At 63.8% G+C, this 56,873-nt stretch carries 48 protein-coding genes, 7 pseudogenes and 1 riboswitch (2 of these 56 cut by a window edge); of the genes and pseudogenes, 34 read left to right on the plus strand and 21 right to left on the minus strand.

All coding sequences use genetic code 11. The features are described 5' to 3' along the window. On the plus strand, positions 1–735 hold the 3' portion of the coding sequence (locus AC3FOF_RS16750) for a LysR substrate-binding domain-containing protein (protein ID WP_488727179.1). Its footprint begins 153 nt before the window's first position; 735 of the gene's 888 nt are visible here — the last part of the coding sequence; its start codon lies off the left edge, out of view; it ends in the stop codon at positions 733–735. Between the two features lie 160 nt (positions 736–895). Here the strand turns inward: AC3FOF_RS16750 and AC3FOF_RS16755 are convergent, their stop codons facing one another. The 5 genes from AC3FOF_RS16755 to AC3FOF_RS16775 all read right to left on the minus strand — a co-directional run bounded on the left by AC3FOF_RS16755 (position 896) and on the right by AC3FOF_RS16775 (position 5,459). Then, on the minus strand, positions 896–1,063 hold the full coding sequence (locus AC3FOF_RS16755) for a hypothetical protein (RefSeq protein WP_488727180.1): 168 nt from the start codon (positions 1,061–1,063) through the stop codon (positions 896–898). 58 nt (positions 1,064–1,121) lie between these two features. Further along, positions 1,122–2,786: an ABC-F family ATP-binding cassette domain-containing protein gene (locus tag AC3FOF_RS16760; protein WP_488727181.1), complete on the minus strand. Its 1,665-nt coding sequence runs from the start codon at positions 2,784–2,786 to the stop codon at positions 1,122–1,124. Between the two features lie 1,164 nt (positions 2,787–3,950). Next, positions 3,951–4,232 (minus strand): hypothetical protein, encoded by a 282-nt coding sequence (locus AC3FOF_RS16765; RefSeq protein ID WP_017229075.1) that lies wholly within the window; start codon positions 4,230–4,232, stop codon positions 3,951–3,953. After that, the gene (locus AC3FOF_RS16770; protein ID WP_488727182.1) at positions 4,211–4,447 is read right to left on the minus strand and encodes a hypothetical protein; all 237 of its coding nucleotides are present in this window, start codon (positions 4,445–4,447) and stop codon (positions 4,211–4,213) included. Before AC3FOF_RS16770 ends, AC3FOF_RS16765 begins: the two co-directional genes overlap by 22 nt. Before the next feature lie 85 nt (positions 4,448–4,532). Next, positions 4,533–5,459 (minus strand): LysR substrate-binding domain-containing protein, encoded by a 927-nt coding sequence (locus tag AC3FOF_RS16775; protein WP_488727219.1) that lies wholly within the window; start codon positions 5,457–5,459, stop codon positions 4,533–4,535. 103 nt (positions 5,460–5,562) lie between these two features. Here AC3FOF_RS16775 and AC3FOF_RS16780 point away from each other — a divergent pair, with 103 nt between their 5' ends. From AC3FOF_RS16780 to AC3FOF_RS16800, 5 genes and pseudogenes are all read left to right on the plus strand, one after another. Then, positions 5,563–6,765: an MFS transporter gene (locus tag AC3FOF_RS16780; protein WP_488727183.1), complete on the plus strand. Its 1,203-nt coding sequence runs from the start codon at positions 5,563–5,565 to the stop codon at positions 6,763–6,765. Between the two features lie 178 nt (positions 6,766–6,943). Continuing rightward, a complete protein-coding gene (dkgB, locus tag AC3FOF_RS16785; RefSeq protein WP_488727220.1) occupies positions 6,944–7,750 on the plus strand; it encodes a 2,5-didehydrogluconate reductase DkgB in 807 nt (268 codons plus the stop codon). Positions 7,751–7,815: 65 nt separating this feature from the next. Further along, on the plus strand, positions 7,816–8,925 hold the full coding sequence (locus AC3FOF_RS16790; RefSeq protein ID WP_488727184.1) for an alkene reductase: 1,110 nt from the start codon (positions 7,816–7,818) through the stop codon (positions 8,923–8,925). Positions 8,926–8,957: 32 nt separating this feature from the next. Then, a pseudogene (locus tag AC3FOF_RS16795) lies at positions 8,958–9,104 on the plus strand (cyclase family protein); the annotation flags it as partial. A 34-nt stretch (positions 9,105–9,138) separates the two neighbouring features. Then, entirely contained in the window at positions 9,139–10,161 is a 1,023-nt protein-coding gene (locus AC3FOF_RS16800; RefSeq protein WP_488727185.1) for an aldo/keto reductase, read from the plus strand. Between the two features lie 10 nt (positions 10,162–10,171). Here the strand turns inward: AC3FOF_RS16800 and AC3FOF_RS16805 are convergent, their stop codons facing one another. Continuing rightward, a complete protein-coding gene (locus AC3FOF_RS16805; RefSeq protein ID WP_488727186.1) occupies positions 10,172–10,546 on the minus strand; it encodes a hypothetical protein in 375 nt (124 codons plus the stop codon). Between the two features lie 41 nt (positions 10,547–10,587). On the opposite strand from AC3FOF_RS16805, the gene AC3FOF_RS16810 reads away from it, so the two are divergent. Then, positions 10,588–12,564 (plus strand): acid phosphatase, encoded by a 1,977-nt coding sequence (locus AC3FOF_RS16810; RefSeq protein WP_488727187.1) that lies wholly within the window; start codon positions 10,588–10,590, stop codon positions 12,562–12,564. A gap of 492 nt (positions 12,565–13,056) precedes the next feature. Here the strand turns inward: AC3FOF_RS16810 and AC3FOF_RS16815 are convergent, their stop codons facing one another. Beyond that, the gene (locus AC3FOF_RS16815; RefSeq protein ID WP_488727188.1) at positions 13,057–13,281 is read right to left on the minus strand and encodes a hypothetical protein; all 225 of its coding nucleotides are present in this window, start codon (positions 13,279–13,281) and stop codon (positions 13,057–13,059) included. A gap of 499 nt (positions 13,282–13,780) precedes the next feature. On the opposite strand from AC3FOF_RS16815, the gene AC3FOF_RS16820 reads away from it, so the two are divergent. Both AC3FOF_RS16820 and AC3FOF_RS16825 read left to right on the plus strand, forming a co-directional pair. After that, positions 13,781–14,260: a helix-turn-helix transcriptional regulator gene (locus AC3FOF_RS16820; RefSeq protein ID WP_488727189.1), complete on the plus strand. Its 480-nt coding sequence runs from the start codon at positions 13,781–13,783 to the stop codon at positions 14,258–14,260. Further along, positions 14,260–15,492 (plus strand): type II toxin-antitoxin system HipA family toxin, encoded by a 1,233-nt coding sequence (locus AC3FOF_RS16825; protein WP_488727190.1) that lies wholly within the window; start codon positions 14,260–14,262, stop codon positions 15,490–15,492. Before AC3FOF_RS16820 ends, AC3FOF_RS16825 begins: the two co-directional genes overlap by 1 nt. Before the next feature lie 278 nt (positions 15,493–15,770). On the opposite strand, the pseudogene AC3FOF_RS16830 reads toward AC3FOF_RS16825, so the two are convergent. Next, a pseudogene (locus AC3FOF_RS16830) lies at positions 15,771–15,872 on the minus strand (IS5/IS1182 family transposase); the annotation flags it as partial. Positions 15,873–16,449: 577 nt separating this feature from the next. After that, a complete protein-coding gene (locus AC3FOF_RS16835) occupies positions 16,450–17,037 on the minus strand; it encodes a TetR/AcrR family transcriptional regulator (RefSeq protein ID WP_017229065.1) in 588 nt (195 codons plus the stop codon). Positions 17,038–17,172: 135 nt separating this feature from the next. Here AC3FOF_RS16835 and AC3FOF_RS16840 point away from each other — a divergent pair, with 135 nt between their 5' ends. The 3 genes and pseudogenes from AC3FOF_RS16840 to AC3FOF_RS16850 form a co-directional block, all read left to right on the plus strand. Continuing rightward, complete coding sequence (locus tag AC3FOF_RS16840) at positions 17,173–18,381, plus strand: MFS transporter (protein WP_488727191.1); 1,209 nt, start codon at positions 17,173–17,175, stop codon at positions 18,379–18,381. 40 nt (positions 18,382–18,421) lie between these two features. After that, positions 18,422–19,645: an MFS transporter gene (locus AC3FOF_RS16845; RefSeq protein WP_276263918.1), complete on the plus strand. Its 1,224-nt coding sequence runs from the start codon at positions 18,422–18,424 to the stop codon at positions 19,643–19,645. A gap of 16 nt (positions 19,646–19,661) precedes the next feature. After that, a pseudogene (locus AC3FOF_RS16850) lies at positions 19,662–19,760 on the plus strand (LysR family transcriptional regulator); the annotation flags it as partial. 2 nt (positions 19,761–19,762) lie between these two features. Here AC3FOF_RS16850 and AC3FOF_RS16855 read toward each other — a convergent pair. Then, positions 19,763–20,650 (minus strand): LysR family transcriptional regulator, encoded by an 888-nt coding sequence (locus tag AC3FOF_RS16855; RefSeq protein ID WP_488727192.1) that lies wholly within the window; start codon positions 20,648–20,650, stop codon positions 19,763–19,765. Between the two features lie 151 nt (positions 20,651–20,801). Here AC3FOF_RS16855 and AC3FOF_RS16860 point away from each other — a divergent pair, with 151 nt between their 5' ends. Further along, on the plus strand, positions 20,802–21,992 hold the full coding sequence (locus tag AC3FOF_RS16860; protein ID WP_488727221.1) for an MFS transporter: 1,191 nt from the start codon (positions 20,802–20,804) through the stop codon (positions 21,990–21,992). A gap of 205 nt (positions 21,993–22,197) precedes the next feature. After that, a pseudogene (locus AC3FOF_RS16865) lies at positions 22,198–22,404 on the plus strand (IS3-like element ISAzo10 family transposase); the annotation flags it as partial. Between the two features lie 201 nt (positions 22,405–22,605). Here AC3FOF_RS16865 and AC3FOF_RS16870 read toward each other — a convergent pair. Continuing rightward, positions 22,606–22,734 carry a hypothetical protein gene (locus AC3FOF_RS16870; protein WP_488727193.1) on the minus strand — a complete coding sequence of 43 codons (129 nt, stop codon included), beginning with the start codon at positions 22,732–22,734 and terminating at the stop codon, positions 22,606–22,608. 78 nt (positions 22,735–22,812) lie between these two features. Between AC3FOF_RS16870 and AC3FOF_RS16875 the strand changes: the two genes are divergently transcribed. Beyond that, positions 22,813–22,956 carry a DUF7673 family protein gene (locus AC3FOF_RS16875; RefSeq protein ID WP_488727194.1) on the plus strand — a complete coding sequence of 48 codons (144 nt, stop codon included), beginning with the start codon at positions 22,813–22,815 and terminating at the stop codon, positions 22,954–22,956. 73 nt (positions 22,957–23,029) lie between these two features. On the opposite strand, the gene AC3FOF_RS16880 is transcribed toward AC3FOF_RS16875, so the two are convergent. After that, complete coding sequence (locus tag AC3FOF_RS16880) at positions 23,030–23,353, minus strand: hypothetical protein (RefSeq protein WP_488727195.1); 324 nt, start codon at positions 23,351–23,353, stop codon at positions 23,030–23,032. Here AC3FOF_RS16880 and AC3FOF_RS16885 point away from each other — a divergent pair. From AC3FOF_RS16885 to AC3FOF_RS16905, 5 genes and pseudogenes are all read left to right on the plus strand, one after another. Beyond that, positions 23,352–24,572 carry a coiled-coil domain-containing protein gene (locus AC3FOF_RS16885; protein ID WP_276264269.1) on the plus strand — a complete coding sequence of 407 codons (1,221 nt, stop codon included), beginning with the start codon at positions 23,352–23,354 and terminating at the stop codon, positions 24,570–24,572. The genes AC3FOF_RS16880 and AC3FOF_RS16885 overlap by 2 nt on opposite strands. 21 nt (positions 24,573–24,593) lie before the next feature. Next, entirely contained in the window at positions 24,594–27,137 is a 2,544-nt protein-coding gene (locus tag AC3FOF_RS16890) for a hypothetical protein (RefSeq protein WP_488727196.1), read from the plus strand. 174 nt (positions 27,138–27,311) lie between these two features. Next, a pseudogene (locus AC3FOF_RS16895) lies at positions 27,312–27,404 on the plus strand (IS6 family transposase); the annotation flags it as partial. Between the two features lie 58 nt (positions 27,405–27,462). Then, positions 27,463–28,248 (plus strand): efflux RND transporter periplasmic adaptor subunit, encoded by a 786-nt coding sequence (locus AC3FOF_RS16900; RefSeq protein WP_488727222.1) that lies wholly within the window; start codon positions 27,463–27,465, stop codon positions 28,246–28,248. 468 nt (positions 28,249–28,716) lie between these two features. Further along, positions 28,717–28,800, plus strand: a riboswitch (ZMP/ZTP riboswitch). 20 nt (positions 28,801–28,820) lie between these two features. Next, positions 28,821–29,453: a LysE family translocator gene (locus tag AC3FOF_RS16905; RefSeq protein ID WP_017229054.1), complete on the plus strand. Its 633-nt coding sequence runs from the start codon at positions 28,821–28,823 to the stop codon at positions 29,451–29,453. 93 nt (positions 29,454–29,546) lie between these two features. Here the strand turns inward: AC3FOF_RS16905 and AC3FOF_RS16910 are convergent, their stop codons facing one another. Further along, on the minus strand, positions 29,547–31,352 hold the full coding sequence (locus tag AC3FOF_RS16910; RefSeq protein WP_488727197.1) for a DUF885 domain-containing protein: 1,806 nt from the start codon (positions 31,350–31,352) through the stop codon (positions 29,547–29,549). Between the two features lie 543 nt (positions 31,353–31,895). Here AC3FOF_RS16910 and AC3FOF_RS16915 point away from each other — a divergent pair. The 3 genes and pseudogenes from AC3FOF_RS16915 to AC3FOF_RS16925 all read left to right on the plus strand — a co-directional run bounded on the left by AC3FOF_RS16915 (position 31,896) and on the right by AC3FOF_RS16925 (position 33,846). Beyond that, positions 31,896–32,183 (plus strand): helix-turn-helix domain-containing protein, encoded by a 288-nt coding sequence (locus tag AC3FOF_RS16915; protein ID WP_051078547.1) that lies wholly within the window; start codon positions 31,896–31,898, stop codon positions 32,181–32,183. A gap of 393 nt (positions 32,184–32,576) precedes the next feature. Next, positions 32,577–32,787 (plus strand): annotated as a pseudogene (locus AC3FOF_RS16920) (transposase); the annotation flags it as partial. Between the two features lie 102 nt (positions 32,788–32,889). Beyond that, positions 32,890–33,846 (plus strand): alpha/beta hydrolase, encoded by a 957-nt coding sequence (locus AC3FOF_RS16925; RefSeq protein ID WP_488727198.1) that lies wholly within the window; start codon positions 32,890–32,892, stop codon positions 33,844–33,846. 202 nt (positions 33,847–34,048) lie between these two features. On the opposite strand, the gene AC3FOF_RS16930 is transcribed toward AC3FOF_RS16925, so the two are convergent. Then, positions 34,049–36,730, minus strand: coding sequence for a winged helix-turn-helix domain-containing protein (locus AC3FOF_RS16930; protein WP_488727199.1), 2,682 nt, complete (start codon positions 36,728–36,730; stop codon positions 34,049–34,051). A 255-nt stretch (positions 36,731–36,985) separates the two neighbouring features. Here AC3FOF_RS16930 and AC3FOF_RS16935 point away from each other — a divergent pair, with 255 nt between their 5' ends. The 7 genes from AC3FOF_RS16935 (at position 36,986) to AC3FOF_RS16965 (ending at position 45,280) form a co-directional block, all read left to right on the plus strand. After that, entirely contained in the window at positions 36,986–38,269 is a 1,284-nt protein-coding gene (locus AC3FOF_RS16935) for an acyl-CoA dehydrogenase family protein (protein ID WP_276264276.1), read from the plus strand. Next, positions 38,269–39,900, plus strand: a complete 1,632-nt coding sequence (locus tag AC3FOF_RS16940; RefSeq protein WP_488727200.1) for a class I adenylate-forming enzyme family protein — start codon at positions 38,269–38,271, stop codon at positions 39,898–39,900. The genes AC3FOF_RS16935 and AC3FOF_RS16940 overlap by 1 nt, the downstream gene beginning before the upstream one ends. Before the next feature lie 55 nt (positions 39,901–39,955). Continuing rightward, positions 39,956–41,074, plus strand: a complete 1,119-nt coding sequence (locus tag AC3FOF_RS16945) for a DUF5938 domain-containing protein (RefSeq protein ID WP_017228946.1) — start codon at positions 39,956–39,958, stop codon at positions 41,072–41,074. A gap of 67 nt (positions 41,075–41,141) precedes the next feature. Continuing rightward, a complete protein-coding gene (locus AC3FOF_RS16950; protein ID WP_488727201.1) occupies positions 41,142–42,383 on the plus strand; it encodes a thiolase family protein in 1,242 nt (413 codons plus the stop codon). A gap of 656 nt (positions 42,384–43,039) precedes the next feature. Beyond that, positions 43,040–43,660: a TetR/AcrR family transcriptional regulator gene (locus tag AC3FOF_RS16955; RefSeq protein ID WP_488727202.1), complete on the plus strand. Its 621-nt coding sequence runs from the start codon at positions 43,040–43,042 to the stop codon at positions 43,658–43,660. Between the two features lie 110 nt (positions 43,661–43,770). Then, positions 43,771–44,595 carry an acyl-CoA thioesterase gene (locus AC3FOF_RS16960; RefSeq protein WP_276264281.1) on the plus strand — a complete coding sequence of 275 codons (825 nt, stop codon included), beginning with the start codon at positions 43,771–43,773 and terminating at the stop codon, positions 44,593–44,595. A 256-nt stretch (positions 44,596–44,851) separates the two neighbouring features. After that, positions 44,852–45,280: a MarR family winged helix-turn-helix transcriptional regulator gene (locus AC3FOF_RS16965; protein WP_488727203.1), complete on the plus strand. Its 429-nt coding sequence runs from the start codon at positions 44,852–44,854 to the stop codon at positions 45,278–45,280. Between the two features lie 59 nt (positions 45,281–45,339). Here the strand turns inward: AC3FOF_RS16965 and AC3FOF_RS16970 are convergent, their stop codons facing one another. The 4 genes from AC3FOF_RS16970 to AC3FOF_RS16985 all read right to left on the minus strand — a co-directional run bounded on the left by AC3FOF_RS16970 (position 45,340) and on the right by AC3FOF_RS16985 (position 49,671). Continuing rightward, entirely contained in the window at positions 45,340–46,116 is a 777-nt protein-coding gene (locus tag AC3FOF_RS16970) for an enoyl-CoA hydratase (RefSeq protein ID WP_488727204.1), read from the minus strand. Between the two features lie 325 nt (positions 46,117–46,441). Continuing rightward, complete coding sequence (locus tag AC3FOF_RS16975) at positions 46,442–47,410, minus strand: MDR family NADPH-dependent oxidoreductase (RefSeq protein ID WP_488727205.1); 969 nt, start codon at positions 47,408–47,410, stop codon at positions 46,442–46,444. 120 nt (positions 47,411–47,530) lie between these two features. Continuing rightward, entirely contained in the window at positions 47,531–48,625 is a 1,095-nt protein-coding gene (locus AC3FOF_RS16980; RefSeq protein ID WP_488727206.1) for an NADH:flavin oxidoreductase, read from the minus strand. A 32-nt stretch (positions 48,626–48,657) separates the two neighbouring features. Beyond that, the gene (locus AC3FOF_RS16985) at positions 48,658–49,671 is read right to left on the minus strand and encodes an alcohol dehydrogenase catalytic domain-containing protein (protein WP_488727207.1); all 1,014 of its coding nucleotides are present in this window, start codon (positions 49,669–49,671) and stop codon (positions 48,658–48,660) included. Positions 49,672–49,755: 84 nt separating this feature from the next. Here AC3FOF_RS16985 and AC3FOF_RS16990 point away from each other — a divergent pair, with 84 nt between their 5' ends. The 4 genes from AC3FOF_RS16990 to AC3FOF_RS17005 all read left to right on the plus strand — a co-directional run bounded on the left by AC3FOF_RS16990 (position 49,756) and on the right by AC3FOF_RS17005 (position 53,357). Next, positions 49,756–50,346 (plus strand): TetR/AcrR family transcriptional regulator, encoded by a 591-nt coding sequence (locus AC3FOF_RS16990; protein ID WP_488727208.1) that lies wholly within the window; start codon positions 49,756–49,758, stop codon positions 50,344–50,346. A gap of 83 nt (positions 50,347–50,429) precedes the next feature. Further along, positions 50,430–51,689, plus strand: a complete 1,260-nt coding sequence (locus tag AC3FOF_RS16995) for a DUF6136 family protein (protein WP_488727209.1) — start codon at positions 50,430–50,432, stop codon at positions 51,687–51,689. Between the two features lie 12 nt (positions 51,690–51,701). Beyond that, positions 51,702–52,328 (plus strand): ATP-binding cassette domain-containing protein, encoded by a 627-nt coding sequence (locus AC3FOF_RS17000; RefSeq protein WP_017228935.1) that lies wholly within the window; start codon positions 51,702–51,704, stop codon positions 52,326–52,328. Positions 52,329–52,652: 324 nt separating this feature from the next. Continuing rightward, on the plus strand, positions 52,653–53,357 hold the full coding sequence (locus tag AC3FOF_RS17005) for a response regulator transcription factor (protein ID WP_488727223.1): 705 nt from the start codon (positions 52,653–52,655) through the stop codon (positions 53,355–53,357). Positions 53,358–53,369: 12 nt separating this feature from the next. On the opposite strand, the gene AC3FOF_RS17010 is transcribed toward AC3FOF_RS17005, so the two are convergent. The 3 genes and pseudogenes from AC3FOF_RS17010 to AC3FOF_RS17020 form a co-directional block, all read right to left on the minus strand. Continuing rightward, the gene (locus AC3FOF_RS17010) at positions 53,370–55,463 is read right to left on the minus strand and encodes a sensor histidine kinase (RefSeq protein ID WP_488727210.1); all 2,094 of its coding nucleotides are present in this window, start codon (positions 55,461–55,463) and stop codon (positions 53,370–53,372) included. 509 nt (positions 55,464–55,972) lie between these two features. After that, a pseudogene (locus AC3FOF_RS17015) lies at positions 55,973–56,261 on the minus strand (transposase family protein); the annotation flags it as partial. 64 nt (positions 56,262–56,325) lie between these two features. Next, positions 56,326–56,873 carry the final stretch of a methyltransferase family protein gene (locus AC3FOF_RS17020; RefSeq protein ID WP_488727211.1) on the minus strand. It continues 811 nt past the right edge of the window, so the window shows 548 of its 1,359 coding nt (coding positions 812–1,359); its start codon lies beyond the right edge, outside the window; it ends in the stop codon at positions 56,326–56,328.

Raw genomic sequence — 56,873 nt, forward strand, 5'->3', positions numbered from 1 at the left:
GGCAAGCGCGTGTCGATGACCGAGGCGGGAGAAACGCTGCTGCTCCATATCAGCCCCGCGCTGCGCCAGGTTGACCGTGCGATTCACGCAGTGCGCGACGAAGAGGGGCCGTTGGCGGGAGAAGTCCGTGTAGGCGCCACGCACAGCTTCAATATCCAGTTGATTCCGCAATGCCTGTCGACGTTCATCCGCCGCTATCCGTCAGTGCGGGTCATTGTGGAGGAGTTGAGCGCGGCCGATATCACGGCGCGGATTGCCGATGGCCGGCTCGACCTGGGGGTATCGTACCGGCCGGTGCAGGCGGAAGGGCTGTTCTTCGAACCGCTTTATAACGAGGAACTCAAGCTGGTGGTCAGCGAAAGCCATCCGATGGCCCAGCGCAAGCGGGCGCGCATGGTCGAGCTGCACGGCATGCGGATGGTGCTGTTGCCGGCCTATTTCGCCACGCGACAATTGCTTGACGATTGCTTCCGTGCGGCAGGCGCCGAGCCACAGGTCATCGCGGAGCTGAATTCCATCGCGCCGATGCTAGAGCTTGTCAGGCAAACCGATATCGCCGCCGTGATCGGCGGCAGCGCGGAATCATCAGGCAAGGGCCTGCATTTCATTCCTCTGGAAAGCCCGACACCGCAGCGCACGCCGGGCTTGCTGTGGAAGCGGGGTGCGCCGCGGGCGGTGCCAGTACGATTCTTTGCGACGATCGTCAGGCGCGCGGTGGAAGGGCTGCAGAGCTAACTATGCCGCACGACATGTCGTGCGTCGGGTGCCATGACCCGAGGTCAAACGTTTGGGCTCGTCCCAACGGCTGGCAGACGGTGCCTGTCTTATCGAGGTCGTAACCGCGACTTTCGAGGGACGGTACTTTCGTAGATATTCCGCCTGGTTGGCGGCGGCCCTAGCATTGCTGCCGGATCGGCAGATACGTAGTGCTGCATCGACCGGTTGAATCCACACCCCGTTTCTGCTGTTCGATCCAGCAAAACAAAGCGGCCGAAGTAAGCCCGAGAACGATCTCGACGCCGAAGTTCGTATCAGTCTCGATGCGCTCCATGGCGACCTTCACGCTGAATCCCGTGAAGCTCACGCCTGCCCTTTGTCTCGCCATTTCAGGCGATGACCTTCTACTCTGCGGCAGGCTGCTCGCGCATGCGGCGGGCTTCGTCGCGCAGGAACTGCTGGTAATCGTCCAGATCCCCGTCGAAGGGCTCGACGCCGCCCTTGGTGACCAGCCAGAACTCGTCGCATACGGCGCGCAGCAGGGCCCGGTCGTGACTGACCAGCATCACTGTGCCTTCGAATTCGTTGAGCGCCATGCCCAGCGCTTCGCGTGTGGCCAGGTCGAGGTGGTTGGTCGGCTCGTCGAGCAGCAGCAGGTTGGGGCGCTGCCACACGATCATGCACAACACGAGCCGCGCCTTTTCGCCGCCGCTCATGGTGCCAACCGCCTGATGGACCATGTCGCCGCTGAAGTTGAAGGTGCCGAGGAAGGTGCGAAGGGATTGTTCGCTGCCACTCTGGCCGGGGGCGCGCATGTGCGCCGGCGTGTCCTTGGCGAGGCGGATCATGTGTTCCATCGGCGTGTCGAGCGGGCGCAGCACGTCGAGTTCCTGCTGTGCGAAGTAGCCGATATTCAGGCCTTTGCCTTCGCTGATTTCGCCGGAAATCGGCGCCAGCGCATGCGCCACCGTCTTCACCAGCGTGGATTTGCCTTGGCCGTTGGCACCGAGAATGCCGATGCGCTGCCCGGCCAGCACGGAACGGTTGATGCCCCGCACGATGACCGTGGGCGGCGTGCCCGGCAGTGCGCCGGTCGGCGCCGGGTAGCCGAAGCTCGCGTCCAGCATTGACAACAGCGGGTTCGGGACGTTGAGTGGCTCCTTGAACTCGAAGTTGAACTCTGCGTCGGCAAGCACCGGTGCGATCTTTTCCATGCGTTCGAGCGCCTTGACCCGGCTCTGCGCCTGCTTCGCCTTCGAGGCCTTGGCCTTGAAACGGTCGATGAATTTCTGCAGGTGGGCGATCTTGTCTGCCTGCTTGGCCACCGCGGCCTGCTGCAATATGAGTTGCTCGGCGCGCATGTCTTCGAACTTGCTGTAGTTGCCGCCATAACGCACGAGCTTGGCGTTGTCGACGTGCACCGTCACCTGCGTCACCGCGTCGAGGAATTCGCGGTCGTGGCTGATCACTACCAGGGTTCCTTGATAGCGCTTGAGCCAGGCTTCCAGCCAGACCAGCGCGTCGAGGTCGAGGTGATTGGTCGGCTCGTCGAGCAGCAGCAGGTCGGACGGGCACATGAGCGCGCGCGCCAGTTGCAGTCGCATGCGCCAGCCGCCGGAGAAACTGTTGACCGGCTGACTAAGCTGCGCAGCACTGAAGCCAAGGCCCAGGATCAGCGCTTGGGCACGTGCGGGGGCATCGTGTGCACCGGCGTCGTGCAGGGCCATGTAGGCGTGCGCCATGCGCATGCCGTCGTCGCTGGCCTCGGCGGCGGCTACTTCGGCCTGCGCGGCCAACAGCGCGGTGTCACCCTCGACTACGAAGTCGGTCGCGCTCTGCTCGGTCTCCGGCATCTCCTGCGCGACCTGGCCCATCTTCCATGCAGCGGGAATCGAGAACTCGCCGCTGTCTTCGTGCAGCGTGCCGTTGAGAAGGCTGAAGAAGGACGACTTGCCGGCGCCATTGCGGCCGACAAGACCAATCTTTTCGCCGGGGTTGAAGGTGACGGACGCGCGGTCGAGCACGACATTGACGCCACGACGCAGCGTAACATTACGGACGGAGATCATAGGGAGCTACTTCGGAGAGGATTGGCATGATAGCCGATCGGACGTGCAGGGCTGTCGCTTTTCTGGCCGCACGCGTGAAGAACCGCTTGCGCTTTGCGGCGCCCACCGGCCATAAAGCAAGGCGGCCCCTGGCGCACGGGGTGCTCCGGCTGCGGGGCCAGCGAACATAGCGGTGAATGACGGCTCCTGGCCGATAGTGTTGAAAAACGCTGTGGACCCCGTTTCCGGCGAGGTTTCAGGGGTACCCGAACCCCCGACCGATCGACGATCGTTCAATACAGGCCGATCTGAGAGGTCGGCAACCGGCAGACCTGGTCTGCTCAGTGGGCAGATTGAGTTTTTCAACACTATCGGCCGTGAACGGCCGCCTGCAGCCGATTATCGAACGGGTGACCTTTCCCGAACCGAGAGGCCGATACTGACCCATCCCGGCTACCCGTCTGTTCCAAGCTTAACGGCAGCTTCCAGGTGCGAAGTCGTGGTCCGGAAATGCCGCGTCCGTCAGTCGTTACGCTGGCGCCGACTGAGGTCTTGGCATACCCGGAAAGAGCGTCACGATTGAAGTGCCCCAGAGCTGGCCGAGTTGGGGGGCACGCGCCACCCTAACGCCAAGGCACAAATGGCGCGTTGAGATTGAGCCGCCCGCCACAAGGCCACCGGTGGGGGCGCGCGACACCGGGTCATCGGCACCGCTTTGTCATTGCTTCGTCGCCGCGATGCAGCGTTGGAGGCGGCCGACCGACAACGAAGCGAGAACTACGAAGGGGAGGCGATGGCCGCGTTGGGCGACGCCTGGATGTAAAGTAGCGGGCACAAATGCCGATAGATCTAAGCTAGGCAGGTCCGCCTCACTTTCCACGGCGGACAATAAGGAGTGCATGAAGAAGACGACGATCATCTTCCTGGCTGGTGCCTTCCATGCTGGCGCGCGAGCGCACTGTTTGGACAATAACGTCGCCTTCTGGCCGGTCCCGGTCGGATCCCCGCCCGGCAGCAGCGGTCGTCCCTATCCGACCCCATTTGCGACGTTCGCCCGGGTTGAGGCCTGTGACCGTTTCGGCCGAAAAGACGACATCCGGCCGGCGGGTGCGATGGCCGCGCCCGTTCCGAATGCCGTCATTCATCAGCACAGACGGTACATCCGCTCAAGAACGGAGATTCATCCTACGACCGGCGTGACAGGAACAAAAGGGCTGCCACCGCAATCACCGGCCCGACAGCAAGTGTCAGCAACGCAACCGAAAACGAATGCGTCTGCCCATAGAAGTAGCCCACCGCGAGCGGTGACATGGCACTGCCGGATTGCCAGATCGCATTGGTCAGGCCAGCGGCGGCACCGGCGGAGTTGCGGCCGGAGGCGTCGCTTATCTGGGCCATGAGCACGGGCGTATAGCCGAATCCGACTGCGCCCAGCAAGGGGGCAATCAAGTAGAACTGCTGCTCCACGCCACGCGATCCACATAGCTGAGCAGGAACGCCGCCCACACGACCGCCAGCACCACCCAGCGGTATCGTGACGCGTCGACCGCCTTCTCCGCCATCGAAAAAGGATTGGGGCAGCTCAGGACCTCGAGGACAACCATCGGTGCGCCACGGTACCGGCCGAAGAAGGGCGTCGGCGCAGTGAGATCGGTGTCCTCAGGTGGAGCGGTGGAGTTCATATCCTAGCGCAGCAGCAACGCCGGGAATGCTGTATTCAATCTCACCACGTGCATTCGTCGAAGGTAGATTCGCCTCGAGCGTCCGTCATTGATCCGTCCATGTCGCCGCGCGCCGCGCGGGGGTCTTGCCGCCGAGCGCTTCTATCAGATAATCGACGAACGACGCAATCCGCGACGAAATCGCCGTGTTCCGGTAATAGACGGCTTGAATGGGCTGCCGCACGTCCTGTGTGTGGCGCGCGAGGATCTGCACGAGACGCCCGGATTCGCGGTCCTGCGCGGTCATGAAATCCGACAGGCAGACGATACCGGCCCCGTCGAGCGCGAGCTGCCTTAGCGTCTCTCCGCTCGATGACCACACGGCCGGCGCGATGCGGTACGGCTCGCCGTCTGCGTCAAGTATCGGCCACACGTTCAGTGACTCGGGCTGATTGAAGCCGAGCAGCGCATGCTTGCCGAGATCCTCGATCTTGCGCGGCTGACCGTGCGCGTCGAGATACGCGGGACTGGCGAGAATGCGCAGCCGGCTGTTGCCGATCAGCCGGCTGTGCAGCGTCGAATCCTTCAGGCGGCCGATCCGGATCGCGACATCGGTGCGCCGCTCGAGCAGATCGATGATGCCTTCATTGCTGTTCAGCTCCAGCTCCACCTGGGGAAACCGCTCGCGATAGCCGCGCACGAGCGGCACGATCACGTGCAGCATGAACGGCGACGCGGCGTCGACCCGCAAGCGCCCTGATGGCTTCTCGCGCCGTGCGAGCATCTGCTCTTCCGCGCCTTCGACCGAGTCGATGATCGCCCGCGCATTCTGCAGGAATGCCTGCCCTTCCTCGGTTAAGGCCAGGCGGCGGGTGGTCCGGCGCAGCAGCGTAGTCTTCAGCTTTTCCTCGAGCCGCGCGAGCGTGCGGCTCGTCGCCGACACGGTGAGATCGAGCTGCTCTGCGGCCGCGGTGATCGAACCCGTGTCGACCACCGTCGCAAATGCCTGGAGTTCGTCGAGCGTGACTTTCATTGTTGATCTGAAATCAAAATATATTCGTTTATAGACCAGTTTTTCCGCAAAAGTAAAGCGGGCAAACTGCGGTCCATTCTCACCGGACCCACGGATGCCCATCATGCCACTCGCCCTGCTTGCGCTGACGATCAGCGCATTCGCCATCGGGACCACCGAATTCGTGATCGTCGGGCTGATCCCGACGATCGCGTCCGATCTCGGCGTGAGCCTGCCCTCCGCGGGCCTGCTCGTCAGTCTCTATGCGCTCAGCGTCGCCGTCGGCGCGCCGCTCCTCACCGCGCTCACCGGCCGCGTGCGGCGCAAGACGCTGCTCGCCGCACTGATGGCGCTCTTCACCGTCGGCAACCTCATCGCATGGCAAGCGCCCAGCTACGAATCGCTGATCGTCGCCCGTATTCTCACCGGCATGGCGCACGGCGTGTTCTTCTCAGTCGGCTCGATCATCGCGACGACGCTCGTGCCGAAAGACAAGGCCGCGAGCGCGATCGCGACCATGTTCAGCGGCATGACCGTCGCGTTCGTTGCGGGCATTCCGCTCGGCACCTTCATCGGCCAGCACTTCGGCTGGCGTGCGACGTTCCTGATCGTCGCGCTGTTCGGTCTCATTGCCTTCGTCGGCGCGCTCGCCTTCGTGCCTCGCCGCCTGGCGCACACCGAACCCGCACCGCTCGCCCGGCAGTTCCGTGTGCTGACGCAGCCGCGCCTGCTGCTCGTGTTCGCGATGACGGCAGTCGGCTACGGCGGCTCGCTGATCGCTTTCACCTACATGGCGCCGCTGCTCGAGCAGATCGCCGGCTTCACGCCGTCGCAGGTCAGCCTCGTGCTCGTCGGCTACGGCGTGTCGGTCGCGTTCGGCAACGTCTGGGGCGGCAAGCTCGCGGATCGCGTCGGCCCCGTCAAGGCGCTCAAGCGGATCTTTCTGCTGCTCGCCGTGGTGCTGCTCGCGCTGACGTTCACCGTCCACCACGCGTGGCTGGCGGTGCTGACGATGCTCGCATGGGGCGCAGTCGCGTTCGGCAACGTACCGGGCCTGCAGGTCTACGTCGTCAAGCAGGCGCGGCATTTCGCGCCGGACGCCACCGATGTCGCCTCGGGCTTCAATATCGCCGCCTTTAATCTCGGCGTCGCAGGCGGCTCGTCGCTCGGCGGGCTGATCGTCGCGCACGTCGGCCTTGGCCATACGCCGTGGATCGCCGCAGCCGTGACGCTCGGTGCGTTCGCGCTGACCGCGCTGAGCGGCACGCTTGACCAGCGCCAAGGCCTGCCCCAACGCACGGCAGAACCCGTCGAACTTGCCCACTGAACGCCATCTTGACCTCGCCCCCGATCCACACGAACCGCTGCGGCGCCATCGCGCCCGGCGCCTTCATACTTGATTTAAAGTCAAATATGTTTATTCGCTAGCGGCGTTTATTTCATCAGTCCAAAGCGCCAGAATGCCTGGCAGATCGAACCGATCCATCCACTCCAAGGAGCACATGATGAGCAAGATTCCCGCTTTCGGCCTCGGCACGTTCCGCCTGCAAGGCCAGGTTGTCATCGACTCGGTCCGCAACGGCCTCGAAGTCGGCTACCGTGCGATCGATACCGCCCAGATTTACGGCAACGAAGCCGAAGTGGGCGAGGCGATCGCCGCTTCCGGCGTGCGCCGCGACGACCTGTTCCTGACGACCAAGATCTGGGTCGACCACTATGCGCAGGACAAGCTCGTGCCGAGCCTCGAGGAAAGCCTCGCGAAGCTGCGCACCGACTACGTCGACCTGGCGCTGATCCACTGGCCCGCGCCCGGCAACGGCGTGTCCATCGAGGAATTCATGGCCGCGCTCGCGGACGCGAAGGCGAAGGGCCTGACGCGGCAGATCGGCATCTCGAACTTCAACATCGAACTGACGCGGCAGGCGATCGCCGCGGTCGGCAAGGACGCGATCGCGACCAACCAGATCGAGCTGAGCCCGTACCTGCAGAACCGCAGGCTCGTCGAGTTCCTGCAGCGCGAAGGCATCCACGTCACGTCGTACATGACGCTCGCGTACGGCAAGGTGCTCGGCGACCCGTTGATCGGCGCGCTCGCGCAGCGGCACCAGGCGACGCCGGCCCAGGTCGTGCTCGCATGGGCGCTGCAGCTCGGCTACTCGGTGATTCCGTCGTCGACCAGGCGCGAGAACCTTGCGAGCAACCTGCTCGCGCAGACGCTGCGCCTGAGCGATGCCGACATGGCGCAGATCGCCGCGCTCGAACGCAACGGCCGACAAGTCAGCCCCGACGGCCTCGCGCCGCAGTGGGACTGAACGCGCCGGCTCCTTCTTCGATTTGTCTGCGGCCCGCTGGCCGCGGGCCCGACCGGACACACATCATGACCCAGGATCCTCTTTTTCAACCGCTGCGACTCGGCGCGCTGACGCTGTCGAACCGCATCGTGATGCCGCCGATGACGCGCTCGCGCGCGAGCCAGCCCGGTGACGAAGCCAACGATCTGATGGCCGCGTACTATGCGCAGCGTGCGGGCGCCGGCCTGATCGTCGGCGAAGGCACCTACGTCGCGCCGCTCGGCAAGGGCTATGCGTGGACACCCGGCATCCACACGCCCGCGCAGGTCGCCGGATGGCGCAAGGTGACCGACGCCGTGCACGCGGCCGGCGGCCGTATCTTCGCGCAGCTCTGGCACGTCGGCCGGCTGAGCCACACCAGCCTGCTCGGCGGCCAGCAGCCCGTGTCGTCGTCGCCTATCCAGGCCGAAGGCGTGAAGGTATTCATCGCCGGCGAAGACGGCAGCACGCCGGGCTTCGTCCAGGCATCCGCGCCGCGCGCGCTGACCGTCGACGAGATCCGCGACATCGTGGACCAGTACCGCGCCGCCGCCCGCAACGCGGTCGACGCGGGCTTCGATGGCGTCGAGCTGCACGGCGCGAATGGCTACCTCGTGAACCAGTTCATCGACTCGAACGCCAATAAACGCACGGACGCATACGGCGGCTCGCTCGCCAACCGCTTGCGCTTCCTCAGCGAAGTCGCGCAGGCGCTGATCGACGGCACGGGCGACGCGTCGCGCGTCGGCATCCGCCTGGCGCCGCTGACGACGCTGAACGGCTGCGTCGACGACGATCCGGAAACGACGTACCTCGCCGCGGCGAAGCTGCTCGGCGAACTCGGCGTTGGCTACGTCCACATCGCGGAAGCGGACTGGGACGATGCGCCGCTGATGCCGGTGGCCTTCAAGCGGAAGCTGCGCGACGCCTTCCCCGGCGTGCTGATCTATGCGGGCAAGTACACCGCGGAACGCGCGCGCGAAGCGATCTCCGCGGGCTGGGCCGATATGGTTGCGTTCGGCCGTCCGTTCGTCGCGAACCCCGACCTGCCCGAGCGCCTGCGCATCGGCGCGGCGCTCGCGCAGCATGACCGCGGCACGCTGTTCGGCGGCGATGCGCGCGGCCTGACCGACTACCCGATGCTGGCCGCGGCGTGAGCGCGCACAGGAGATCGATGATGAAGAAGACCCTCGCGAAGCGCGGCATCTACAACCTGGAGCTGATCGACAGCCGCGCGCTCGTGCGCGACAAGGCGTGGGAATTCCTGTTCGTGCTGGGCCAGCCGCTGTACGTCGGCTCCACGCAAGTCAACATCAATCCGGTCGCGATCCGATGAGGTCCGCCACCGTTCGTTACCTTCGAGACATAGCATGAGAATCACACTCCCTTCCCGCCTCGGCTTCGGCACCGCGCCGCTCGGCAATATGTACCGGGATATCCCGAGCGAAGAGGCGCTGGCCACGGTCGATGCCGCCTGGGAAAACGGCATCCGCTACTTCGACGCCGCGCCGCTGTACGGCGCCGGCCTCGCCGAACTGCGGCTCGGCGAGGCGCTCGCGGGACGCCCGCGCGATGCCTATTCGCTCGGCACGAAAGTCGGCCGGCTGATCCTCGACGAGCACGAGGATGCCTCGCAGCGCGATCTCGGCGAGAAAGGCGGCCTGTTCCGCCATGGGCTGCCGAACAAGATCGTCTACGACTATACCGAAGACGGCACGCTGCGTTCGATCGAAGCGAGCCTGAAGCGGCTGCGCACCGATCGGCTCGACACCGTGTGGATTCACGATCCGGCCGTCGACTTCCACGGCGACCGGTGGCGCGAGGTGTTCGACGTGGCGATGTCGGGCGCGGCCAAGGCGCTGACGCGGCTGCGCGACGAGAAGGTCATCAAGGGCTGGGGGCTCGGCGTGAACCGCATTGAACCGTGCGAGCTCACGCTCGACCGCGCCGATCCTGACGGTTTCCTGCTCGCCGGACGCTACACGCTGCTAGATCACGCCGACGCGCTCGCGCGACTGATGCCGGCCTGCGAAGCGAGCGGACTCGGCATTATCGTCGGCGGCCCCTACAACTCCGGCGTGCTTGCCGGTGGCCAGCACTTCGAGTATCAGCCCGCGCCGCCGGAAATGCTCGAACGCGTCGCGCGCATCCGGCAGATCTGCGATCGGTCCGGTGTCGACATCAAGGCGGTCGCGCTGCAGTTCTCGCTTGCGCATCCGGCCGTCGCGGGCGCGATTCCCGGCGCGAGCCGGCCCGATCGCATCAGCGAGAACCTGCAACTGGCAGCGGCGCCGATCCCCAGGGCGCTGTGGGATACGCTCAAGGCCGAAGGCCTGATCGCCGGGAATGCACCGACGCCTTCAGGCGCCGAGGCAACGTCCGCATCGGCCTGAGAAGCCCATCTCAGTAAGCGGGCGCGGATCGGGGCAGCAGGATGTCGCGCCCGACCGCGCGAATGTCCGTGTGATCGCATCGCTCGAGCGTCCAGCGAGCAGTTGGCGTCGGCAGCATGGTTTTCGCAGGATCCGGGGGCTCATATCGTCCCGCCTCGAGATCAATCGTCGCGAGCGCTGCGCGCACGATCCTTCCCAAGCTCATCTCCGCGATCGGAGTGCCGCTGGGCTTGAGCGAGAACACCAGATCCCCGGAGTAGGGCAGGGAGGCACGGCGCTCGAGCCATTTGCAGACGGCGGAGCTGAGACGAAGTCGTTCCCGCTGCGCAGCGCACCATGAAAGTGCATTGAAAGTAATAATGATTTCACAATGGCTGCGTAGCATTCCGCCGATTCCAATGCCCCCGGCCCAAGCGCCCGCGCCTCATGCTTCCTCCAAGTTCCCTCCGCGTCCTGACCGCTGCGCTGATCGGCGCCATGTTGCTGACCGCCTGCGGCGGTGGCGGCGATGCCACCACCACATCCGCGGTCACGCAGCCGCTGTCGATCCCCGCGGCGCCCAAGGACCTGGGCTTCGCCGACTCCGCACCGGTGGCCGACCAGGCCGCCGTGCTGCCCTTCGTGGACTACGCCTACACCAACCAGCGCGGCGACGCGCGCTACGCCACCAAGGAAACCAACGCCGGCGTGCGCGTGCTGACCGGCTTCCTGGACCTGTGGAAGCCCAGCACGCTGATCGTCGACGCCGGGGTCACGGCGCCCGCCAATGGCAGCTTCCCCGCCGTGGTAGCCTCCAACTGGACCGGCATTCCTGGCGACAGTACCGATGGCACCATCCTCAACGCCAGCGTGCTCGGCGCCAACATCCAATACGTGGCCAACGTGACCGCGCAACGCACCGCCGCGCAGGAACTGGCCGCCTATCTGGACGACCGCCGCAACAAGGGCTACAGCGTCAGCGACGGCCTGGGCCCGCTGACGGCCACCTGGCAGGCAGCCGCGCAACAGACCACCACCATCACCAGCATCGCCAGCGACGCCACTACCGTGCTGTACAACGACGGCGGCAACAACGTCGGCGTGGGCGGCAGCACCAACACCAGCTTCGGCACCGTGGTGGATTTTGTCAGCAACATCGGAGAGAACGGCTCCACCGAGCCGGCCAAGCGCTTCTACAAGTACGCGCGCCCGTGGCGCTGGAGCAGCAGCGTCAAGGTGATCCCCGCGCTGGCGCCGGCCAAGAGTGCCACGCCCGCCACCGATGGCGGCTTCACCAGCGGCCACACCGCCGAAGCCGTGCGCGACGCCATCGCCATGGCCTATGCCGTGCCCGAGCGCTTCCAGGAAATGGTCACGCGCGGCCTGGAATTGGGCGAGAACCGCATCATCGCCGGCATGCACTCGCCGCTGGACGTGGTCAGCGGCCGCATGCTGGGCCAGGCCACCGCCGCCGCCAGCATCGCCACCGGCGCCAACGCCGCGCGCAAGGCCGCCGCGTATGACCAGGCCCACAGCACGCTGATGGCGGCGGCCAAGACCGACACCAAGCTGGCCTTCAACGACTTCGCGCATTCCGGCACCACGGTCACCGACCGCTTTGCGGACTACGCCACCAACAAGGCCAACTACAACCGAAGAATGACCTTCGGCTTCGCGCCGATCGCCGATACCACCAAGCCGGCCGTGGTGCCCAAGGGCGCCGAGGTGCTGCTCGAAACGCGCCTGCCTTACCTGGATGCCAGCCAGCGCCGCGTGGTGCTGAAGACCACTGCAATGCCGTCGGGCTATCCGGTGATGGACGATGCCGAGGGCTGGGGCCGTATCAACCTGTTCGCCGCGGCGGACGGCTACGGCGCTTTCAACGGCGACGTGGTGGTCAACATGGACGCCAGCCTGGGCGGCTTCAACGTGCTCGACACCTGGCGCAACGATATCGGCGGCGCTGGCAAGCTGAACAAGCGGGGCAGCGGCACGCTGCGCCTGGGCGGCCAGAACAGCTACACCGGCGGCACGCAGGTCTCGGCCGGCACGTTGCAGGCTCTCTCGGCCACGGCTTTCGGCAAGGGCGACGTCTACCTCGGCGGCGGCACGCTGGCTTCCAGCGCCGACGCGCAGTTGGTGCTCGCTGGCGCCTACACGCAGCTGGCCAACACCACGTTGCAACTGGACGTGGGCAGCGGGGGCGCCGGCCGCCTCGCTGTCAGCGGCATCGCCACCGTGGCGGGCGGCACGTTGACGGTGAACTTCCGCAGCGGCTTCCGGCCGGCGATGGGGGACACCATCAGCCTGCTTTCCAGCGCCAGCCTGAAGGGCCAGTTCACCACCATCTCGGTGCCGGGCTACAAGACCACGGCCATCTACACGGCCACGGGCTTGTCGGTGCGGATCGACGGAACGGCTTGATATTCTGACAACGAAGAAGGCCGCCTTCGTGATCCGGGCGGCTTTCTTGTGTTCCGTGACGTCTCCATTGCCTGTGATTTTCTCCCATGTCTCATTCGTCGAATGGCTGAGAGGGCGAATAAGCCCGCGTTCACAAGTCAGCGACGATTCCAGTCGTGGCACCAGTTGGCACGCAGAAACAGGTACGCGCCGAAGTTGAGCTGGCGTTCATGCGCGTCAATCAATCGCAGATCGCCCGTGTAGTCGCTCGCCACTCGCCGCAGTACCAAGAGGGCTATTGGGAGACGCGCGAGCATGCCCTGCTCGCGTCAGTGGTTGCGTCATGATTCCAGGGGGAAACCAAGCGTGAGCTGCATGTCACCTCGCATGGATTGCGGCATCAGTACCTGAATGGTCTGTACTACCGGGTGACCGGGGAACTCTCGGCGATCCAAGGGGGAACGAAGCCGTCCGACGCTCTGCATCGTGAGGGAATGAAACGGGTCGTGGAGGCTACCGCCCCGCGCATTTGTCGTACAGCGCCTGCATGGTGTGCGTCCGGTCGATCATCCTCCGCGCGATGGCATTGAACGCTGGGACGGATGATTCTGACCGCTTCTGTTGTTTGATTTCACCATAGCCGGCTGAAAGATCGACATTCCATTTCTCCACAATTGGGTGGCATAGCGTGCGCCCAGGCTCGGACTCGATCTCCTTGAATCGCGTCACGAGTCCCATGATTATGAAGCGAAGCAACGCATCGGTCGGCGGTTCTCGTGCCCAGCAACTCGCTGACTTCCGCTTGATCGCTGCCGGCGAGCAACCGGCGGCGGCAGCAAGAGTTGCCTAGCACCCGCGGGCCCATGGCCGGATTGTTCTCGCGCACCCCTGTGGCCACCAAATGCCGACACAGGCGGTCCAGACACCGCAGGCGCCTGGCTTTACCCAATAGTAGTAGTCGCCATGCGTGAGCCCGAGTCGTAGATGCGTTGGGTTTGGGGCAACGGCGTCGTGGGGACAGTGTCGGCGCGCCAGGGTGGGGCGCCAACCACATCTGCTCGATCGTTGGTGTGGTCGAGGACGCGATCGACCTGATATTAAACCTAGCAAATTTGGTATCTTAAGTGTAGTAAACCACCAAATTTGATGTGCAATCCTGTTTTCCTGCGATATGATGCATAATCATCCATATCTGGAGGCTTGGCTCATGTAAGGCCTCATATTTGGGGGATTAAGGATGACTGCGACCTTAACGAAGCGATCCGGTGCGCAGGTGGCCATGCCGCGGCCGGTCGAGCGGGCATTACGGACGCTAGGACAGGATCTTTCGGCGGCGCGTCGCACGCGCCACATGACGCAGGAGGATCTGGCGGAGCGCATCGGGACGTCGGTGAACACCATCGGGCGCATGGAGGACGGTCATCCGGGCACAGCGCTACACACCTTTCTGCGCGCGCTGCACATTCTGGGGCGCTTGGACGGGATGCTGAAGGTGCTAGCACCGGACCAGGATGCGCTGGGCCTGGAACTGGCGCGAGAGCAACTACCGAAGCGCATTCACGGACGTCGAAAACCGAGTGTTGCGGTGAGTACTGCCGCCTACCGCAAGCGGGCCGGCGAGGGCGTGCCCGTTCCCGAGGCTTCCGAAACGAAGCGGGATGATCGCACTCCGGACCGTGACCGGCCAACCGACTCGGACGACTTTGAGGGCTTCTGATGGCAGGCAAGCAAGCAAAGCGGCAGGAACTGGAAGTTCATCTCGGTGCCGGCGGTCAGGTGGTGGGCCGTCTGCTCTTCAGCAGCGGTAAGCGCAGCGCGTTTCGCTACGACGAGCAATGGCTCCAAAGCGATCGCTACTTTGCCGTTTCCCCGGATCTGCAGCCGGTGCTCTCCGTGCAGCACCCGGCGGGAGTGTATTTCCGTTCGCTGGAGGACACCGGCCCGGACTCGTGGGGAGAGCGCGTGATCCGCCGCGCGCACGCTAAGATGCGCGAGAAGGAAAGGGATGTGCCCCCTCTGGATCCAGTTGACTATCTGACGTGGGTCGACGATGAGGCGCGCATCGGCGCGCTACGCCTCTTCGATCCCGAGCAGCGGATCTATCTGCATGCCGCTGGCGTCCATCGGCGCGTTCCGCCCTTGGTGGAACTCGGCAAGGTGCTGCACGCGGCGCAGGCGCTGGAGGATGGCACAGAGAGCGCCGAGGATCTCCGGTATCTAATTGGGCGTGGCACATCGCTGGGCGGCGCACGTCCCAAGTCGACCGTGCTGGATACTGACGGTTGGCTGGCCTTGGGCAAGTTTCCCAGCCAGGCGGACAAGCGCGATGTGGTCCGCGGGGAAGTGCTGGCCATGCACCTCGCCGCCAAGGCTGGCATCCGCGTTGCCGACGCCCGGGTGGCGATGATCAATGACACAGCGGTGGCGGTGATCCGGCGCTTTGACCGCACCGCCAATGGGGCGCGCATCCCGTACATGTCCGCAGCCACCATGCTGCTGGTCGACGGCCGTGAGGAAGAGCGCGCCTACACTGAACTGGTGGACGTACTTCTGAAAGAAGGCTCGAGGGCCATCGCCGACATCCAAGACTTGTGGCGCCGGCTGGTCTTCAATTTCCTCATCTGCAACACGGACGACCACCTGCACAATACCGGGCTGCTCTACGACGCACGCGGCAAGGGTTGGCGCTTGGCGCCGGCGTTCGACCTTAACCCAATGCCGGGCGACCGCCGCGAGAGCAAGACGTGGCTCACTGAGGACTCCGGCCTCATCGACAGCAAGCAGACCCTCATGGACGGCGCCCAGTATTTTCGGCTCACCCGGCAGGACGCCGCCGCGATCTGGGCCCAGGTGGAAGCGGCGGTGAGCGCCTGGCGTAGCGTAGGCTCGCAACTGGGCATGAGTAGCAGCGCACTGGTTGACTTCGCCCCTGCCATGGAGCTCCGCTAGCTGCGCCGCTGCCATTTCGCGCTTGGGCCCAGTAGCCGTGCCGAAGGGGACCTTGTTCAGTAGCGGCGACTCGCCAATGGCATACAGGATGTTAATACGACGCAGCGCTTTTCTCCTGGATTACCGCTCGCGCATCCTTCGGTGGTTAGGCTGTCCACGCTGGCGCGACAGCAAGCCCATGATGGGACCATCGGCTCGCCAGCGCTGGACTCGGCTTGTGGCGCCATGAAATCTGGATCCTGTGCAGCAGGAAGATCGGCGAACTGACGCTTAAAATCAGCGAGTCGAGGGTTGCTCAAAGGCTTGCGCTTGTACCCGTCGTAGCTGGCTCGTGGCCTGCTCTCGCACGTGGACGGGAGCGTGCGTCCGTCGAGAATCACCTGCGCTACACGCAGGGTTTCCGCAGGCCTGATTAAAAATTGAGCAGCGAAACCTTCCCTTCCCGTCTCGCGAGAGCGTGCTGCTCGGCACCCGCGACCCTCGGCGCAGCTATTGGCCCCAACCCCCAACGGTCCTCGGAGACGACGACCAGGTTTCTGCGCCTCCTTGACTCTGCGCACCTGCGTCGTGTCGATCGACATCGGGCGCGGCGGCTATCGCTTCGGTGCGCATCAGTCTGGCCCGGTGCGACCTGACCTTTTTCGATCTGCAGACCGCAGGCTGCCTTACCGAGCCATCGCCTCCATCGCTGCGTATGCTGGATGGGCCGCAGCGCGCCCTGCGGCTGTCTTCGTTTCGCCCGCCGAAACGTCTATGTGAGCAAGAGCATGAAAATCCTGGACTTCATGCGCCCACAAACGTGAATACGTCTCATTCACTATCGGAGCATAGGTATGCGGATTACATGCACATGGACAGAGCCAAGCGTGTCCGGGCAGTTGTTTCCTTTGCCAGGTTTCCCTGCTGACCGACCTGGCTGGGCGGCGCCCTTTCATCACGGCGCTGAACGCCGCAGCGTTATTGCTTGACCAGGAGCCCGCGCAGCAGTAGTTCGAGTGCGTTAATACCCTGTGCGAGCCGCGTGTTTCCGTCGTCACCGTCCGCGATCCAGAACGCCGCTTCGGCCAGACTTCCGTAGATCAGCAATGCCAGGGCTTGCGAGTCGGCCTTGGCTACAACGCCTTGTCGCATGAGATTGTCGATCAGTCGCTGCATCGACTCGACGCAGTGGCGCTGCGAGTCCGGCGAGGCGCCACCCAGCACAGCTCTGGCATCGCGCAGCACGATGCGCTGGATTTCCGGCTCCAGTGCCATTTGCAGATAGGCACGGCAGCGGCTGCGGAAGCCTTCCCAGCCGTCCTCGGCGGTGTCGGAGATGGTTTGCAGGCGCTCATCCATCTCGGCGTCGATCTGTTCCACCACCGCCGCCAGCAAACCCTTCTTTTCGCCGAAGTGGTGATAGAGCGCACCGCGGGTCAGGCCCGCCTGCGCGGTGAGGTCATCCATTGAGGTGTCGGCGTAGCCGCGCTCGCTGAAGACCTGGCGGGCCGTCGCCAGCAGCGTGGCACGGGTTTCTTCCATCTCGGCGCGGGTACGGCGAACCATCAACGTCTCCTTACATACGGGCTGCATGATTGTTTACATTCATCACGTATGAATATATGATTTTATTCATACGAGCTGTACGTATTGTCCCCGCATCATGCTGCCATGGCAAGCGGGCGCACCTTGGAGAAAGAGATGGCCAACCCCTACCGAGGACTGTTCGCCGCACCTGGCACCAAGGGCTTTGCCCTGGCAGGCCTGCTGGCGCGGATTCCGCTGCCAATGACAGGCATCGGCATCATCACCATGCTGTCGCAACTGCGCGGCAGCTACGCGCTTGCCGGGGCCGTGTCCGCCACCTTCGTGCTGACCTACGCGCTGCTGTCGCCGCAGATCTCCCGCCTGGTGGATCGGCATGGGCAAGGCCGCGTGCTGCCAGCGGCGACGGCCATCAGCGTCATCGGCGTGCTGCTCCTGCTCGCCAGTGCCTGGTGGCAGGCACCCGACTGGACTTTGTTCGTCGGCGCCTTGCTGTGCGGCTTCATGCCCAGCATGTCGGCGATGGTGCGGGCGCGCTGGACGGCGATCTACCGGAGCCAGCCACGTTTGCAGACGGCCTATTCGTTGGAGACGGTGTTCGATGAAGTGACCTTTATCGCCGGGCCACCGATGTCGGTGGGGTTGTCGGTGGCGGTGTTTCCGCAGGCCGGGCCACTGTTGGCGGCCGTGCTGCTGACCCTTGGCGTGCTGGCTCTGGTCGCGCAGCGCGGCACCGAGCCGCCGATCGAAGCGCAGGACGGCACCACGGATTGCAGCGGTTCGGTCATCCGGTTGGAAACCGTATGGCTGCTGGCGCTGCTGATGGTGGCGATGGGCGTCATTGTCGGCACCGTCGATATCGTCAGCGTGGCCTACGCCGAGCAACTGGGGCAGCCGGCGGCCGCCAGCTTGGTCTTGTCGGCCTATGCCGTGGGTTCCTGCCTGGCGGGTCTGCTGTTCGGTGCACTCAAGCTGCAAACCCCATTGCACCGCCTTCTGTTGCTGGGCGGATTGGCGACGGCTGCGACGACGCTGCCCCTGCCGCTGGTCGGCAGCATCCCCGCACTGGCCGCCGCCGTGCTGGTGGCGGGGCTGTTCTTCGCACCCACCATGATCGTGGCCATGTCGCTGGTCGAGCGCCTGGTGCCGGAGCGCCGGTTGACCGAAGGCATGACCTGGCTGCTGGCCGGGCTGAATGTCGGCGTGGCGCTGGGCGCGGCGGCGTCCGGCCGGGTGGTGGATAACGGTGAGGCGCGGGCTGGATTTGCTGTGGCCCTGTGCGCCGGGGCCTTGGTGCTGCTGGTGGCGATCTGGGGGTATCAGCGTCTACGTGCGCATGGCTCACCGGTACCGAATGCCGTGTGATGCCGGCTCAACCTGTTTCCCCATTTCAAGGATCTGAACCATGAGCACGCCTTCAACTGCTGCCGCAGAAACGGCAGTCCGCAACCCATGGCTGGCTGTCACCGCCGTAGGCCTTGCCACCTTCTCGGTGGTAACGACGGAAATGCTCCCGGTCGGCCTGCTGACGCCGATTGCAGACACCCTGGACACCTCCACCGGCACCGCTGGCCTGATGATCTCGCTGCCCGCACTGCTGGCGGCCCTGTTCGCGCCGCTGGTGGTGATTGCATCGGGCGGTATGGATCGGCGCAGGATTCTGTGCGGGTTGCTGGGCCTGCTGGTAATCGCCAACATCGCCACGGCATTGGCGCCGAGCATGGGCTGGATGCTGGCTGCCCGAATTCTCGTCGGCTTCTGCATGGGCGGCATCTGGGCCATCGCCGGTGGCCTGGCGTCCCGGCTCGTTCCCGGTCACGCCATCGGGCTGGCAACGTCCATCATTTTCGGCGGCGTGGCGGCTGCATCCGTGCTGGGCGTTCCGCTCGGGGCGCTGATCGGCGACTTCGCGGGATGGCGCCTGGCCTTTGGCAGTATGGCATTGCTCAGCGGGCTGGTGCTGGCCGTGCATCTTGCCGTCATTCCCTCGCTGCCCGTTGCCAGTTCGGCGACCGTGCGCCAGTTCGACGAACAGCTTCGCAACCGCAAGCTGCAAGTCGGGCTGATCCTGACGCTGCTGCTGGTGGCCGGGCACTTCATGGTCTTCACCTTTGTGCGCCCGCTGCTGTTGTCGGTGTCGGGATTCGATGCGCAATGGATCGGTGCACTGCTGTTTGCCTACGGCATCGCGGGCATTGCCGGCAACTTCCTGGCTGGCATCGGCGCGGCGCGGCGCACGGCGCTGAACTTGACGGCGATCGCGCTGGGGCTGCTGCTCACGCCGGTGCTGTTCCTGACCGTCGGTGATTCCCACATCGGCGGTGGCGTGGTGCTGCTGGCTTGGGGACTGGCCTATGGCGGCGTGTCGGTCGGCCTGATGACGTGGATGATGAAAGCCGCGCCGGGCGCCGTGGAGATTGCCACCGCGCTATATGTGGGCGTGTTCAATATTGGCATTGCACTGGGCTCGTGGGCGGGCGGCAAGGTGGTGGATGGGCTTGGCCTGACAGCCAATCTCTGGCTGGCCGGCGGATTCGCCGCCGTCGCATTGCTGCTGACCTTCGGTATCGGCCTGGCTGAACACAGAACGGATGCCACGGGTAGGCGGGCCGGTTCTACAACGGGATGACGGGACGGAGAGCGCTATGGAATTGCGTCATTTGCGCTGTTTCCTGAGCGTCGCCGGAGAACTCTGCTTCGCTCGCGGGGCCGAGCGGCTACACATCAAGCCCGCGTCGCGATCAGATCAGAGTGGGAACAGGCTTTCCACAATGAAATCGACGAACACCCTGATCTTGGGCGAGAGGTGACGACTCGACGGCCACAGCACATGGAAGGCCATGCTTTCGTTGTTGTAGTCATCCAGCACGGTGACCAAGTTGCCTTGCTGTAACTGACGGTGCACGGCGATCTCTGGGATGCAGGCGATCCCCAGCCCTTGCTCGGCGAAGCACACCTGCGGATCGAGGGTATTGGTCACCATGCTGGCCGGCAGGTCGATGGTAGGCATGTCGGCTGTGCACCCCAACGGCCAGGTATCCAGCTTGCCGGTGCTGGGAAAGCGATAAAGCAGACAAGCGTGGTTGGCCAGATCCCCCGGTTTGAGTGGGATGCCCGCCAGGCTGAAATAAGCCGGTGCGCCGACGATTACCTTGCGGCAAGACCCGATGCGGCGCGCCATCAGCCGAGAGTCGCTGGGCTCGCCGGTGCGGATCACCGCATCGAAGCCTTCCTCGATGACGTCCACCAGGCGATCCGAGTAGTCGATGTCCAGCTCGATCTCGGGGTAGCGCCGCTTGAATGCGGCCAGCTTGGGCATGAACAGCGTGCCGACCGATGGCAAGCTGATGCGCAGCTTGCCCCGTGGCGCGCTCTGGGTGTGCAGGAGCTCCGCTTCGGCCGATTCCACCTCGCAGAGGATGCGGCGGCAACGCTCCAGGAACAGCGCGCCTTCCGGCGTCAGGTTCACGGTGCGGGTGGAGCGATGGAACAACCGTACGCCCAGGCGCTCTTCCAGCCGCACGATGGCCTTGCTGACGGCCGATGCCGAAATGCCGAGTTGCTGCCCGGCGGCGGTGAAACTGCGGGCCTCCCCTGCGCGAACGAAGACGTCCAATGCGCCCAGATTGTCCATGCTCGATTCCGATTGATGACTGATATGTCATAAGTATTTGGAACTTTAGCCTATTTTTCATTTATCTTTAGCGGCCCAAACTGTCTGGAACACTCAGGCGCGCCAATCGGCTGCGCGGTGATTGATGATGGGAAGGCTGTAAATGACGACGATGCATGCCCCGCTCAAAGGCGCGGAACGACTGCCACTGGGCGCCTTGCTAGCCTTGGCAATGACAGGATTTCTGGCACTGCTGACGGAGACGATTCCGGCAGGCATGCTTTCGCAGATCAGCGAGGGCTTAGGCGTGTCGGAAGCACTCGCAGGCCAGTTCATCACGTTGTATGCCATCGGCTCGCTGGTCGCAGCCATCCCGTTGACAGCGGCGACACTGGGCTGGCGGCGCCGGCCCTTGCTGATCGTGACATTGTTGGCAGTGCTGGTCTTCAACACGCTGACGGCTTTGACGTCCAGCTACGTCGTCGCCCTGGGCGCGCGTTTTCTGGCAGGCATGGCGGGCGGCCTGATTTGGGGCATGCAGGCGGGCTATGCGCGACGCATGGTGCCCGATCACCTCAAGGGACGCGCGCTGGCGGTGGCGGGGCTTGGCGCGCCCCTGGCGCTGTCGCTGGGCGTGCCTTTGGGAACCCTGCTCGGTGCCACGATGGGCTGGCGCAGCGCATTCGCAGTCATCTCGCTGCTCACGCTGGCAGTGATGGCCTGGGTCTTCCTGCAGGTGCCGGACTATCCTGGGCAGGAGGCCGAGAAGCGCGCGTCGGTGCGCCGCGTCTTCGTGACGCCCGGCGTGCGTCCAGTGCTGGCAGTTCTTGCGCTGTGGGTTCTGGCGCACAGCATCCTCTACACCTACGTGATGCCCTTCCTGGCACCGGCCGGCCTGTCAGATCGGGTCGATCTGGTGCTGCTGGTCTTCGGCGTGGCCTCGCTGGTCGGCATTTGGATCAGCGGCCTGCTGATCGACCGCATGCTGCGTTCGCTGGTGCTGCTCAGCTTGGCCGGGTTCGCATTGGCGTCCTTGGCCCTTGGCATTGCCGGCTCCCAGCCAGTTGTCATCTATCTTGCGGTCGCGGTGTGGGGCCTGACCTTCGGTGGCTCTGCGGCCTTGCTGCAGACCGCGTCGGCCGAAGCGGCAGGTTCTGGTGCGGATGTAGCGCAATCCATCCTGGTCACGGCGTGGAATATCGCTATCGCGGCTGGCGGCGTCATCGGCGGCATGCTGCTGGGAACGGCGGGCGTCGGTATTTTCCCGTGGGTATTGCTGGTGTTGTTGATTGCCGGCTTGGCGGTCGTCTGGGCATCGAGCACGCACGGATTCCCCACGAAGCCAAGGCGCGCCATAAATTGATGCCGAAAGGCGAAGGGTTAGGCACGGAACTCCGCCACCTTCGTTGCTTCGCTGCCGTCGCCGAAGAATTCCACTTCGCACCGCACCGAAATTGCCGATTTTGCGGCATACATGCCGCCGGAGGGGGCTCTCGACGCGGTCGTCTCGATCTTCGCGCACATCGGAGGCCGCGACACCACTGGCGCCGATCGCCACTCGGCCACACTTCGTACGTTGGTATAACGTTGACCACTGCCATAGCGGCATCCGCTATGTCAGCCCATCGCAGCGGCACGTCGGCGATGACCGGAAGATCCTCACGGCTCGGCATGAAGTCTGCCTTCAGGCCCGCGAACGCAACCCGGCTCGCTGGTCAGGCAGCACGCGTAACTGGACGCCCGTCGGCGCCGTGACGCTTAACCCTGAATGGGACTCGGTGGTGGTCATGGCGTCACAGACAATGTTCATGCTGCCGCTGCCGCTGCTGCTGCTGCTGCCAAGCCGCTCACGAGCGGCCGTCAGCGTTGGCTTTGGGTTCGATAAACCGCTTGGAAAGCGGAAAAGGTACCAGATAGCTATCAGGTACTAGCAGAAAGGCGGCTTGCTCAGGCGGCAGCCTGAGCAAGCCATCGCGCTATACCAGGTCCACTAGAAGCGCCTTGCCGAGGTCGGCGGCGGGCATGTCCTGCCCGGAAGCCCCGCATACGTGCTTGGCGTGCGAGATGCCATTGCCGATGCATATCTCGGCAAACTGCAGCCGCATGCGCACAGCACGCTCAACTTGCACTAACCGGCGATCTCCCATAGCGACGGGGTCACGCCCGCCGAACACGCCGGCCTGGTGCGGCCGCTGGAGGTGGTTCGCACCCACACCGGCCACACGCTGCGTGTGGCCGACTTCCTGCTGGCCGGGCGGAACGCAGGCCAGTGCAGCGGTTTCGACCTGACTAATCTCTGGCGGCTGGAAAGCGCGGGTGCTTGCTGAGTGCGTCACCTGCTGCCCGGCCTTGTCAGAGGATTGGCCGGGGTGTGTCACGAACGCAGGCGAGAGCCTGGCCTCAGTCTGCGTTGCCGGACATCCCAAGCACCTCGATGACCACCCGAGCGGCGCAATCGTTCAGGACGAAGTCTGAGTTCGCGAGCATTGCCGCCTTGTCGAAGACGCTGCGGTTTCCGCTTGCGGCCGGTTCCGCCGCGAGAACGGCGAGCGCGCGTCGTTCGGGGTGGCCGATGGCCGATACTGCCGGCGCATACACCGTATGCCTGAAAGCAGTCAAAGGACAATGACCGCTCGCGATTGCCGCCCCAAGAGCTAAATTTCTTCTGTTGATTGCCGTTACACATGCAACGGCCGCCAACAGCAACAGCATCTTGAGGATCATGCAACATCCACCAGTCAGAAGAAGAATTCAATCTCTCCCGCTGAAGTGGATGGCCTGCGTCCTCATCGTCTGCCAAAGTGCAATGCTGGCGGGCTGCGGCGACTACGGCCCGGATATGAAAGCCGAACTCGCCGGAAAGCTCTCGAATCAATGGCAGGTCAGAGGCCTACAGATCAAGGCGTGGGAAATTGTGCGCCGGGAACCTCGGCAATGGCATTACCGCTTCACCGCGACGGTTCTCCCTACTGAGGATTTGTACAAAAAAATCGGGACCTTGAACAATACCGCGGTCCTGGTGCCAGCCGCCCAGAAGGGCGAAGTGGAATCCCTGTCCGGAACCGCGGATGCCAGATTCGACGGGGAAAGCTGGCGCAGTCAGTTCGATTTCGACCGTGCCGCTGCATTCTTTGACGGTGCGCCGAAGACCGCCCATGGCGCGAATATCGTCATCGTGGGCAATCCGGGCTTTCATGCATTCCTCGCATCGGCGGAGACAGAGCTCCAGAAAAGAGAAGAGAAGCTTGGCAACGATGAAGCCTTGTTCTCCCAAAGAACCGGTGAATGGGATGCGTCGAACAATGCGTTCAAGGAAAGCGTCCAGCAAATCCAAAACGACCTCGAGTCCGAGCAGAAGCAGTTGCAGCAGGAGCAACTGAACATCAGATCGAGCGTCGGACGGGAGGTGCAGGCAGCCAGTCTGGGGCTGCAAGCCGAAATGCGCGAAAGACTGGATGGGCACAGGAAAGATCTTGACGCGCGCAACGCGACGCTGACGCAAGCCTATCGCGCAAAAATGCAGGCATTGCAGGCGCAGTACCGGGACATGCAGAGCCAGCGCCTGTCCCGTGACGAGTACAGCGAAAGGAGCCGTCAGCTTCGCGAGCAGGAGTCGGCAATACAGAAGCAGTATCGCGAACAGCTCGACCTGGCCCGCGACACTTACTCGAGCCGCGTGAAAGCCACGCAACAGGAATTCGACGCGCGCCGCGCAAGGCTCCAGGATGACATCACGAGCGACGTGACGGCCAATGTCGAAAGGTCGGGCGCGGCGCTACAAGAAAAGCGCGCGCGGCAACAAGGCAGTCTTCAGACTTCTCAAGACCAGCTGATGGATCAGCGCAACAAACTCGAGAAATTATCTTCCGACGTGCAGAGCCAGAAAGCCGAGCTTGCCCAGCAGCGTCAGCTGCTCGAGCAGCTCAAGACACAAGCGAACTGATCGGCCTTTTCGGAACGTCTCATGCTACAAATCATCATCGGCTTTTTTCTCCTGTGTATGGCGCTGGCGTTGTTGGGCAAAATTGTGCCCCTCGCGCTAAAGATTGCAGCGGCGCTGGCGGGCATCGCACTTGCCGTCGTGGTAGGGGTGCCCGTGGCAATCGGCATGGGCATCGAACGGCTAGCGCGCAAGAACAACCGCCGGCCCATGGCCAGCGGGATAGCGATGGTCATAGGCTGCGCCGTGGCGGTCTGGGTGGCGTATGACGGTTACGGCTGGATATCGGGACTTGGAATCGACAGCCTCAAATACCTGGTTCCTGCATTGCTGCCCATCCTTATCCATGTGCAGCACAAACGCCGGCTGGCAGCCGAGCGCGATGGCCTCGAGATCAGCCTGCCGGCGCAGAAGGCCGACCTCACCTATCAGTTGTTCTTCAGCGCAATCAGCCTCTGGCTGTTCTCTGTCATCGTACAGGCCTTCTTTCCCGCGCTGGTGACACTGGTATTCTCGCGATCATCCACCGTGTGGTGGTTTGACCTGGGATATTGCGTGGCTTCCTGCCTGGTCATGGTCGCAGCCATTGTCTTTGAGAAGGGCTATGCCGACGTAATACGGGGCATCAAGACCACGATCGCAGGCAACAAGAAGGCGCTTAACCTGACCGCGACGATCGCGGCGCTTCACAAGGGTTCTTCCCAGGTCGACGCCGACGATGTCGAAACCATCGTCCTCGGGGTGGCAAATGTGGCCAACAATGCGGGCCTGGTCGAGCTCTTCGAGCTTTGCGGCGAGATCTGGTTGTTCGACAAGGCTTGCCACGATACCGCGCTCACGCAATACCGGGCATTGCTGGAACAGGAACTGCGTCATCACCGCGATGTGGCCAGGCAGCGCATCGGCGATTACTTTCCTGTGCCACAGGCAGAAGCGCAAGACTATTTCGATCGATACCTCGATTTCGTGGAGCAATGCGATTTCGATGATGGCTCCTATATCGTCACGCATGGCCGGAAAGACGAATTGAACTGCTGCAGCTCATGCGGCCTGGTGCGTGAGCACGGCGGTGCCAGGAATGATGAATGGTACTGCTCGCCCATTTGCCATGAGACGGAGCAGATCTGCACATCGATCAAAGACAAGCCACTCAGCGAGTTTTTGAGCGACGCTTCGTCGACCGGGTTTCTTGTGATCGAAATGGGTGGGGCCTGGTCGCAGAACCATAAGATGGTTGCCGCCGGGGGGCAGGGGCATGGCTTCGCAGCCGAAAGGGCGAATACCATGCACGACAGGCTCACAGGGAAATCCGCCAAGGTGATTGGCGACGACAATGCAAAGAATGGCGCAGACCGCCTGGTGAATGGACAAGAGATCCAGACGAAATATTGCAGCACCGGCGCGCGCAGTATCGGCAGTGCCTTCGATAACAAAGGCGATGGCACCTTCCGCTACTTCGATTCGGACGGCAAGCCCATGCCTATCGAGGTGCCGCGAGACCAGTACGATCAAGCTGTCAAGACAATGAAAGGCAAGATCGAGCAAGGAAAAGTGCCAGGCGTTACGGATCCCGCGCAGGCAAAGGACCTTGTCGTCAAGGGCCACTTGACCTACGAGCAGGCAAAGAGCATCACGCGCTTCGGCACCTTCGACTCGGTCAAATACGACGTGCAGGAGGGCGCTATCGTCAGCATCGGTGCCGGCGGCATCAGCTTCGCCGTCACGGCGACGATTTCCTACCTGAATACCAATGACACAAAGAAGTCCTTGCAAGCTGCCTGCATACAGGGCGGCAAGACCTTCGGCAAGACACTGGTCGTCTATGTGGGTACGCAACAGCTGCATCGGCTGGCCACGGTGCAGGCGGCGGTGAAGTACATCGAGGTGGGCAGAATCTCCAAGCCCATGGCTGAAGCGCTCCAGAAGAGCATGGGGGTGAGCAGCCGCAACCAGCTCAATCACGCTCTTCGCGGAACCGTCGTGGCATCGCTGGTCATCGTGGCGGTGTCATCGGGACCTGACTTGCTCAAGATGATCCGCGGCCGCATGTCGGGCGCCCAATTCACCAAGAACCTGGCCGTCACGGCAAGCAGCACGGCAGGAGGCGCCGTAGGGGCCATCGCCGGCGGCGCTATCGGCGCGTCCTTCGGGCCGGTCGGCATCTGGGTCGGCAAATTCGCCGGCGGCTTCATTGGTGGCGCGATCGCCGGCACCGTGACCAACTCGATCGCCAAGAGCCTGATGAAGGAAGACGGGGAGAGGATGCTGGAAATCGTCCAGCGACAAGTTGAATACCTGGCCGTGCTATTCATGCTGACCGAACGCGAGGTGGAGAGCCTGAGCGCCAACCTTAACAATGTGATCACCGCGAAGGCGCTCGAAGTCATGTACGCCAGCGCTTCGCACAAGGCATTTGCCAATATGCTGGTCAAGCCCGTCGTGGTCGGCATCGTCAAGCAGCGGCCGGTCCTGACTTACGACGTCAACGATGTCCTTGAGTCCTTCGACGGCAAGCCGCTGATTTCGAATGCGGCAAACGATGAGATGTTGGCCGAAGCGGCTGCCTAGATTGATCGGCGCTGGATAGCAGAACATCGACCATTTGTGCATCGCACACATTCGGTGTGCACGGTAAGCGCCGGCTGCGCTTGGGAAGATCTCAGATCGTGTCGTCGGTCTCGGGCGCTCTGAACAGGGGATTGATCGCCTCCAGGACTTCTGCAGTCCCGACAATCCGAGTGCCCTCGGCGCAAGCAGGCATTCCTTTCAAGCTTCGGTCCGATCCGGCAGCACTTTGCCCTGAAACACGCAGACCCGGCGCGCCGTGGCCGGGCTTGCCGTGCTGCTTGCCGTGGTAGTGGTTCCCTGGCGCGGCACCCTGCGCGCGCCGGCCGTGCTCAGCGCGAGCCAGAGCCAGTCGCTCTACGCGGCCCAGCCCGGCTACGTGAGCGGCGCCGCGGTGCACGCCGGGCAGGCCGTGGCCGCCGGTCAGTTGCTGGCGCAGCTGGTGTCGCCGGACCTGGACTACCGCTTGGCCGCCGCGCAGGCGCAAGCACAGCAATTGCGCTGGCAGGTCGAGCAGCAGCCATTTGCCACCAAGCTGCGCGAGGAGGGCGATGTGCTGCGCCGCCGCTGGGCCGCCGCCCAGGCGGAAGTGGCGGGTCTTGCCGAAGAGCGCAAGCGCCTGGAGGTGCGCGCGCCGTTTGCCGGGCGCGTGGTGGATGCCAACCTGTTCCTCGCCGATGGCGCGTGGCTGGCGCGCGGTGAGCCGCTCTACCATATCGTCGGCCAGGATAGCGAGCTGAAAGCGGAAGCCTTCATCGGCGAGCAGGACCATGCCGCGCTCACCGCCGGCAGCAGCGGCGTCTTCGTCGCCAACCTGCCGGAGTTCGGCTCGGTGCGCTGCGCCACCGCGCAGACGGACCAGGTCAACGTAGCCGGCCTCGAGCAACGCACGCTGGCCAGCCTCTACGGCGGCCCCATCGCGGTCACGCGCAGCCAGCACAATGGACTGGCGCCGACCACGGCCATCTTCCGCGTGCGCTTGTCGCATTGCGACCCGCTGCCGCTGACGCGGGAATTGCCGGGTACCGTGCTGCTGGCACGCCAGCGCCATAGCCTGGCCGGCGATGCCTGGACTGCGCTGCTCGGTCTGATGCAGCGTGAACGCGGCCTTTGATCGCGCAGCCCGACGCGAAGAGCCAGATTCCGCACAGCATGCTCATCTCGCTGAACCGACGTGCGACACCGACCAGCGCCGGTCGTCTCCTGCCCACAACAGCCTTTCAACATTCCGGCGAGAGGACGTTCGTTTTCCGGGCGACCCGATGATCGGGAATAGAGCGTGGCAAGACATCGCACCATAGATCGACAACAACACACGATTACCGCCGCAGCCACCCGTACACCGCGATTCGCAAGTCGACGCCCCTGGTTGTCAAGACGCTGTTTTGGGCACCGTTAGTACCAGCCCCTTCTGGCCGGAACCGCGCACTTTCGGCTAGTTCTTCGGCACAAAGCCTGAAGTCCGGAAAACCGATCGGTCCACTTTGTCAGTCCGATGGACACCAGTGATCGTCCCATGTTCGCTGGTTGTCTGTAAGCGCACTGGCTCCCCCATAAAGTATTTTCTCCTGTGCTATAGTCTCTGCACTCATGTGACTGGCGCATACAGATAGAGCACTATCGGGGAGCATGAGGTTGCTGGCCGCCGCGCGCCTGGGCATTGCCTACTATCCTTGGAGATGGGTTATGCCTGATTTCGAAAATATTTTCATGTTCGCTCTTGTGGCGTTGGGAATGGTTTTAACGCCAGGGCCGAACATGGTTTATCTGATTTCCCGCTCAATTTGCCAAGGTAGACGCGCAGGCCTCATTTCGTTGGGAGGCGTTGCTCTGGGCTTTGTGTTCTATATGCTCTGTGCAGCATTCGGAATCACAGCTTTCGTATTTGCCGTACCTTACGCTTACGACACGCTTCGCTTTGGCGGCGCTTTGTACCTTCTATATCTTGCCTGGCAAGCGGTCAAACCGGGCGGACGGTCCGCGTTTGCAGTACGTGACCTACCGGTCGATACCCCAAGGAAGCTCTTTGGCATGGGGTTTATCACCAACCTGGCGAATCCCAAGATCGCCGTCATGTATCTGTCTCTGCTTCCCCAATTCATTACGGCAGGACACGGCAGTGTGCTTACGCAATCGCTGGCGCTCGGCAGCGTTCAGATTTCGATCAGCCTCGCTGTGAATGCATTGATCATAGTGACGGCCGGGTCGATATCTACCTTCCTGTCGGGACGCCCGCTATGGCTATCGGTGCAGCGCTGGCTGATGGGAGGCGTTCTTACAGGTCTGGCGGTGCGGATGGCATACGAATCCAAGAAATAGCGTCACCTTGCCAATACGTCGGCGAAGGTGAAGAGCATTTCATTGGGTCCGAAGGAAACACCGCGCCTTAACCCTGCTCGCACCGCGGCACGCTTAGCGAATCCCAATCTGGTCGAGCGAGACATCGGGAATGCCAGTCTCGCTCGACTCACCCCGCACCTTCTGCCGCGCGGCAATCCATTGGTCCATCTTGCGTTCCAGCAGGTCTAGTGGCATGACGCCATCTTTGAGAACCTCGTCGTGAAATTCACGAATGTCAAAGGCATGGCCAAGCCGGGCCTGTGCCCGATCCCGCAGCGCCAGGATCTTTAGCTGCCCGATCTTGTAGCTGAGCGCCTGTCCGGGCCAGGACATATAGCGTTCCACTTCACGACGCGTGTTGGCGTCCGATCCACCACCATGGCTGTGCAGGTAGTCGATTGCCTCTTGCTTTGTCCAGCCCTTTTCGTGCAGGCCTACATCCACCACCAGCCGTGCCGAACGCAGCAATTCTTGCTGCAGCATGTCAAGCTGGTCATGCCGTGTAGCGTACACCCCCAATTCGCTGCCCAGACTTTCTGCGTACAGCGCCCACCCTTCACCAAACGCGCTGTACCAGAGCTTCCTCCGAAACAGCGGCAGTGACTTATTCTCAATCTGCAGCGCTATTTGCATATGGTGACCCGGGACGACCTCATGAAGGAAGAGGCTCTGCGAGACCGAGGCACTGCCGTTGCCGCCATACACCGAAGCGGCGTTGAGGTAGAAAATTCCCGGACGCGAGCCGTCAGTTGGCGGAAAGATATAGCTCGATGACATCGACTGCTGCCGGTAGGCCTCTATCGCCCGGATCTCGTAGCCTGTCGTTGGGAGGCGTCCGAACACTCCGGACAGCACGGCATTCACTTTTGCGCCGGTTTCCCGATAGGCTGCCAGCAGGCTCTCGGCATCGGTATAGGCGGGCAGTGGCGCTTCCCCGCTTGCAATGATCTCCGTGCGCAGCCGGTGGATCTCTTGCTGGATGCGCTGTACCTCAGCTTGGCCAGTCCGGTAAATCTGCTCAGGCTCCAAGTCCAGTGTGGTCGAACGCTTCACGGCACTGCGGTACATCTCGTTGCCGCCCGGTAGTGCCCCAATGCCCGCACTCGTGCGGCATGCAGGCAGATATTCGTCCTGGATAAAAGTTCGCAGTCGCTGGTACGCCGGGATGAGCTTCGATTCGATCGCCATCGAATATTGCACGGTAAGCGAGTTCCGGCTCGCCTCGTCGAAATCCGATGGGAACTGCCGGATAGGTTGATAGAACATGCTCAGGTCGGCACGCTTCACAATCTGTGCTTCCAACTGGGCTAGCACCGGGATCATCAGATCGCGCGGTTGCGTCATTTCCTGCCGCATCCCCTCACGCATATTGGCGATTGCGGTATCGGTCCAGACGACGAAGCCGTCGATCCGCTTCAGGAAGTCCTCATAGTTGCGCACCGTCTTGAACGGGTGGCTGCCCTTGCCAGAGCCGATCACCGGAAATGCGGCAGGCCAGCCGCCGGCCGGATTGATCGGCATCAGATACCAGCGAAAGCGCTCTTGCTCGATACACTCGTCTAACCGCCGCCGGAAGATTTCGACGCTCAGGATCTCCTGCCGTGAAAGCTCCGCTTGGGGAATCTCCTTTACCGCCGTCAGGTAACGCCGGCACAAGGCGGTCAAGTTGCGTCGATATTCTTCGCTGAGATCGTTGGCAAAGACGCTGTCGTACTTGCGCACGCCGGAGTCGCTTGCGCTGAACGGGTTATATGGCGCAGTATCGTTTGCGTACGAGCGAAACAACCTGTCGAGCTGCCCCGACGGTGAGCTGGCACTCCAGGTGCAGCCGGTCGTAGCAAGTGCCAGCGCAAGCCATGCCAAGCGATGCTTCACCACGAGCAATCCTTGGCCATTGCGACAACCACGAAGCCATCCCATATGGTTCTCCCCCACTCCGGGTGCAGTAGCTGCAGAATCGAGCAGGATAGCGGGGCCATCACCAGTGCACTCTAGGTAGAAACCTTAGCGTATCGGCAAAGGGCCGAGTCGAATCGTATAGCCGCGACAATCGACAAGGCCTCGGCATTGAACCCATCTCGGCATTTCATTTTCAGAAGCGGATGCCCACATGCCGGTGACGACCGCTACCAGAGATTCAAAAGTACCCAATTCTCGGCCGGATTGGCTTCGCACATGCCGAATGGCGGCGCATCTTCCAGCCAGTATGGATCTGGTCCGCGCGGAAGGTGTCAACGATATCGCTGCTGCCCGCTGACGCGGTGGCCCTCCAGCATGGCACGAGGCAAGACAATTCTCGATATTATTTCACTTTCGTGAAATAATATTCAGGCCGCTCCTCGCAGGAGTTCCAGTCCATTCGGGTTGCACATGCCACGACCGTTGCCAGATTCAACATTGCCATCCCGCGCCACGATCAAGATGTGCTCCCATCTTGGGGATAGAGTGCGCGCGACTCGCGCCGCCCAAGGACTCCCCATCGATCAGGCCGCCCGAATGTGCGGGGTGTCCGTGGGAATGCTGTCGAAGCTGGAGAACGGGAAGGGCGTCCACCTCGACTATGTACTCCGCGCTCTAGACGGCTTGGGTTTGACCATGCTGGTCGTCCCAAAGGAGCACGTACCTCTCCTCGAGCAGGCGGCGTCCCATGCGGCACGAGAGTCGAAGGCATATGAAGAAGGGCGTGCCAGGGACCGGGAATGGGATTGACTGCCGGCCGGGCAGGCCAGTCTGAACGCAAAGGATTAGTCCCGGCAATCGCGAAGAAGTCACTACCGCGACGGTAGGCCTGAGGATGGCGACGGATTCGATCTTCCTCCGCCAGAATGGCCAGGCTGTTATTGCAATTAACCGCCGAAATTCCAGGCCGCCCACTGGTGGATAGCGAGTAGGGGGCCTGCCGCGCTTAGGTTGACCTGCATCAGCCGCTGTTGCAAGCGCGTTGTCTTCGATTCCCATCGTCACATCACCCTTCGCGATCAAGCCAGCGTTGCAAGCCTTCCAGTTCTTGACGCGGGTTTGCTCGGCTTGCCTTCGTCTCTGCGCATCTTCCCGGCAAAGTCGAGAAGATGCGCAGTTTCGCCGAAATTACCAATGTGATCCGAGATGGCGGAACACAAGCGTTTCACCATGGCCACGGACATCAAGGCCTATTTCTGCAATCCTCGGCATCCATGGCAATGCGGCTCGAACGAAAACGCGAACGGCCTCTTGAGACAGTATCTTCCCCAAAGGAACCGTTCTCTCCGTCTATTGTGTTCGTGTCAAACTCTGTTTCGTCGGGATGCAATCACGTGCGTCGCCAAGCGCATGATTTTATTCGGCGTGCTGTGTCAAACTCTATTTTTCGTCCACCGCGGCGGACGCTGGGCAGCTAGATTATTCCGCCGGGCGCGTTCCGCTACACAATCTACCGATGCTCCAGGCAAGCTACAAGACCGAAACCTATTGGGAACAGTACCAGTCCTTTTTCCCAGCACATGCGCGCGTAGCCGCCGCCAGCGGTCCGAATGAAGAGTGGCTCCCCTGGCGGGGAGCATCGATCCATGTGGATCGGTTCCCCTGCGCTGCATCGCCGCTGACGGTGATCGTGGTGCATGGAGGGGGAGGCTATGGCCGACTGTTCGCGCCGCTTGGCAAACTACTGCACGGCGCCGGCTACGAGGTAGTAGCCCCGGATCTACCCGGATACGGGTTGAGCCAGGCGCCACCGTCACTGGTCACTTACAAGGCGTGGACCGACTTGCTATGCGATCTGGCGTCCACCGAGTACCGGAACACCGGGCGACGCGTAGTATTGTGCGGCGGCAGCCTTGGTGGCTATCTGGCTTACCTGTGCGCGGCGCGGATGGGCGCTGGTCCGATTGCTGGCGTGATCGCCACCACCCTGGCGGATCCGCGCTCACCGCTGGTGAAGCGCCAGTTTGCCCGCAACGCGCTGGTGCTGCACGCCATGATGCCACTGTTGCCCATCTGCGCGCCTCTGATCGGCGGGCTGAGACTGCCCGTGAAGTGGTTTACCAGGATGGACGCGATGTCGAACAATCCCTCGCTGAACCGGCTCGTTGCCGACGACCCCTATGGTGGCGGCGTACGCGTGCCGGTCGCTTTCATGCAGTCAATCTTCGCCGTGCGGCCGAACATTGAGCCCGAAGACTTCGATCACTGCCCTATCCTGCTGGCGCACCCGGGAAACGACCGCTGGACGGGCTTCGAATCGAGCCGGCAGTTCTTTGACCGCATCAAGGGCGAGAAGAGATTGGTCATGTTGGAAAACTGCGGCCATCTTCCAGTGGAGGAGCCAGGCATTGCGCAACTGGAACAGGCTTCGATCCGATTCCTGGGGGAGATTGCCGCGTTCACGGCCACGTGACATTGGCTTGTGATGTGCCCGGGGGAAACCAATCACCGCACTTGCTCTCAATCTGCGGCAATCACCCCTGCCTATCTGCAGTCATCACCCGTGCCACGGCAAGCTTGCCGACGCCGGCTGGCGAACAAGTATTGGCAGCCTTTGCGCGCAAGCGCTACAAATAAGCAGCCAACAGCGAGGCCGCCCACGCCAGGCGATAGTCTCAAAAAAGGCCGAGTTCCCTCGCGCGTGCCACGGCCTGCATCCGGTTGCCTGTGCCCAACTTGCCATTGATGCGGCGCAGGTGTGTCTCGACGGTGTTTTCCGAAACAAACAGCAAGCGCGCCAGGGCCTTGTTGGAGTGGCCATCGGCGACACGCCGGATGATCTGGAGTTCACGGGGGCTGAGCAGGCCTTCCTGTTCGCCGCGCACGGGCGTTCCGCGCTGCGATGAGGCCTGTGCGGCCTGTATCAGCCGCTCAAGGTACCGCGGATCGAAGACATGCTGCCGCGATGCCAGCGACGCCAGCAGTGGTTGCAGATGCCACGGCTCATCGGCAAGGATCCGCTGTGCCTGCCATGCCTGGGCCTGTGCCAGGGCACGCTCAAGCCAGATCTGCGCTTGCGCTGACCGGCCCGCGGCATGGTGCGCCTGCGCCAGCAGCCAAGCGAGGCGCACGGCACGCCGCGCACGGCCGCTGCTCTCTGCAAGGCGTAGTGCGGCTTCGACGCGTTCCACATCGGCTTCCTCGTCGGGGGCAACCAGCGCAATGCGAAAGCTGGCGATCTCGAGATCGTCGAGGTCGTCCGAGTAACGCATCAGGGTACCGGAAGGCGGCGCCAATGACGCGGCCAGGGTCAACGCATGCCTCGCGCTGGAGACATCACCCGCCAGTAAGGCAAGACGGCTCCGGTCGATGGCGGCCGCCATGCCCAGGCGCGCAATGCCGCGTGCGTCGCCAAGTTCCTGGAGTGTGTTGAGCTGCTCCAGGGCCTTGCCAGAGTCGCCGCCCAGCCAAGCGATGCGGGCAGCAAGCCGATGGGCGACGATCAGGTGGTCCGGCAGGCAGGTATCGCGAATCAGGGGCAGGTATTCGCTCAGCAGCGCGTCGGCGGCGGCGCTGTCGCCAAGTTCGTAGAGTGCTTCAGCCAGCAGTGTGCATGCAACCGGGCCCGAGCTCGTGTAGCGTTGCCCGCTGGCAATGATGCGGTTCAGCATGGCACTGAAGCGGGCAAGGCCGTCGCGGACATTGCCCTGCAACATGTCGATCATGCCTTCGATGCAGGCGCTGTAGGTCAATCCGTAGATCGCGTTGACGGATTCGAGCTCGCGCTTTGCCTGCAGCAGGGCATGCCGGGCCGGGACAAAGCGTCCCTGCAGCATATCGCCGTACGCCACCGCGTTGTGGAGCAGGCCGCTGACAAAGGGCGACGCGGGCTCCGCGCCCGCCAGGGCCGTGCGCGCCGCCAGGACGGCATCGTCCATCCGGTCCAGCCAGGCTGACAACATGACCCGCAAGACGGTGACGTCTTCCTCGTGGCTGGCTCCGGGATGCTTCTCCAGCGCGCCCAGCAGGCGTTCCGCGGCGGCATACCGGTGCAGGAAAACCATGGCGTACGCGGTAGCGGCCAGCACGGCAGGACGCCGTTCAAGTTCGGCGTGCGGCAGCGTGTCCGCCCACTGCACCACCAGGGCCATTTGCCCACCACGCACATAGTCCATGCCGCAGCGTTCGAGCAGGTCGGCGCTCAGCGCGGTATCGCCGGCAGCCGAAGCATGCGCGATGGCCTGGGCGTAACGGGCCGTCGATGCCAGCCAGTTCGCCGCGCGCACATGCAGCCCGGCCAGTTCCTGCGCCGCGGTGCGCGAGAGTTGTGCACGAAGGAACTGCCTGAACAGGGGATGGTATCGATACCAGTCGCCTTCGGCCTCGATCGGCAACAGGAAGAGATTGTCGCTGACGCTCTGCGCAATCCAGTCCGCGCTGTCCGCGCTCCCGAACGCCGCATCGCAGAGCTGGGGGCAGAACGCCTCGAAGATGGACGAGCGCAGCACGAAGCGGCGATGGGGCTCGGACAGCCTGGACAGCACGTCTTCGGCCAGGTACTCCGCGAGGTTGCCGGTTGTGCCGGAAAGCTGCTGCAGCCACGCGCGCGAGTCTGCGCGCCCGGCCAGTGCCGAGGCCGCGAGCTGCAGCGCCGCGGGCCAACCCTCGGTGCGGGCCTGGAGTTCGCCCAGGTCCGCATCCGGCATGCCGATGCCACGGCAGCCCGTGATGTAGTCGCGGACTTCGCCGGCGCTGAAGCGCAGCATCGGCGCGTCGATTTCCAGCAGGCGCTGTTGCACGCGCAGGCGCCCGAGCGGCAGGCCAGGCTTGTGGCGTGAGCCGAGCACCAGGCGCTGGCCCGGGCCAAGGCTGAAGGCCAGCTCGCTGAAGAGGGACAGCACGCTGCTGTCCTTGACCAGCTCGAATTCATCCACGAACAGCACAAAGGGTGTCTCTACCCGGGACAGCACGTCGAGCAGCTGCCGGGCGGATCCTCCGGGCAGGCCCCGGGAGGCATCGATCCACTGGCCGGTTGACGGTGCTTCTCCCAGCGAAGGCAGTGCCGTGTGCAGGGCTGCCCAGAGATAAGGCGTGATCCGGCCCAGGTCGTTGTCAGCGCTGTCGAGATTCAGCCAGGCAGCCGGCACGCCGTGCTGCCGCGCCGCAACCAGGAGCTGTCGCATCGCGGTGGTCTTGCCAAAGCCGGCTGGGGCGCAGACCAGCGTCACGGCGGCGCGGCTGCCAGCCCAGGTGGCTGCAATGGCACTGCGCTCGACGCCTGGCCCGATCTCGCCGGGCGGCGCCAGCTTGAGCGGATTCAGGGGAGGGCCGGAGAATGGATCGTTGCCAGGGAGCATGGGCACGGTTCGACGTTGGCGGCACGAGGATCGGGGGGATCACGCGGGCACCAGCGTACCGCGTCCCGGCGCTGGCCGCCAGTGGCATATCAGGCACCGCACCCGCAATCACGGATTTCCGTGACACCGCGCCAGCCACCGATTCACGGTTCCGCGTGATGCAGGCGGAAGTCACGGCGCCCTAAGCTTCAGGCACAGAGATCGGACGCACCTTCAGACGTACCGACCGGAAACCTGAACACAAGGAGACACGCCATGCATGCCACGGCCACCCCTAACGTCGAACCGGCAGCCATGCCGGCTTCCCCGAAACCCAAGCTTGGTCCCCTCGGCGCGCAACCGGCGCTGTCCGAGACGGCGGCCATGGTCCAGCAGACGGTCCACCGCTTTGCCGAAGAGGTGCTTCGGCCGGTCGGCATCCGGCTCGACAAGCTGACGCCCGACGAGGTGATCGCGCCCGACTCGCCGTTCTGGAAGGCGCGCAAGCAGTACCTGGACCTGGGCTTCACCATCGAATCCATCTTCGAACTCGAGCCGTCCGAGCGCGCTGAGGTCCTTTGCGTGTTGTTCGAGGAGCTGGGCTGGGGCGACGCGGGCCTGGCCATCTCGATCGGCGCCGGCCTGCTGCCCGCTTTCATGGCAGCCGCATTCGGCAATCGCTTCCTGATGGAGCGCTTCCCGGACACGATGCTTGGCTGCTGGGGCATCACCGAGCCGGACCACGGCTCTGACTCGCTGGATGCGAACCGCATGATCTTCCATCCCCAAGGCAACTACGGGCGGCCCAACTGCGTGGCGACGCTGGACGGCGATGCCGTCGTGATCAACGGCCAGAAGTCCGCGTGGGTATCCAACGGCACCATTGCCGAGGTCTGCATCCTCTACTGCGCCGCCGATTCCGGCAACGGCCCGGACAGCCGGCGCGGCTGCGCGGTCTATGTCCCGATGGACGCACCCGGCGTCTCGCGCGGCAAGCCGCTGGACAAGATGGGCCAGCGCGCGCTCAACCAGGGCGAGATCTACTTCGACAACGTGCGCCTGTCGAAGGACTACCTGCTCGCCGGCCCCGATGACTACCTGACGGCGGTCTACGCCATCCACACCTTCGCCAATTCGATCATGGCCACCGTGTTCACCGGCACGGCCAGGTCCGCGTATGAGCTGGCGCTCGACTACGCCCATGAGCGCAAGCAGGGTGGCTTGCCGATTATCCGTCACCAGTCGGTGGCCCACCGCCTGTTCCATCTGGCACGTAAGGTGGAATGCTCCCGGGCACTTGCCCAGCGCGTCGTGCACTACAACCTGACCAACGATCCGCCCGCGCTGCATGCCGGGATGATGGCCAAGATCACCTCGACGCAGCATGCGTTCGAAGTGGCCAGCGACGCGCTGCAGATCTTCGGCGGCAATGGCCTGACGCGCGAGTACCCGATCGAGAAAATCCTGCGCGATGCGCGGGCGTCGCTGATCGAGGATGGCTGCAACGAGGTCCTGGCCATCAAGGGCGGGGCCTACCTGGTCGACGAGGAGCGTGCGTGATGGGCGCGAGCGAGGCTGGCGTGGCAACCGGCACTGCGGCCACGCGCGATGAACTGATCCTGGCCAATCTGATTGCCAACCGCGCGGAATCGGAGCCGGACCGCGACGTGCTGACTTTCGACCACGAGGGCGGCCCGGCCGAGGTCAGGACCTACCGCCAGCTCTGGGAGAATGGCTGCCGCATCGCGGCCGCCCTGGAACAGGCGGGCATGGCGCCAGGCGACCGGTTTGCGCTGCTGATGCAGAACCACCCCGAGTTCGTCGACGCCATGGTCGGCGCATCGATCAGCGGAACCGTGTTCGTGCCGATCGATCCCCGCACCCGTGGCGACAAGCTTGCTTACATGCTGCGCCATTCGGGCTGCAGGGGTGTCATCTGTGCCGACCATGCGCTGCAGACGCTGATAGCGGTCAGGCAGGACGTCCCGGACCTGCAATGGGTATGGCTGCTGGAGTCCGATTCCGCGAAGGTACTGCCGCTGCAGGGTGACTATCCGCGAATGGCGGATATCCTGGGCGCGGCGGTTACCCCGCAGACTGTCCGCAGCGTGGATCCGCTGGCCCCGATGCAGATCATGTACACATCGGGCACCACCGGCGATCCCAAGGGCGTGGTCATGCGGCACGCGCGCTACGGCGCCGCTGCGGGGTGGGCGCCGCTGTTTGGCTATGTACGCGATGACCGGCCCTATACCGGCCTCTCGCTGACGCACGGCAATGCACAGATCGTGACGCTGGCCGCGACGCTCAAGCTTGGCATGCGAGCGGTTTTCAGCCGGCGCTTCACCAAGTCGCGCCTGTGGGACGTCGCCCGCAGGTATGGCTGCACCACCTTCACGCTGCTTGGCGGCATGACCACCGCGGTCTACAGCGAGCCGCCCAAGGCCAACGACGCGGACAACCCGGTGCGCTTCGTCATCAGCGCGGGCATGCCCGCGGCCATCTGGGAAGCGCTCGCGAAGCGGTTCGATGTGCGCATCGTCGAGTTCTACGGCGCGGTGGAGGGCGGGCTCTCCGTCAACCTGGGCGAAGGGCCGGTTGGCAGCATCGGCAAGCCACCGTCTTTCCTCAATGTCCGGGTCGTCGACGAGCAGGACCGTGATGTCCCGGCAAACCAGCCGGGAGAACTGATCTTCCAGCTTGCCAGCGGCACGCCGGCGGACGTGGTCTACCTGCACAACCCCGACGCGTCCGCGAAGAAGACCCGCGATGGCTGGCTGCGCATGGGCGATATCGGGCACCGCGACGAGCACGGCTGGCTCTACTTCGACTACCGCATCGGCGGTGGCATCCGGCACAACGGGGATTTCATCCAGCCCGGCGAGATCGAGAAGGTCATCGCCGAATGCGAAGGCGTGGCCGACGTCTATGTCTACGGCGTGCCGGCGGCATCCGGCGCACCCGGCGAGAAAGACGTGGTCGCCGCCATCGTGCCGGCAAGCGGCCGGGCACTTGACCCGCAGGCCCTGTTCGCCAGCTGCCGGAAGCGGCTGAGTGCCGGCATGGTCCCGGCCTACCTCCAGGTCATCGCGGAAATACCCAAGACGGCTTCGGAGAAACCACAGGAGCGCTTCCTGCTGGAAGCCTTCCAGGCCCGGCGCGACAACGTTTTCCAGGAAGTACCGGCCTAAGCCACATAACCGACAGGGCAAACCATGCCCGCCGTTGATTCTCAGGAGACACAAAATGAGTACCGATCAATACCAAGTCGTCGTCTATGGCGCAAGCGGCTACACCGGCAAGCTGATTGCCTGGAAACTGGCCACCGCCGGCATTCCCTTCATTGCGGCCGGGCGCGACCAGGCGCGCCTGGAGGCGCAGATGGCGCTGGTCCCGGAACTGGAAGGCCACGACTACCGTTGCGTGGGCGTGCGGCACGAACACGCCGACCTGCTGTCCCTGTTCACCGGGCGCAAGGTCGTCATCAATGTGGTGGGGCCGTTCATGCAACTGGGGCTGCCGGTGGTCCAGGCGGCGCTGGAGGCCGGTGCGCACTATCTCGACACGACCGGTGAGCAGGACTGGATGCTGCTGCTGAAGCGGGAGTTCGGCGAGAAGTTCCGCCAGCGCGACCTGCTGCTTTGCCCCGCGAACTCCTATATGTGGGCCGAAGGCGTGCTGGCCACGGAGTTGGCGCTGGAAACGCCGGGCATCGACACGCTGGAAACCGTGTATCTGGCCGACTCGCAGGTCAGCGTGGCATCGACCATGTCGTTCCTGCGTATGTGCACCAATCCGCAGTACCGCATCCAGGACCGCGCGCTGGTCGAATGGCCCTATGCCACGGCGTATACCGTGAATGTGCCTGGCGAGCACGCCGCCATCATGGCCTTGCCGTGGAGCGGTGGTGGCGAGCCGGTCTGGTATGAGGGCGACGAGCGCGTGCGCCATGCGCGCACGCTGGTGTCCTTCAAGAACCAGGATGCGTTCCAGGCCGTGTTCGGCATGCTGCAGAAGTTCGAAGCCGAATGCCGGCAGCTCCCGCATGAGGAGCGGGAGAGGATCACCAATGACTGGGGCAAGGGCATGACCACGGTGGAGCCCCCGCGCGAGAACCCCGGCGTCAATCGCTGCGTGCTGTCGTGCTTCGGGCGCGGCAACACGGCATCGGTATCGGTCGTGCTGCGTGGCAATTCACCCTATGCGCAGACCGGTGTCTTCAACGCAGAGGCAGCCCGGCGCCTGCTGGCCGGCAAGCTGAAGGCCACGGGCTTTGCATCGCCGGCGGCGGCCTTCGGCGCGCGGGAACTGATCGGTGCCCAGGCGGAGCAGGGCTACCTGGCGTGGAACGTGACGCAGCGCTGAAGCGGAAATGACAGGACGGCGCAGGTGCGGGATGACTGCACGGCGCCATCACCTCGGGGGAAAGATAATGAGCGAGACGGTTTATATCGCCGGCGTCGGCATGACGCCATTCGGCAAGCAGATCGACAAGAGCATCAAGGACCTGACGCGCGAAGCCGTGACGTCAGCGCTGAAGGACGCGGGCTGCGAGGCTCGTGCGCTGCAAGGCGCCTTCTTTGCGAACTGCACGCAGGGGCATATGGAGGGCCAGGACATGATTCGCGGCCAGATCGCGCTGCGCAGCATGGGTATCCAGGGCATCCCGGTGATCAATGTCGAGAATGCGTGCGCCAGTGCCAGCTCAGCGCTGCACCTGGCGGTCCAGTACGTCAAGGCGGGCGCCGCCGATATCGTGCTGGCAGTGGGTGCGGAGAAGATGTTCTCCACCGACAAGGCGCGCACGCTGAGCGTGTTCGATGGGGCGTGGGACGTGCACGACAAAGAAGCCGGCACCGCCCGGCTACTGGCCATGGGCGAAGGTGTGGAAGTGCCGGATGGCTCGACCTCGCCCAAGCCCTACAGTGTGTTCATGGACATCTACGCGGCCATGGGCAGGATGCACATGCGCGAATACGGCTCGACGCAGCGCCATTTTGCCGCCGTCTCTGCCAAGAACCATCGGCATTCCGTCCACAACCCGCTGTCGCAATACCGCCAGGCCTACACCATCGAGGAAATCCTGGCTGCGCCACCGATCACGTTTCCGCTGACACTGCCGATGTGCTCGCCCATCAGCGATGGGGCCGCCGCTGCCGTTGTCTGCAGCGAGGCGGGTCTTGCCCGGCTCAACGGCAGTCGCAGCCGCGCCATCCGGGTGCTGGCGTCCGTCGTGGTGACCGGCAGCGACCGCGCACCGGCACAGCTTGCCGACCACCTTGTGCGCAAAGGGTCGGCCGACGCATACCGGATCGCCGGGGTGGGGCCGCGCGATATCTCGGTCGCGGAAGTGCATGACGCCAGCGCCATCGGCGAAGTGATCCAGGTGGAGGCACTCGGCCTCTGCGAACCCGGCGAGGGCGGCCTGGCAGCGGAGCGGGGCGATACGAGTATCGGCGGGCGCATCCCCGTCAACCCCTCCGGCGGCCTGGAGTCCAAGGGGCATCCAATCGGCGCCACGGGCCTTGGGCAGGTCTATGAGCTGGTATCGCAGTTGCGGGGAGAGGCAGGCGCGCGCCAGGTAGGCGGTGCACGAATCGCCATCGCCGAGAACGGCGGCGGCCTGCACGGCGTGGAAGAGGCAGTGGCGTGCCTGACCATTCTGAGCAGGTAAACGGGCAGTCGGCGGGGAGGAGGTGGTATGACACCCGCTCAAGCACCTGTCGGGATCGTCGCGCGGCGGGGCGCTGCGGTGCCGCGCCGGCTCAGCGCCGAGCTCTCCGAGTTGCTGCGCGAGGCACGCGGCGTGAGCGCGTACGCGCGCCGGGCGGGGCTGGATCCGGAGCACATCGCGCAGGCAGCGGATTGTGAACTTTGCCTGGGCGGCGGAGCTTGGCGTGCCATTGGGGCATCGCGAACATTGCAAGGCCTTTGTCGACGAGGCCGTATGTCGCAGCATTCATTTTGGGTCCCTCCGATCCTCTGGTGGTGGCGACATCTACCACATTGGCACATCGATGCCGTTCGGTCCGGAGGGGCCCTTTCCATTTGTGGAGGGCGGCATCCCTCACGACGTCACTCGGCGCCCGGGAGGGACGCGTTCATACCATCTCTGCAACGGATACGTGCCGATCCCCTTCAGCCGCCCATAGTCGCAGCAACTCTATTCGCCAAACGGCTGATGAGCCGGCACCACCACCGCCCGCGCGTATACATCACGGACAACTGAAGCGGATTCACCTCTGCCTGCGGATTGCACGAAGGTTCTTGTCGCCGTGTGATGTCCGATTCTCAATTGCGCAATCAGAATGATGACTAGCATCCACCAGCATGATAACCTTCATGCTGAGGAACTTTTGGGAGTTGGACATGGGGCATTCACAAGCCGAGAAGGCGCAGAGCCGCGAGCGCATCCTGCAGCAAGCTGCAGCGCAGATTCGCGAGACTGGCCTGGAGTCGGTCAGCGTCGTAAAGCTGATGCGTAGCGTCAACCTGACGCACGGCGGCTTCTATGGGCATTTCGGCTCGCGTTCAGAACTGCTTGCCCATGCCCTGGAGCGCGCGTTAGGCGATGGCGAAGCTGCCGCCAGTGCCGCGCGTGACAGCGCAACGCCAACGGCCTACAGCACGATGGTTCGCAGCTATCTCAGCCGCGCGCATCGCGACTCGCGCAAAACTGGCTGCGCCATTGCGGCCTTGGCATCCGACGTGGCACGCGCAGACGAACTGTCGCGCGGCGTCATGGAAGAGCACGTCGAGCACTTCGTATCAAAGGTCGCCGCGGCCATGAAGGAGCAGGGCGAAGAGCGCGCACTGCTCGCTGTGAGCGCCATGGTCGGCGGCCTGCTTCTGTCGAGGGTCATGACCGATCCAAAGCGGTCAGATGAAATGCTTCGTTCGTTGCGTCACGAGTTGGAGCGATTCAACGAAACCCGCGCCACGGATCGCTGATCGCGCCACCACCCGCCCAGGGTGAGACGTTCGCCTTGTTGCCTGCATCTGCCCAAGCCAAACGCCGATCAACCGGACTATTTGCCCACAACCGCACTGCAGGAAAACAAATGCAACCAAGCAGTTTGACTCATCCTCTGGATCGGGCCACGACGCTCGCTCGCAACGAGGACGGCTCGATGACCGGCCAGACCGATGCCGCCTATGCCAACATGGTCGGCCCATTCGGCGGTATCACCGCCGCCGTGATCATGAAGGCCTTGCTGGTACACCCGGAACGTCTTGGCGAGCCGGTCTCACTGACGATCAACTACGCCGCGCCGATCGCCGACGGCGAATACCGCATCCATGCCGTCCCCGTACGCACCAATCGCTCCACCCAGCACTGGTCTATCACCTTGAGTCAGGGCAAGGAACTGACCACCACCGCCACGGCGGTATTTGCGCTCCGTCGTGATACGTGGACCACCACGGAGATTCTGGCGCCGGACGTTCCAGCGGCAGTCGCCGTGCCAAGCTCTCGGCTTGCCAACACCGACCGCGCATGGTTCGACAACTATGAGATGCGTTTCGTGCGCGGGCACCTCCTTGACCAGTCGAAACCTGAGGACGAACGGGACTCGGTCACGGTGCTTTGGGTCCGCGACAATCCGCCGCGGCCCCTGGACCTCGTCTCGCTGACATCGATTTGCGATTCCTTTGCACCGCGGATCATCGTGCGCAGGCCCAAGTGGGTGCCTTTCGGCACCGTGTCGATCACCATCTACTTCCAAGCGGGAAATGCGCAACTGGAGGCACAGGGTGACCGACCGGTACTAGGTATCGCTCGCGCTTCGCACTTCGGGCGCGGCTACCACGACCAGACGGCCGAAGTCTGGAGCGACAGCGGCACCCTTCTCGCGACGAGCCACCAGGTCGTCTACTTCAAGGAATGACGGCGCGGGCCGGATGCCGCCCCCGCCGCAAGCGGCGATTCACCCATGCGAGGGCTAAGTCGCCTCCCTGACGCGTGCATTGGAGGGGGGGCTGCGACTGGTGCCGGGATCGGGCCATGATATATTTCGCATGCAAATCTTCCCATATTTTTTTTGGGCTTGACTATGTCACCCTCATGCGCCGCTATCCCGCCTTCCTCTCTCCCCGTTCCGGAGAGCATTCACAACCGAACTGCCGCTGCTGCCAGGTGAGGCAATGAATCATCGCCTCGTTTACTTGCTGAATGTTGGCCAGCGGCGGTTGCAACGCTGGACCCAGGCACGCACATCAGCGGGCGGGGTAACTGCGTCGCAAGCTGGCTTGTTGTTCTTCCTCGAGAAGAACAACGGAGCGCTGATGGGCGAGGCGGCGGCCGCACTCGATCTTGGCGCTCCAGGCATCAGCGGCCTGGCCGATCGCATGGAGAGGCTGGGCTTGATCGATCGCAAACCGGATGGGGTGGACCGTCGCTCATGGCGACTTTGGCTGACGGCGGAAGGGCGTTCCGCCTTCAAGCGCTCCCGGGCAGGCTTGACGGAGTTGAATGCGCGTCTTACCGAAGGGTTCAGCGAAGCAGAAATTGAGGTTGTCGCGAGGTGGCTGACCAGCCTGCAGGATAAGTTCCCTGTGTCGGATGCAGACTAGCCATTGCGCACGCACAAAGGCCAGTCTGCATGACGCGACGCCGGGTTGCCGGCATCGCGCTATCGTTGAGCCAGCCCCGAAAAATCGGGCTGGCGCTTCTGCGCAAACGCCATGAACGCTTCCTTTGCCTCGGCGCTCTGCAAGCGCTTCACGAATGTGGCGCTCTCGGCGTCCATTTGGGCGACCAGCCTCTGCGCATCGCGCATCAACTGCTTCGTCGATGTCAGGGAGCCGAGAGGCTTCGTGGCAATCTTCTCGGCGATTCGTCTCGCCTCCTGCCGCAGTTCCGGCGTCGCTACAGTCTTGTTGGCGATGCCCCATGCCAGGGCGCTGGCTGCGGGCACCGGTTCGCCTAGCGCAAACATCTCGAACGCGCGCGCGTGCCCGATCCTGAGAGGAAGAAGATAGCTGGAGGCGGCTTCTGGAACCAGGGCGAGATTGACGAAAGGGGTGATCAACTGTGCATCGTCAGCCAGTATCACGTAGTCACAGTGGAGCAGCATGGTGGTTCCGATGCCGACAGCCTTTCCTTGAACGGCCGCGAGGATTGGAACGGTGGCTTCTGCCAGGTTGCGCAGGAATCGAACGACGTGACGTTCCTCGGGACCATTGCCCACGGCTTGCGCGGCGAATTCGCTGACATCGTTCCCGGCAGTAAAGGTGTCGCCATCCGCCTGAATCAGCACCACCTTGATCTCGCCATCCGATCTCGCCCTTCCGACTGCATCTGCAAGGGCGCCGTACATGTCGTTGGTTAACGCATTCTTCTTGTCCTGCCGCGAAACCGTGACTGTCAGTACGCCATTGATAAGGTCAACTTTCACTTCTGGGATCACAGCTATGTCTCCTGAGAATCGGAAGCGGCCACGCTGTCGCCGATGTCCGGCGCTGTGTGCTTGGCGCAGATGCTTCCAGGTTGGAAAAACTTTAATTTCGCATGCGAAGTATATACCGTTCGCATGCGAAGTAAACCTCGAGGATTGGTTGTCGTTTGACCATGTAGTGCTTGATGTAGGGTTTTGTCCCGGCCGGGACAGGGGGTGCAGCTGATCGAAGCGATCTGGCGCTTGCCGGCCCGGACGATCTTGCCATGGACGACAAAGGCATCGCCTGCGGGGACCCCGGAGGCTTGGCAGCAAGCGCTCGCAGAGCCCGCAGAACTCATTTCAGCTTGAAGAGGATCTTCGATCCTTTGCCGCTCGCCGCGATAGCCTTGCGATAGTCCTCCAGCGAATAGACACCGCCTATTGGAGAGTGCAATTTGCCTTCAGAGATCAGCTGCAGTCCTTCCCGAAGCCCAGCGGCGAGCGCTGCAGACCCACGGATATGCGCATGGCCAAGAAAGAGGCCGCGGATCTTGATGTCGCGGAAGATCACGTCCATGGGATTGGCCAAGCCAGGCTCCCCGCTCATTGCCGAGTAGACAACGACGGTCCCGCCAAACTCGACCAGTTTGGTGACTGAGGCCAGCGAAGCTCCGCCCACACCATCCAGGCCAAGCCGGATCGGCGCGTTGCCAATGGCCTTTGCCACCCTCGCGGTAAGCTCCCTGCCTTCCTGCAGCACAACGTCTGCGCCGAGCGCCTCGACGGTCGCGATGACCTCCGGGCGGCGGACCAGATTCACCGTGCGGTATCCGCGCGCTTTCGCTATCGCGATCACGCTGGCGGCGACGCTCGAATTGCCCGCATTCTGAACAATCCAGTCACCGGGCTTGAGGTCGACAAAATTGCCGAGAAGCAGCGCCGCCGTTGGCGGATTGACGGCCCCCATCGACAACTGCTGCACGTCAGCCTGGGGAGGCAGCGGAAACAGCTTGTCGGCTGGCGCTGCGAGCCGCTCGCGCCAGGTCGGCGAGCCGCCTGGCACAAAGACGAGATCGCCTGGTTGCACCGTCGTGACGCCTTCGCCCGTTTCGAGCACGCGTGCGATGCCCTCGGTTCCCAGAATCGACGGGAGTGGGGGCGTCATGACCCGCCCACGCGCGGCGTTCAGGTCATAGGGATTGATCGGCGAGTACAGCACTTCGAGCAGCGCCTCTCTGTGGCCGGCGGGCCCCGGTTCGGGAAGCTCAACGAGTTCGATCACGTCCAAAGGATCGCCGTGCTTCGATATTTGCAGTGCTTTCATCAGAACAACTCCATTGAAGGGACGCACGATGCTCGCGCCCAAATTCATCATCCCGGGGCATCAAGCCGCCCCGACTCCATGCTCCCGAGCGTCCGGGGGCTTCTCTTTCACAGGTCACGGTCAGGTCAGTGTTGCCAGTGCTGCCCGATCGAAATCCTGCAACTCGTCGGTTCGCCCTTCCCGTACCTTGCGCACCCAATGGGGGTCCTGCAGTAGCGCTCGCCCGACGGCGACGAGATCGAACTCGTCGCGCTCCATGCGCCGGACCAACTCATCCAGCGAGGCAACTTTTGCGGCCTCCCCCGAACCGCCGCTGATGAAGTCATTGGTCAGCCCAACCGAGCCGACGGTGATCACCGGAACACCGGCCAGCTTCTTGACCCAGCCTGCAAAGCTGAGGTCCGATCCGTTGAATTCGGGCTCCCAGAACCGCCGTTGCGAGCAGTGGATGATGTCGGCGCCAGCGTCGGTCAATGTGGTCACCCATGCCTCCAGTTCGTCTGGCGTGGTGGCGAGCTTCACTTGATAATCCTGCTGCTTCCACTGGCTGATGCGAATGATGATGGGGAAATCCGGACCGACGGCGACACGCACCGCGCGAAGCATGTCTGCGGCGAAGCGCGCCCGGCCTGGCAGGGTCGGCGAGCCATACCTGTCCGACCGCTCGTTGGTGCCGTCCCAGAAGAACTGGTCGATCAGGTAGCCGTGCGCGCCGTGCAGTTCGACGGCCTCAAAGCCCAGCGCCTTGGCGTACGCGCTGGCCTGTGCGAACGCCTCGATCACATCGGCGACCTGCTCTTCGCTCATGCCCTCGTCAAATTTCCTGCCCGGGCGCGTGAGACCCGATGGGCTTTCATACGGTGTGGCAGGTGCCCAGTTGGAACTGCGGTTGTGTACCGCACCAACGTGCCAGAGTTGGGGCGCCACAGCCCCGCCCGCGGCATGAACCTCATCGAGCACGCGCTTCCACGCAGCGAGCTCCCGTCCGCCATGAAAGCGTGGAACGTTCGGATCGTTCAGGGCAGCCGGGCGCGCGACCCCTGTTCCTTCCGAAATGATGAGACCGACCTCGCCCTCGGCGCGACGGCGGTAATAGGCGGCCACCTGTGCCGTGACGACGCCACCGGGCGAGAAGGATCTCGTCAGTGGCGCCATCACGAAGCGGTTGCGCAACTGCAATCCTTTGAAAGCAAACGGTTGAAACAGAATGTCCATGGCTAGCCTTTCCTTGTGGGTTGCCGTTGTGATCAAGACCGTACGAAAATGCGTTTTTTCTCGCCCCGACCGAACGCTTCAGGGGCGCGCTCCCAGGGCAATACCTCGTGGGGAATCCGGGTGGTGCCAATCAGGCCCTTGTCGATGCGTTCCAGCACCTGATCCATCAGCGCCCGGGCATGTGGCTGGCCGGTGAAGTAGGTGATGTTCTTGGCAAACAAGGTATGGACGGGCATCTCGAATCCCTGAAAGTAGGGCGTCGTCGTGGTGCAGACGCCGCCCGGGGCGACATGCTTCAGTCCCTCGGTCAGCATGGCAGGGCTACCGCTGTTGTCCGAGAGAATGGAGAAGCTGCGATCGCCGAGGTCCGCATAGGCAAGGGCATGGGCGCCCATCTGTTCGGCCCACGCCCGATGCTGTGGCGTGTCTGACGCCAGGATGAGATCCTCCACGCCCAGCGCCTTTGCTGCGGCGATGGCATAGAGGCTCATGTTGATCGCCACGCCGGAAAGCACGAGCACCGAAGGCCGGTCGTAGTTCGCGAGGAACGGCGCAATCGTGCGGTAGGTGTCAACCAGGTTGCAGCCCACAGCGGCGCAGTCGATGGCGCTCACGCCTGCGGGCACAGGGACGAGCATCCCGTCGGCAAAAGGAACCAGCAGGCGGTCTGACATCCCGCCCCCCCAGTCGCCGCCTGCCGGGCCTAAGCCGTAGTTCGCCAGCAGAGGTCGCGAACTGCAGCAATTTGTGCGCCCATGTCCACACTCGCCACACGTGCCGCAACTGATGTGCAACGGCAGCACGACCTGCATGCCGACAGATACGCTGGCAACGTCAGCGCCTGTCTCGATGACTTCGGCAACGATCTCGTGGCCCAAGGCGACGGGGCCGGGAAGATGGATCCGGCCTTGGACCAAGGCGCGATCGAAGTCGCAAACGCCGACGGCAATCGGGCGGACGATCGCTGCCTGCGGACTGTTCAACGTGGGCGGCGCCACCTCCTGCCACCCAAGTTCGCCGGCTCGCTTCATGACGAGTTGCTGCATCTTGCCCCCTATGACGATTGTCCTAATCGTCCTTGCAATCTAATATAAGACGATCGTCATAGTCAAGAAGGATCGTGCATCACCATGTCTTCACGCGACCAAATGATTGCCACCGGCATCGAGATGTTCAGGCGCGAGGGTTACCAATCGTGTTCCTGGCGCAAGCTCGTCGAGAAGTCAGGCGCCCCGTGGGGATCGGCCTACCATTACTTCCCGCAAGGCAAGGAGCAACTGGGCGTGGCCGTCATTGAACGGGCGGCGCAACTGGGCGCTGCCTGGATCGCTCGGTCTTTCGAGGGACAGGCGAGCGCTGCCGAGGGGATCACCGCCGTGCTGCGTGGCAGCGCCCAATTGCTCGGCCACGAGCGCTACGAGGCGGGGTGCCCCATCGCGGTTGTCATCCTTGAGCGTGGTTCACATTCCCCGGCCCTCACCGCGGCCTGTGCGGCGGCGTTCGAGAGCTGGCGGCGGCAGCTCGCACAGGCATTGGAAGCGCGTGGATTCGAGGTCGAGCGCGCCAGCGGCATCGCGTTGATCACGCTAGTCGTGCTGGAAGGCTGCCTTGTGCTCGCGCGGGCAGCCGGTTCGACAGAAGCGTTCGAGGTGGGCCTGGCCACGCTGCTTGCCCAGCTCGGAGAACAGGGACAGGCTGGACCTGTCGCAGTAAGGACGTGAAGAGGCTCCCGGGGGCAGCCATGATAGGAATTTGACATGCGTGCCCGTGCTATCCTTCCAGGTCTTGGCCTGGAGACCGAGGCTTGCCGCGCATCCCGGTCAGGTATCAATCGCACATCAAATTGCAGGTTTCACGCGTGTCCGATCCGCTGGTTGGCTCATTGATTCGATGGCGCCTTCATTGGTGGGGCGTGGCCACCGGACGCGTTGTCGTGCGCCACTGGCAGTGGTTCGTTCTGGCGGGCGTGCTCGTTCCCGCTGGCGCACCGCTGCGCGGCCTGCTGCTTGCCCTGGCTTCCCCGCTCCTGCGGGCGGTGCAGGTCGGTCACGGCGTCGGCTGGCATTTCACGCGTATCGGGGCGATCGAGCTCGTTGCGGCCGCCTGGGTTCTCGTGCAGCGCCATGCGATCGCGGGCGGCGATTTCCTCCCTTATGTCAGAGCATTGCCCCTGACTGCTGCCCAGCGGCGCATCGTGGACCTTGCAGTGCTGGTGCCGGCCAATACCCTGCTACTCGTTCCCGTCGCCGCGACCCTGCTTCTGGCCCCCGTGCTCGGATTTTTCACGGGTGGGCTGATGCCTGCCGCCATCCCGGTGCTGGCGGTGCTGGCGCTGCTGGTGCAACTCGTCGTGCTCGAAGGCCGCGCGCTGGCTGCCGTGCCGATCCTGGCAGCCGACCTGGCCCTGAGCTGGGCTCTGTCCGGTGTATCGGCTATTGCGCAGTGGTCCGCGTTGAGCGCCGCGTTCGTGCTCGGTCTGTCTGCACTGGTGCCGACGCCACGCATCCCCTTACCCGTAGCCGACCGGGCGCAGCGGCGCATGGCGGCCGCCGCGCGTCTGCTGGGACCTACTTGGCGGATCCAGTGCAAGGCGCTCGCCGCTCGGGCCGCCACGCTTATGCGAACCCTGGCGCTGTCCGCCGTCGCGCTGGCCGCAAACATCCTGTACGCGGCGTTCGCCTTCGACGACCGAGCCCTACCCACCGCGGCGCTGATGCTTGCAGCGCTCGCGCTGGTCACGGCGGGGTGGTATCGCACCCTGCACGACGCGCACGCACCGGTGTCGGATTTCCTTTCGACGCTGCCGCTGTCCCGACACTTCTGGCGGTGGCGGGACATCCGTTTCATCGCCGTGCTCGGCGCGCTGCCAGCATCGGCCGTGCTGGGGCCGCTGCTCGTGCGGGCTCCACACCGCCTTCCCGCAGTCGCGCTGCTGTTGCTCGGATACTGGGCTCTGCTCGCCGCGCTGCGCTGGCCCCTGCTGCGTGGTGGACGTCAAGCGACGCTGCTGGCTGCGATGATGGCCGGCGCCTGGTCGGCTGCCGCAGTGGCGGCAACCCATTGAGGAGATTGGCCTGTGCTGCGTTTCGAGGGATTGTCCAAGTCGTTCGGCTGGAGGCAGGTGATCCACGGCGCCGCCGGCACATTGGGGCCGGGCGCCTATGCGCTGCAAGGGGCCAACGGCAGCGGCAAGTCGACGCTGCTGGCCTTGCTCGCGGGAGCTATCGCGCCAGACGCCGGGGAGGTGTGGATCGATGGGCTCAGCTTGGCTCGCGACCCGGTCCGAGCGCGGCAGCGGCTCGCCTATGCGCCAGATCAAAGTCCGATCTATCCCTTCATGACAGGGTACGATCTGCTCGACTTCGTCGCAACGGCCCGGGCATGCCGCGTGGATGATTCGGTCATGGACATGGTCGAGGAGGCTGGCTTGACTTCCCACCTCCCCACACGGTTCTCCGCGATGTCGCTAGGAACGCAGAAGAAATTCCTTCTGTGTGCGGCCTGGATTGGCAACACGCCAGTGCTGCTGCTCGACGAGCCGAGCAATGGGCTCGACCTCACCGCCCGCGCGGTGGTCGAGCGCCGCATCGTCGAGCGTTCGGCAACGAGGCTCACGCTCTTTGCGAGCCACGACGGCGCATTCATCAATGCCTGCGGGGCCAGTGTTGTCCCGCTCGGCGAATTGCTGTCGCCTGCGGGCTAAAGCAAGCCGAACGAACCCCGCCAGTGCCTTCCAGCGTCCGGCGCCTCGTGCTGGTGAACCACGTGAAGGCCCATGACGGATGCGGACATGGTGAAATGGTCAGCCTGATCAGGATGCCGCAGTAGGCCTTGCGCTCGCGCTGGATCCGCGCGGACGGGCTGTAGAAGCGCTGCGGGCTGCGATCGGCGCGCGTGCCAGCAGCAGGTCGCCGATGGTGCGGCGACGCGGCCGTTGCCGTCGTGCTTCAGAAAATCTGAAGCGATCCCATCTACGGCAGCTAAAGATTGCTGCCGGGCGTCCGTAATGTTGTTGAGCTTGGACGGCGTGCGCGCGTCGTCCACCGTGCAACATTCTGGCGAGATTCTGGAAATGGGAAGAGTTCTACTGCTTGAAGACGAAGCCGAGTTACGCGAGGAAATCGCGGTCTTCCTGCAAAAGCGCGGCTGGCAGGTCAGCCACGCCAGTACCCTGGCGGAATTTCGACCACAGGCCCTTCAGGCGGATATCGCGGTTGTCGATGTCATGCTGCCGGACGGCTCCGGCTTCGATGCCGTCAGTTGGCTTCGGGAGCAGCGTGCGGGCTGCGGCATCGTCATGCTCACGGCCCTTGGCGATACGCACGATCGTGTGCGTGGCTTGACCGATGGTGCGGACCACTACCTGGTCAAGCCGATCAAACTACTGGAGTTTGATGCGGTGCTGCGTGCGCTCAGCCGGCGCGTGGTCGTCAACTGGCGCCTGGACCTCCAGGCCGGCACGCTGGAGGACCCGGCCGGCGACCGGCTGATCGTTTCCAGCAATGAAAGCAGGTTGCTTGAAATGCTGGCCCGCCATCCGGCCCAGCCGGTCGAGCGCCGGGAGATCGCCGAGGGCTTCGGCTTCAACTGGATGCACTACGACGAGCGCCGGCTGGAAACCCTGGTCAGCCGTCTGCGCCAGCGCTGGCGCTGCGAGGCGGGATCGGAACTGCCGCTCAAGACTGCGCATCGCAAGGGCTACACCTTTGCCGCGCCGCTGTCGGTAGCATGAGCGCCGCTCGGGTCAGAGCGGCTGCAGCACTGCGCCGTCGGGTGCGAGCGAGCCTGGGCATGGCTCTGCCGGAAGAAAGACGCGTACAAGGCAGCCGCGACCCGGGGTACTCTCCAGCGTGAGCGAACCGCCCTGGATCTCGACCATGCGCCGTGCCAGCGGCAACCCCAGCCCGGTTCCTGGCTTCCGGCCCGCGTTCTGGCCGCGATAGAAGCGGTCGAAGATATGGGGCAGGTCGGCCGTCGGGATGCCCTGGCCGTCGTCTTGTACCTCGAGTTCGACGCCCTGCGCCACCGTGCGCCCGCGCAGCGTTACGCGGCTACCGACCGGTGTGTACTTGACAGCGTTGTCGGCCAGTGAGCGCAGGACCAGCCGCAGCAGGCTTGCGTCGCACTGGAAGTCCTTGGGCAATGCATAGGCGTCCACTGCCAGCGCATGCCCTTCGGAGAGCAGGTGCGCTGCGGCCGCGGCATCTTCCAGCAGCGAGGCCAGGTCGACAGGTGCGGGCCGTGCGCCATGGTGCAGCAGCTCGAAGCAGCTCTCGTTGAGCGAGTCGTTGAGCAGCAACGTCATGCGTTGCGTGGCGCGCAGGATCTTCTTGTATCGCGCCGACGCCTGCGGGTCGCCTTCGGTATCGTCCAGTTCCAGGTTCTGTGCCGTGATGTCGATCACGGCCAGTGGCGTGCGCAACTCGTGCGAGACCGTGGCCAGAAACTGCCGTTGCTCTTCCTGCGCGCGCCGCTCCAGCGACAACGCTGCCTCCACGCGCGCCATCGCCTCGCGCAGGGACTGCGTGCGCAGTGCCACCTTGGCCTCCAGGTCGCGCTCGGCCTGGCGTGCGACGCGCAGCGCTTCCGCCTGGGCCGATTCCTTTTGCGAACGCATGTCGGTGTACTGCCGGCTGATGGCGGAGTTCATGATCAGCAGAAAGGCCATCATGCCCAGGTAGCTGGCGTTATCGACGAACACGCCCGGATCGATCCAGCCGACATTGCGCGCCAGCCGCAGCACCGTGCCGCCAACCAGCAGCGTGAGCACCAGCAGAATGACACGTGCCGGCCGGTAGCCGCGCCAGGTCATCCAGCCCGAAAGGCCGAGCAATACGCCGATGACGACCAGTTCCCAGAGCAGGTTGAGCGGACGTACCCACCAGATGTTGACGACCACCAGGAAAGGTGCGGAGAGGATGGCAACCGCCCAGGTCAGGTTCGAGAAGCCGCGCACCCAGGGCCGCCATGAAGAGTCAAAGAGGCCAAGATAGTGCAGCGTGAACAGTACGCCCAACGGCACGGCTGAGAACCAGCTCACGACATACAACGTATCGGCGAGCAGCGGCCAGCCCGGCAGCAGGTATTGATAGGTAAAGCCCTCGGCCGACATCGATGTGAACATGTCGGCCAGCACAGTCAGGCTGAACAGCCCGAACGAGCGGTGCCGCGTCACCCAGTAGAACCATCCGCAGGTAATCAGCAGCACCAGGTGCGCGGCGTAGAACAGTCCGAACAGCAGTTGTTCCGTACCGATGGCGCCGATGAACGCATCCGGCGACCAAATCGTCAGCGGGAAGCTGAGCGTGCTGGTGCTGCGCACGCGTACGTAAACGGTGACAGGATGCTCGGGCGGAAGGTTCAGCAGGAAGACCGGCGTGCGGTGGAAGACGTCGCGCCCTTCCAGCGGTTGCCGGTCGCCGGCGATGCGTGCGCCGTAGCCGCCGCCAGGTTGGGGCGTGTAGAGGGTGACGTCGTCGAGCAGGGCGGATCCCAACTGCAGCAGCCATTGCGGCGAGGCGTCCTCCGGCCGTGTCAGCGTGATGCGCAGCCACACGCTGCCATGCCGGTAGCCCAGCGCCGGCGGCGCGGTCTGCGGGCGGAAGGCGGTGGCGATTTCAGGTTGCCCCATCTGCTCGACGGTCAGGGTGTCCTGTGGGTCGAGCAACAGCTCCCAATGGCGGTCAAGTGCGATCTTTCCTGAAGCCGGCAGGCGCAAACCGGCTTGCACCGTGCCGGGAATGAGGGTGCAAAACAGGACGACGCAAAGCGCCCGGATCATGGCGGCTACCGGGCTGGAGCCGGCGCGGTGCAGTTCTCGCCACTTGCCTTTCTTCAAACCTTCCTCCAATCACTGTGTACCTGTACCGCGCCACCGGAGCGCCAGGCAGCGTGCCGCGATGCGTGTGCCGCAGCGGCAGGACTATAGCCCACCCGCGGTTGCTTCTGGTGCCGCCGGTGCCAATGTCAGAACTTGTCAGCATTCCTGGCAGGCCGCTGGCGTGGAGGTGAATTGGGTCGGGGACGGGAATGGCACGGACATCTCGGAGACTCTGGATCGGGGTGTTGGACGGGGATTCCAGCAGGGCTGGGCAGGTCACGGATTGGACGCGGATCGTCGGATTCCCGGCTGGTCAAACATGGCGGGGCGATCCCCGGATCCATGCCCGGGAAAATCTGCCGCGCAGGGAGGCCTGTCAGAGATGCTGGTCCCGGTGCCGGTCTTGCCGAAGCCTTTTTCCTTGCACCTGGCGCTGCGGAGGGCTTCAGCGGGCGGCGGGGCGGGGAATGTGCCGGTTTGTTAGGAGCGTTTCCTGGGCCGGATGGCCTGGTCCCGCTCGGGGGCTGTCGCATACAGCGGTGCAGCCAGCCAATGTTTCGTTCGACAACCCAGCGCGTCTTGCCAAGACCGCTGCCGTGGGGCTCGCCGCGGCGAGCGATCTCGGGGGCGATGCCGGCAGCGTGCAGGGGCTTGCGGTACTTGTCGTGGCAGTAGCCGTGCCCCCTGAACGATGCGTCGCTTGGACCAGGGGCGGCCCCGGTTGCCGCGGATCGGAAGAATCGCCTCGATCAGCGCCACCAGTCAGGGGACGTCATTGCGGTTGGCGCCGGTCAGTATCAGCGCCGATGGAATACCCGTGAGCACGATCGTCCAGCAGTTTGCGCCTGGGTAAGCGGGCGCGCCGGGCCCGGTCCGCTGGTCAAGCGGGCGAGCCCGCCCCGCCGGCGGCCGCCACGCGCCGGCCCGGCAGCGGCAGGCGGCGCAGGAAGCGGAACATGCCGTGCTGGTCGATCCAGCGGGCATAGGCCAGGTAGCCGGAATCGCGCGACAGGTGCCGCTCCTCGGTCCAGGCACGCAGCACGTAGATGCCGTTGACGGCCAGCAGCAGCAGGCAGTGGCGCAGCGTCTCGCCGGCCGGGCCGTGCACGATGAAGGGAATCGAGATCATCCACCACGACAGGTTCTTGGCCACGTAGGCCGGATGCTTGGTCCAGCGGTAGGGGCCGTTGGTGATGATGCCGCGGTGGGTCAGGTTCGAGAAACGCGCGCCGAAGCTGACCGTGGCCCAGACATAGATGGCCGTCAGCAGCAGGATGGCGCTGCCCCAGATGGTGTACAGCAGCGGCGTGTTCCACAGCCAGGCGCCCCACTTGAAGTCCGTGTCGTAGGCCAGGTACTGGCGCCCATAGAGCGACCAGAACGGCTCGTAGCAGACCAGCGCCACCGCCCAGCCCAGCATGGTCGGCT

Source organism: Cupriavidus sp. 96C5-1, assembly GCF_057798855.1.

Excerpts from the sequence above, each read along its gene's own strand:
- AC3FOF_RS16935 (WP_276264276.1), top strand. The coding sequence starts at position 36,986 with ATGCATGCCACGGCCACCCCTAACGTCGAACCGGCAGCCATGCCGGCT.
- AC3FOF_RS16835 (WP_017229065.1), bottom strand. The coding sequence starts at position 17,037 with ATGGTTCGCCGTACCCGCGCCGAGATGGAAGAAACCCGTGCCACGCTG.
- AC3FOF_RS16940 (WP_488727200.1), top strand. The coding sequence starts at position 38,269 with ATGGGCGCGAGCGAGGCTGGCGTGGCAACCGGCACTGCGGCCACGCGC.
- AC3FOF_RS16945 (WP_017228946.1), top strand. The coding sequence starts at position 39,956 with ATGAGTACCGATCAATACCAAGTCGTCGTCTATGGCGCAAGCGGCTAC.
- AC3FOF_RS16915 (WP_051078547.1), top strand. The coding sequence starts at position 31,896 with ATGTGCTCCCATCTTGGGGATAGAGTGCGCGCGACTCGCGCCGCCCAA.
- AC3FOF_RS16965 (WP_488727203.1), top strand. The coding sequence starts at position 44,852 with ATGAATCATCGCCTCGTTTACTTGCTGAATGTTGGCCAGCGGCGGTTG.
- AC3FOF_RS16950 (WP_488727201.1), top strand. The coding sequence starts at position 41,142 with ATGAGCGAGACGGTTTATATCGCCGGCGTCGGCATGACGCCATTCGGC.
- AC3FOF_RS16840 (WP_488727191.1), top strand. The coding sequence starts at position 17,173 with ATGGCCAACCCCTACCGAGGACTGTTCGCCGCACCTGGCACCAAGGGC.
- AC3FOF_RS16925 (WP_488727198.1), top strand. The coding sequence starts at position 32,890 with ATGCTCCAGGCAAGCTACAAGACCGAAACCTATTGGGAACAGTACCAG.
- AC3FOF_RS16860 (WP_488727221.1), top strand. The coding sequence starts at position 20,802 with ATGCATGCCCCGCTCAAAGGCGCGGAACGACTGCCACTGGGCGCCTTG.
- AC3FOF_RS16815 (WP_488727188.1), bottom strand. The coding sequence starts at position 13,281 with ATGGGACTCGTGACGCGATTCAAGGAGATCGAGTCCGAGCCTGGGCGC.
- AC3FOF_RS16770 (WP_488727182.1), bottom strand. The coding sequence starts at position 4,447 with ATGAACTCCACCGCTCCACCTGAGGACACCGATCTCACTGCGCCGACG.
- AC3FOF_RS16890 (WP_488727196.1), top strand. The coding sequence starts at position 24,594 with ATGCTACAAATCATCATCGGCTTTTTTCTCCTGTGTATGGCGCTGGCG.
- AC3FOF_RS16825 (WP_488727190.1), top strand. The coding sequence starts at position 14,260 with ATGGCAGGCAAGCAAGCAAAGCGGCAGGAACTGGAAGTTCATCTCGGT.
- AC3FOF_RS16930 (WP_488727199.1), bottom strand. The coding sequence starts at position 36,730 with ATGCTCCCTGGCAACGATCCATTCTCCGGCCCTCCCCTGAATCCGCTC.
- AC3FOF_RS16805 (WP_488727186.1), bottom strand. The coding sequence starts at position 10,546 with ATGCTACGCAGCCATTGTGAAATCATTATTACTTTCAATGCACTTTCA.
- AC3FOF_RS16775 (WP_488727219.1), bottom strand. The coding sequence starts at position 5,459 with ATGAAAGTCACGCTCGACGAACTCCAGGCATTTGCGACGGTGGTCGAC.
- AC3FOF_RS16800 (WP_488727185.1), top strand. The coding sequence starts at position 9,139 with ATGAGAATCACACTCCCTTCCCGCCTCGGCTTCGGCACCGCGCCGCTC.
- AC3FOF_RS16985 (WP_488727207.1), bottom strand. The coding sequence starts at position 49,671 with ATGCAGCAACTCGTCATGAAGCGAGCCGGCGAACTTGGGTGGCAGGAG.
- AC3FOF_RS16885 (WP_276264269.1), top strand. The coding sequence starts at position 23,352 with ATGCAACATCCACCAGTCAGAAGAAGAATTCAATCTCTCCCGCTGAAG.
- AC3FOF_RS16990 (WP_488727208.1), top strand. The coding sequence starts at position 49,756 with ATGTCTTCACGCGACCAAATGATTGCCACCGGCATCGAGATGTTCAGG.
- dkgB (WP_488727220.1), top strand. The coding sequence starts at position 6,944 with ATGAGCAAGATTCCCGCTTTCGGCCTCGGCACGTTCCGCCTGCAAGGC.
- AC3FOF_RS16960 (WP_276264281.1), top strand. The coding sequence starts at position 43,771 with ATGCAACCAAGCAGTTTGACTCATCCTCTGGATCGGGCCACGACGCTC.
- AC3FOF_RS16870 (WP_488727193.1), bottom strand. The coding sequence starts at position 22,734 with ATGCGGCTGCAGTTTGCCGAGATATGCATCGGCAATGGCATCTCGCAC.
- AC3FOF_RS16760 (WP_488727181.1), bottom strand. The coding sequence starts at position 2,786 with ATGATCTCCGTCCGTAATGTTACGCTGCGTCGTGGCGTCAATGTCGTG.
- AC3FOF_RS16780 (WP_488727183.1), top strand. The coding sequence starts at position 5,563 with ATGCCACTCGCCCTGCTTGCGCTGACGATCAGCGCATTCGCCATCGGG.
- AC3FOF_RS16790 (WP_488727184.1), top strand. The coding sequence starts at position 7,816 with ATGACCCAGGATCCTCTTTTTCAACCGCTGCGACTCGGCGCGCTGACG.
- AC3FOF_RS16855 (WP_488727192.1), bottom strand. The coding sequence starts at position 20,650 with ATGGACAATCTGGGCGCATTGGACGTCTTCGTTCGCGCAGGGGAGGCC.
- AC3FOF_RS16905 (WP_017229054.1), top strand. The coding sequence starts at position 28,821 with ATGCCTGATTTCGAAAATATTTTCATGTTCGCTCTTGTGGCGTTGGGA.
- AC3FOF_RS16980 (WP_488727206.1), bottom strand. The coding sequence starts at position 48,625 with ATGGACATTCTGTTTCAACCGTTTGCTTTCAAAGGATTGCAGTTGCGC.
- AC3FOF_RS16955 (WP_488727202.1), top strand. The coding sequence starts at position 43,040 with ATGATAACCTTCATGCTGAGGAACTTTTGGGAGTTGGACATGGGGCAT.
- AC3FOF_RS16880 (WP_488727195.1), bottom strand. The coding sequence starts at position 23,353 with ATGATCCTCAAGATGCTGTTGCTGTTGGCGGCCGTTGCATGTGTAACG.
- AC3FOF_RS16845 (WP_276263918.1), top strand. The coding sequence starts at position 18,422 with ATGAGCACGCCTTCAACTGCTGCCGCAGAAACGGCAGTCCGCAACCCA.
- AC3FOF_RS16975 (WP_488727205.1), bottom strand. The coding sequence starts at position 47,410 with ATGAAAGCACTGCAAATATCGAAGCACGGCGATCCTTTGGACGTGATC.
- AC3FOF_RS16810 (WP_488727187.1), top strand. The coding sequence starts at position 10,588 with ATGCTTCCTCCAAGTTCCCTCCGCGTCCTGACCGCTGCGCTGATCGGC.
- AC3FOF_RS16820 (WP_488727189.1), top strand. The coding sequence starts at position 13,781 with ATGACTGCGACCTTAACGAAGCGATCCGGTGCGCAGGTGGCCATGCCG.